Origin of the sequence: Terrabacter terrigena (genome assembly GCF_042676085.1) — a bacterium.
GTDB classification, from domain to species: domain Bacteria; phylum Actinomycetota; class Actinomycetes; order Actinomycetales; family Dermatophilaceae; genus Terrabacter; species Terrabacter terrigena.
Map to the genome: position 1 here is coordinate 1 of NZ_JBHTKH010000020.1, position 55,910 is coordinate 55,910.

The 55,910-nt window shown below is 70.5% G+C and carries 50 protein-coding genes, 4 tRNA genes and 1 other RNA gene (1 of these 55 running past the window's edge); 29 read left to right on the plus strand and 26 right to left on the minus strand.

Going from position 1 to position 55,910, the window contains the following annotated elements; translation table 11 throughout:
* Positions 1–228 precede the first annotated feature (228 nt).
* Together folP and ACFQ2V_RS19460 are read left to right on the plus strand one after the other, a co-directional pair.
* Complete coding sequence (gene folP, locus ACFQ2V_RS19455; RefSeq protein WP_386054659.1) at positions 229–1,188, plus strand: dihydropteroate synthase; 960 nt, start codon at positions 229–231, stop codon at positions 1,186–1,188.
* Between the two features lie 228 nt (positions 1,189–1,416).
* The gene (locus ACFQ2V_RS19460) at positions 1,417–1,620 is read left to right on the plus strand and encodes a cold-shock protein (protein WP_013491183.1); all 204 of its coding nucleotides are present in this window, start codon (positions 1,417–1,419) and stop codon (positions 1,618–1,620) included.
* A gap of 235 nt (positions 1,621–1,855) precedes the next feature.
* Here ACFQ2V_RS19460 and ACFQ2V_RS19465 read toward each other — a convergent pair whose 3' ends face one another.
* Positions 1,856–3,391 (minus strand): LCP family protein, encoded by a 1,536-nt coding sequence (locus tag ACFQ2V_RS19465; RefSeq protein ID WP_386054601.1) that lies wholly within the window; start codon positions 3,389–3,391, stop codon positions 1,856–1,858.
* A 192-nt stretch (positions 3,392–3,583) separates the two neighbouring features.
* On the opposite strand from ACFQ2V_RS19465, the gene ACFQ2V_RS19470 reads away from it, so the two are divergent.
* A tRNA-Ser gene (locus ACFQ2V_RS19470) sits at positions 3,584–3,670 on the plus strand.
* Between the two features lie 211 nt (positions 3,671–3,881).
* On the opposite strand, the gene ACFQ2V_RS19475 is transcribed toward ACFQ2V_RS19470, so the two are convergent.
* On the minus strand, positions 3,882–4,382 hold the full coding sequence (locus ACFQ2V_RS19475; protein WP_386054602.1) for a DUF6328 family protein: 501 nt from the start codon (positions 4,380–4,382) through the stop codon (positions 3,882–3,884).
* Between the two features lie 103 nt (positions 4,383–4,485).
* Positions 4,486–6,330 (minus strand): phosphoenolpyruvate carboxykinase (GTP), encoded by a 1,845-nt coding sequence (locus tag ACFQ2V_RS19480; RefSeq protein ID WP_386054603.1) that lies wholly within the window; start codon positions 6,328–6,330, stop codon positions 4,486–4,488.
* A gap of 419 nt (positions 6,331–6,749) precedes the next feature.
* Between ACFQ2V_RS19480 and ACFQ2V_RS19485 the strand changes: the two genes are divergently transcribed.
* Positions 6,750–6,822, plus strand: a tRNA-Arg gene (locus tag ACFQ2V_RS19485).
* 96 nt (positions 6,823–6,918) lie between these two features.
* Here the strand turns inward: ACFQ2V_RS19485 and ACFQ2V_RS19490 are convergent.
* Positions 6,919–7,380: a MarR family winged helix-turn-helix transcriptional regulator gene (locus ACFQ2V_RS19490; protein ID WP_386054604.1), complete on the minus strand. Its 462-nt coding sequence runs from the start codon at positions 7,378–7,380 to the stop codon at positions 6,919–6,921.
* A gap of 85 nt (positions 7,381–7,465) precedes the next feature.
* On the opposite strand from ACFQ2V_RS19490, the gene ACFQ2V_RS19495 reads away from it, so the two are divergent.
* The 6 genes from ACFQ2V_RS19495 (at position 7,466) to ACFQ2V_RS19520 (ending at position 14,501) form a co-directional block, all read left to right on the plus strand.
* Complete coding sequence (locus ACFQ2V_RS19495; protein ID WP_386054660.1) at positions 7,466–7,579, plus strand: mycothiol-dependent nitroreductase Rv2466c family protein; 114 nt, start codon at positions 7,466–7,468, stop codon at positions 7,577–7,579.
* 59 nt (positions 7,580–7,638) lie between these two features.
* Complete coding sequence (locus ACFQ2V_RS19500; RefSeq protein WP_386054605.1) at positions 7,639–8,322, plus strand: maleylpyruvate isomerase family mycothiol-dependent enzyme; 684 nt, start codon at positions 7,639–7,641, stop codon at positions 8,320–8,322.
* A gap of 110 nt (positions 8,323–8,432) precedes the next feature.
* Positions 8,433–10,073, plus strand: a complete 1,641-nt coding sequence (locus ACFQ2V_RS19505; protein WP_386054606.1) for an AMP-binding protein — start codon at positions 8,433–8,435, stop codon at positions 10,071–10,073.
* 167 nt (positions 10,074–10,240) lie between these two features.
* Entirely contained in the window at positions 10,241–11,893 is a 1,653-nt protein-coding gene (locus tag ACFQ2V_RS19510; RefSeq protein ID WP_386054607.1) for a sunset domain-containing protein, read from the plus strand.
* A gap of 67 nt (positions 11,894–11,960) precedes the next feature.
* A complete protein-coding gene (argS, locus tag ACFQ2V_RS19515) occupies positions 11,961–13,721 on the plus strand; it encodes an arginine--tRNA ligase (protein ID WP_386054608.1) in 1,761 nt (586 codons plus the stop codon).
* 69 nt (positions 13,722–13,790) lie between these two features.
* Positions 13,791–14,501: a flavodoxin family protein gene (locus tag ACFQ2V_RS19520; protein ID WP_386054609.1), complete on the plus strand. Its 711-nt coding sequence runs from the start codon at positions 13,791–13,793 to the stop codon at positions 14,499–14,501.
* 11 nt (positions 14,502–14,512) lie between these two features.
* Here ACFQ2V_RS19520 and xylB read toward each other — a convergent pair whose 3' ends face one another.
* The 6 genes from xylB to ACFQ2V_RS19550 all read right to left on the minus strand — a co-directional run bounded on the left by xylB (position 14,513) and on the right by ACFQ2V_RS19550 (position 21,555).
* The gene (gene xylB, locus ACFQ2V_RS19525) at positions 14,513–15,958 is read right to left on the minus strand and encodes a xylulokinase (protein ID WP_386054610.1); all 1,446 of its coding nucleotides are present in this window, start codon (positions 15,956–15,958) and stop codon (positions 14,513–14,515) included.
* Entirely contained in the window at positions 15,934–17,451 is a 1,518-nt protein-coding gene (locus ACFQ2V_RS19530) for a mannitol dehydrogenase family protein (RefSeq protein ID WP_386054611.1), read from the minus strand. Before ACFQ2V_RS19530 ends, xylB begins: the two co-directional genes overlap by 25 nt.
* An 87-nt stretch (positions 17,452–17,538) precedes the next feature.
* On the minus strand, positions 17,539–18,318 hold the full coding sequence (locus tag ACFQ2V_RS19535) for an SDR family oxidoreductase (RefSeq protein ID WP_386054612.1): 780 nt from the start codon (positions 18,316–18,318) through the stop codon (positions 17,539–17,541).
* Positions 18,315–19,139, minus strand: coding sequence for a carbohydrate ABC transporter permease (locus tag ACFQ2V_RS19540; RefSeq protein WP_386054613.1), 825 nt, complete (start codon positions 19,137–19,139; stop codon positions 18,315–18,317). The genes ACFQ2V_RS19535 and ACFQ2V_RS19540 overlap by 4 nt, the downstream gene beginning before the upstream one ends.
* Positions 19,136–20,089: a carbohydrate ABC transporter permease gene (locus ACFQ2V_RS19545; protein WP_386054614.1), complete on the minus strand. Its 954-nt coding sequence runs from the start codon at positions 20,087–20,089 to the stop codon at positions 19,136–19,138. The genes ACFQ2V_RS19540 and ACFQ2V_RS19545 overlap by 4 nt, the downstream gene beginning before the upstream one ends.
* Positions 20,090–20,190: 101 nt before the next feature.
* On the minus strand, positions 20,191–21,555 hold the full coding sequence (locus tag ACFQ2V_RS19550; protein ID WP_386054615.1) for an ABC transporter substrate-binding protein: 1,365 nt from the start codon (positions 21,553–21,555) through the stop codon (positions 20,191–20,193).
* Between the two features lie 236 nt (positions 21,556–21,791).
* Between ACFQ2V_RS19550 and ACFQ2V_RS19555 the strand changes: the two genes are divergently transcribed.
* From ACFQ2V_RS19555 to ACFQ2V_RS19570, 4 genes are all read left to right on the plus strand, one after another.
* A complete protein-coding gene (locus ACFQ2V_RS19555) occupies positions 21,792–22,832 on the plus strand; it encodes a helix-turn-helix domain-containing protein (RefSeq protein ID WP_386054616.1) in 1,041 nt (346 codons plus the stop codon).
* 146 nt (positions 22,833–22,978) lie between these two features.
* Positions 22,979–24,538: a Re/Si-specific NAD(P)(+) transhydrogenase subunit alpha gene (locus tag ACFQ2V_RS19560; RefSeq protein WP_386054617.1), complete on the plus strand. Its 1,560-nt coding sequence runs from the start codon at positions 22,979–22,981 to the stop codon at positions 24,536–24,538.
* Positions 24,539–24,544: 6 nt separating this feature from the next.
* Positions 24,545–25,924 carry a Re/Si-specific NAD(P)(+) transhydrogenase subunit beta gene (gene pntB, locus ACFQ2V_RS19565; RefSeq protein ID WP_386054618.1) on the plus strand — a complete coding sequence of 460 codons (1,380 nt, stop codon included), beginning with the start codon at positions 24,545–24,547 and terminating at the stop codon, positions 25,922–25,924.
* Positions 25,925–26,222: 298 nt separating this feature from the next.
* On the plus strand, positions 26,223–26,849 hold the full coding sequence (locus ACFQ2V_RS19570) for a helix-turn-helix domain-containing protein (RefSeq protein WP_386054619.1): 627 nt from the start codon (positions 26,223–26,225) through the stop codon (positions 26,847–26,849).
* A gap of 48 nt (positions 26,850–26,897) precedes the next feature.
* Here the strand turns inward: ACFQ2V_RS19570 and ACFQ2V_RS19575 are convergent, their stop codons facing one another.
* The 3 genes from ACFQ2V_RS19575 to ACFQ2V_RS19585 form a co-directional block, all read right to left on the minus strand.
* Complete coding sequence (locus ACFQ2V_RS19575; protein ID WP_386054620.1) at positions 26,898–28,397, minus strand: amino acid permease; 1,500 nt, start codon at positions 28,395–28,397, stop codon at positions 26,898–26,900.
* Between the two features lie 127 nt (positions 28,398–28,524).
* Entirely contained in the window at positions 28,525–29,322 is a 798-nt protein-coding gene (locus ACFQ2V_RS19580; RefSeq protein ID WP_386054621.1) for a PH domain-containing protein, read from the minus strand.
* A gap of 18 nt (positions 29,323–29,340) precedes the next feature.
* Entirely contained in the window at positions 29,341–29,568 is a 228-nt protein-coding gene (locus ACFQ2V_RS19585; RefSeq protein WP_386054622.1) for a hypothetical protein, read from the minus strand.
* 83 nt (positions 29,569–29,651) lie between these two features.
* Here ACFQ2V_RS19585 and ACFQ2V_RS19590 point away from each other — a divergent pair, with 83 nt between their 5' ends.
* A complete protein-coding gene (locus ACFQ2V_RS19590) occupies positions 29,652–30,641 on the plus strand; it encodes a small ribosomal subunit Rsm22 family protein (RefSeq protein ID WP_386054623.1) in 990 nt (329 codons plus the stop codon).
* A 36-nt stretch (positions 30,642–30,677) separates the two neighbouring features.
* On the opposite strand, the gene upp is transcribed toward ACFQ2V_RS19590, so the two are convergent.
* Positions 30,678–31,316: a uracil phosphoribosyltransferase gene (gene upp / locus ACFQ2V_RS19595; RefSeq protein WP_386054624.1), complete on the minus strand. Its 639-nt coding sequence runs from the start codon at positions 31,314–31,316 to the stop codon at positions 30,678–30,680.
* Between the two features lie 17 nt (positions 31,317–31,333).
* Between upp and ACFQ2V_RS19600 the strand changes: the two genes are divergently transcribed.
* From ACFQ2V_RS19600 to ACFQ2V_RS19610, 3 genes are all read left to right on the plus strand, one after another.
* On the plus strand, positions 31,334–31,837 hold the full coding sequence (locus tag ACFQ2V_RS19600) for a nucleoside deaminase (RefSeq protein ID WP_386054625.1): 504 nt from the start codon (positions 31,334–31,336) through the stop codon (positions 31,835–31,837).
* A 10-nt stretch (positions 31,838–31,847) separates the two neighbouring features.
* A tRNA-Ser gene (locus ACFQ2V_RS19605) sits at positions 31,848–31,937 on the plus strand.
* 311 nt (positions 31,938–32,248) lie between these two features.
* Entirely contained in the window at positions 32,249–33,085 is an 837-nt protein-coding gene (locus ACFQ2V_RS19610) for a helix-turn-helix transcriptional regulator (RefSeq protein WP_386054626.1), read from the plus strand.
* Between the two features lie 104 nt (positions 33,086–33,189).
* Here ACFQ2V_RS19610 and ACFQ2V_RS19615 read toward each other — a convergent pair whose 3' ends face one another.
* On the minus strand, positions 33,190–34,767 hold the full coding sequence (locus tag ACFQ2V_RS19615; protein ID WP_386054627.1) for a helicase HerA-like domain-containing protein: 1,578 nt from the start codon (positions 34,765–34,767) through the stop codon (positions 33,190–33,192).
* Positions 34,768–34,818: 51 nt separating this feature from the next.
* Between ACFQ2V_RS19615 and ACFQ2V_RS19620 the strand changes: the two genes are divergently transcribed.
* Complete coding sequence (locus ACFQ2V_RS19620) at positions 34,819–35,115, plus strand: type II toxin-antitoxin system VapB family antitoxin (protein ID WP_386054628.1); 297 nt, start codon at positions 34,819–34,821, stop codon at positions 35,113–35,115.
* Positions 35,116–35,158: 43 nt separating this feature from the next.
* Entirely contained in the window at positions 35,159–35,707 is a 549-nt protein-coding gene (locus ACFQ2V_RS19625) for a LytR C-terminal domain-containing protein (protein ID WP_386054629.1), read from the plus strand.
* Between the two features lie 109 nt (positions 35,708–35,816).
* On the opposite strand, the gene ACFQ2V_RS19630 is transcribed toward ACFQ2V_RS19625, so the two are convergent.
* The 3 genes from ACFQ2V_RS19630 to ACFQ2V_RS19640 all read right to left on the minus strand — a co-directional run bounded on the left by ACFQ2V_RS19630 (position 35,817) and on the right by ACFQ2V_RS19640 (position 38,938).
* Complete coding sequence (locus ACFQ2V_RS19630; protein ID WP_386054630.1) at positions 35,817–36,857, minus strand: metallophosphoesterase; 1,041 nt, start codon at positions 36,855–36,857, stop codon at positions 35,817–35,819.
* Positions 36,858–36,954: 97 nt separating this feature from the next.
* On the minus strand, positions 36,955–37,974 hold the full coding sequence (gene argF / locus ACFQ2V_RS19635; RefSeq protein ID WP_386054631.1) for an ornithine carbamoyltransferase: 1,020 nt from the start codon (positions 37,972–37,974) through the stop codon (positions 36,955–36,957).
* A 43-nt stretch (positions 37,975–38,017) separates the two neighbouring features.
* Positions 38,018–38,938, minus strand: coding sequence for an MBL fold metallo-hydrolase (locus ACFQ2V_RS19640; protein WP_386054632.1), 921 nt, complete (start codon positions 38,936–38,938; stop codon positions 38,018–38,020).
* A gap of 76 nt (positions 38,939–39,014) precedes the next feature.
* On the opposite strand from ACFQ2V_RS19640, the gene ACFQ2V_RS19645 reads away from it, so the two are divergent.
* From ACFQ2V_RS19645 to ffs, 3 genes are all read left to right on the plus strand, one after another.
* Positions 39,015–39,102 (plus strand) — tRNA-Ser (locus ACFQ2V_RS19645).
* Positions 39,103–39,214: 112 nt separating this feature from the next.
* Positions 39,215–40,543, plus strand: a complete 1,329-nt coding sequence (locus ACFQ2V_RS19650; RefSeq protein WP_386054633.1) for an MFS transporter — start codon at positions 39,215–39,217, stop codon at positions 40,541–40,543.
* 24 nt (positions 40,544–40,567) lie between these two features.
* Positions 40,568–40,664: signal recognition particle sRNA small type (ffs, locus tag ACFQ2V_RS19655), an RNA gene on the plus strand.
* A gap of 22 nt (positions 40,665–40,686) precedes the next feature.
* Here ffs and ACFQ2V_RS19660 read toward each other — a convergent pair.
* Positions 40,687–41,760 (minus strand): LacI family DNA-binding transcriptional regulator, encoded by a 1,074-nt coding sequence (locus ACFQ2V_RS19660; protein WP_386054634.1) that lies wholly within the window; start codon positions 41,758–41,760, stop codon positions 40,687–40,689.
* 75 nt (positions 41,761–41,835) lie between these two features.
* Here ACFQ2V_RS19660 and ACFQ2V_RS19665 point away from each other — a divergent pair, with 75 nt between their 5' ends.
* Positions 41,836–43,059, plus strand: a complete 1,224-nt coding sequence (locus ACFQ2V_RS19665; protein ID WP_386054635.1) for an MFS transporter — start codon at positions 41,836–41,838, stop codon at positions 43,057–43,059.
* Between the two features lie 98 nt (positions 43,060–43,157).
* Here ACFQ2V_RS19665 and ACFQ2V_RS19670 read toward each other — a convergent pair whose 3' ends face one another.
* The 6 genes from ACFQ2V_RS19670 to egtB form a co-directional block, all read right to left on the minus strand.
* Positions 43,158–44,357 (minus strand): GNAT family N-acetyltransferase, encoded by a 1,200-nt coding sequence (locus ACFQ2V_RS19670; protein WP_386054636.1) that lies wholly within the window; start codon positions 44,355–44,357, stop codon positions 43,158–43,160.
* A 49-nt stretch (positions 44,358–44,406) separates the two neighbouring features.
* On the minus strand, positions 44,407–45,798 hold the full coding sequence (locus tag ACFQ2V_RS19675) for a hypothetical protein (protein WP_386054637.1): 1,392 nt from the start codon (positions 45,796–45,798) through the stop codon (positions 44,407–44,409).
* Positions 45,798–46,454: an ABC transporter ATP-binding protein gene (locus tag ACFQ2V_RS19680; protein ID WP_386054638.1), complete on the minus strand. Its 657-nt coding sequence runs from the start codon at positions 46,452–46,454 to the stop codon at positions 45,798–45,800. Before ACFQ2V_RS19680 ends, ACFQ2V_RS19675 begins: the two co-directional genes overlap by 1 nt.
* Before the next feature lie 68 nt (positions 46,455–46,522).
* Entirely contained in the window at positions 46,523–46,984 is a 462-nt protein-coding gene (locus tag ACFQ2V_RS19685; RefSeq protein ID WP_386054639.1) for a DUF3817 domain-containing protein, read from the minus strand.
* A 114-nt stretch (positions 46,985–47,098) separates the two neighbouring features.
* Positions 47,099–48,079 (minus strand): L-histidine N(alpha)-methyltransferase, encoded by a 981-nt coding sequence (gene egtD, locus ACFQ2V_RS19690; protein ID WP_386054640.1) that lies wholly within the window; start codon positions 48,077–48,079, stop codon positions 47,099–47,101.
* Positions 48,076–49,389, minus strand: coding sequence for an ergothioneine biosynthesis protein EgtB (egtB, locus tag ACFQ2V_RS19695; RefSeq protein WP_386054641.1), 1,314 nt, complete (start codon positions 49,387–49,389; stop codon positions 48,076–48,078). Before egtB ends, egtD begins: the two co-directional genes overlap by 4 nt.
* A gap of 183 nt (positions 49,390–49,572) precedes the next feature.
* Here egtB and ACFQ2V_RS19700 point away from each other — a divergent pair, with 183 nt between their 5' ends.
* The 4 genes from ACFQ2V_RS19700 (at position 49,573) to ACFQ2V_RS19715 (ending at position 55,193) form a co-directional block, all read left to right on the plus strand.
* Positions 49,573–52,320: a DNA polymerase III subunit gamma and tau gene (locus ACFQ2V_RS19700; protein ID WP_386054642.1), complete on the plus strand. Its 2,748-nt coding sequence runs from the start codon at positions 49,573–49,575 to the stop codon at positions 52,318–52,320.
* 102 nt (positions 52,321–52,422) lie between these two features.
* A complete protein-coding gene (locus ACFQ2V_RS19705) occupies positions 52,423–53,181 on the plus strand; it encodes a class I SAM-dependent methyltransferase (RefSeq protein ID WP_386054643.1) in 759 nt (252 codons plus the stop codon).
* Between the two features lie 138 nt (positions 53,182–53,319).
* A complete protein-coding gene (locus ACFQ2V_RS19710; RefSeq protein ID WP_386054644.1) occupies positions 53,320–53,994 on the plus strand; it encodes a lysophospholipid acyltransferase family protein in 675 nt (224 codons plus the stop codon).
* A gap of 71 nt (positions 53,995–54,065) precedes the next feature.
* A complete protein-coding gene (locus tag ACFQ2V_RS19715) occupies positions 54,066–55,193 on the plus strand; it encodes a HoxN/HupN/NixA family nickel/cobalt transporter (RefSeq protein WP_386054645.1) in 1,128 nt (375 codons plus the stop codon).
* A gap of 32 nt (positions 55,194–55,225) precedes the next feature.
* On the opposite strand, the gene ACFQ2V_RS19720 is transcribed toward ACFQ2V_RS19715, so the two are convergent.
* A complete protein-coding gene (locus ACFQ2V_RS19720) occupies positions 55,226–55,429 on the minus strand; it encodes a hypothetical protein (protein WP_386054646.1) in 204 nt (67 codons plus the stop codon).
* 183 nt (positions 55,430–55,612) lie between these two features.
* On the opposite strand from ACFQ2V_RS19720, the gene recR reads away from it, so the two are divergent.
* Positions 55,613–55,910, plus strand: the 5' end (the start) of a protein-coding gene (recR, locus tag ACFQ2V_RS19725) for a recombination mediator RecR (protein WP_386054647.1). Its footprint extends 302 nt past the window's final position; 298 of the gene's 600 nt are visible here — the first part of the coding sequence; its start codon is at positions 55,613–55,615; its stop codon lies off the right edge, out of view.

Here is a 55,910-nt window from a genome sequence, read left to right on the forward strand (position 1 = left end):
ACCCATCGCCGCGATCGACAGCGGCGAATAGGCACCGAGGATCACCTCAAAGCCCACCACGCCCCGGGACGCTGTCGCGTGGTCGGGCCGCGGACGACGTCTGCGAGGCAATCATAACAGTTCTGCAACCATGGCGCGGTCGACCATTGACCTTCCAAGGACCTCGTGAGATACGACAGTGTGACCAGACATCCCGACCCGGATCCCGGGCCCACGACCGCCGAGATCCTGGACCGTCTGGCCCCTGTGGGACTGCCCGCGGCACGTCCACTCGTCCTGCGCGGCAAGCGATTCGACGCCGCGGCCCCGGCCGTCATGGCGATCGTCAACCGCACCCCCGACTCCTTCTTCAGCGGCAACCGGCACGCAGACCTCGAGTCCGCGAAGTCGGCCCTCGCGCGCGCCGTCGAGCTCGGCGCCGACCTCGTCGACGTCGGCGGCGTGCGAGCCGGCCAGGAGGGCGAGGTCGTCGACGCCGACGAGGAGACCCGTCGGGTTGTGCCGTTCCTCGAGTGGGCGCGTGAGGCCTACCCGGACGTCCTCCTCAGCCTCGACACGTGGCGATCGGAGGTGGCGCGCGAGGCCGAAGGCGTGGTCGACCTCGTCAACGACACCTGGGCGGGCCACGACCGTGACCTCGTGCACGTCGCGTCGGCCATCGGCGCGGGCTACGTGATCTCACATACCGGCGGCCTTCCCCCGCGCACCGACCCCGTCGACGTCACCTACGGCGACGACCCTCTGGACGTCGTGCGCGACGTCGTGCGCACCCTCGCCCGCGGGGCTCACGAGGCCGAGCGGGCCGGCATACCCAGGGAGCGCATCCTCGTCGACCCGACCCTCGACTTCGGCAAGACGACTGCGCACTCGCTGGAGGTGCTGCGACACACGGCTGACGTCGTCGCGCTGAACTACCCTGTGCTGCAGGCGATGTCGCGCAAGGACTTCGTCGGTGAGGCGCTCGACCTGCCGGCGGAGGAGCGGCTGGAGGGCTCACTCGCCGCCACGGCGGTCGCGGCGTGGCTCGGCGCCACCGTCTTCCGCGCCCACGACGTGCGGGCCACCCGGCGGGTGGTCGACATGGTCGCCACGATCCGCGGGGACCGGCCCCAGCAGGTGGCGCTGCGCGGCGTCCGGTCCGGCACGGCGCACGAGCCCGCCCCGGGCGCTGCGACGAACGGCGCGTGAGCTGGGTAAAAAGCACTCGGTCCGACGGGCCGACCGGCCGGTATTCTGCTAGGTTCGTCGCGGTTGCAGTTGCAGTTCCTCGTAGTCGAGCAGGTGCCCGTCATCCGCAACGGTGGCGGGATTTCTTTGTCGGCTTCGGTGGGTTCGCCCGTCGAGTGGAGTCAAAGCGGCAGCTTGGGATGCGCGAGGTGCGTTGTCCCATACGCTAAAGAAGGAAGAGTTACCCGTATGGCACAGGGAACCGTCAAGTGGTTCAACGCTGAGAAGGGCTTTGGCTTCATCGCCCAGGACGGCGGCGGCCCCGACGTTTTCGTCCACTACTCGGCCATTCAGTCGAACGGCTACCGTTCGCTGGACGAGGCACAGCGAGTCGAGTTCGAGGTCACGCAGGGTCCGAAGGGCCCGCAGGCCGACGCAGTTCGCCCGCTCTGATCACACGAGATCAACAGCAACGAGCGACACCAACCTCAGTCGTTTGTGACAAAGCCCCCGGCCAGCGGCCGGGGGCTTTGTTGTGTCCCGCGACCGGTCCGCCGGCGGCGGACCCGCCGCCCGGTGCACCCGGGCGGGCCATCGAGAGGCGATCCCTCCGAACGGACGGATCGCTCTCTCGATCAGGAAGGTCCGCGGGCTCGGCCCGGCTGCTCGCCGGCTTCGGTGAGGGGGCTCAGCCGCACTCGTCGTAGGACGCGGTGGTCGGCGACGACGACGTCTTGGTCGGCTTCGGCGTGGGCGACGAGGTCGTGCTGCTGCTCGGCGTCGGCTTCGGGGGCGCGATGCCCTTCTGGATGAAGGCGCGGATCGCGTCGTAGTCGGGCCTGACCGAGTTGAAGTCGGGCACCTGGGACAGTGCGAGGCTGGTGATCTTGCCGCTCTTCTGGACGCGCTCGATGAGGTTGACGAAGGCGGGGAGGTTCTGCGCCGGGATGTCGGTGTAGATGTTGTCGCGGGCAATCCGCGCGATCTCGGGGTACTTCGCGACCATCGACGCCGGGTCGACCTGCTTGACGACGGCCTGCACCACGCAGCGCTGGCGCGCCTGCCGATAGGTGTCGCTGTCGGCCGCGCGGGTGCGGGCGTACCAGAGAGCGAGGTTGCCCGAGAGGTGCTGACGGCCCGGGCTGAAGTAGCCGGACTCACCGATGACGCCGCCGTTGCCGTCGCTGTGGCCACCGATGGGCAGCTTGGTGCCGAACCCGCTCAGCTTGACGTTGATCGTCACGCCGCCCATCGCGTCGATGAGCTGTGCGAAGCCCTTGAGGTCGACGACGACGGTGTGGTCGATCTTGAGGCCGAGCACCTCGGAGATGACGTTGCGGATCTCGTCACGGCCGGGCGCCGCGCCACTGTAGGAGCCGGGGTGGTCCTGGCGGTACTGGTCGACCTCGGTCCACACCGCGTTGAGCATGCACTGGTCGTTGGGGTCCTTCTGCTCGCGGAAGCAGACGGGCCGGCCGTAGACGCCGCTCGGGTAAAGACCGCGCAGCGGGCTGGACTTCGGCAGCGGGACGCGCTGGAGGTTGCGGGGCAGCGAGATCAGAGCGGTGCGGCCGCTCTTGGTGTCGATGCTCGCGACGATCATCGAGTCGGTGCGGGTGCCGGTGCGGCCCACGCCGGCGTCGGAGCCGAGGAGCAGCACGTTGACGCGCGCCTGGTCGGCCCACGGGTCGTCGCCCTCGGCGACCTGCGCGCCGACACCGGGCTTGACGGGCGTGCTGCCGAAGACCTGGGCGACGGTGGTCTGGGTGATGCTGGCGTACTCGGCGAACTTGAACGAGGAGGCCGCGACGAGGAAGACCATGAGGGTCGTGAAGGCGGCCAGGGCGCGGGTGCGTGCCCGGTCGAGCCGGGTCGGCCGGGACTGCACGGCAGTGAGGATGATGGATCCGCACCACAGGATGCCGCCGACGACGAAGGCGATCGCAAGGGCCTGCAACACGTTGGGACGTGCCACGACCGACAGGGCGGCGTTCGTCACGCCGGTGCGCAGGACGTAGTAGCCCCCGACGGCCAGGGTGACGATCGCGAGGAGCAGGATCAGCCAGCCGACGCGGCGGCTGCGCGTCTGCGTGAGGCCGGCACCCGGGACGACGGTGCCGAGAGCGGTGAGGCCGAGGGCCCGGCGGAAACCGGATGACAGCTCTCGTCGGAGTGCCTCTCGGCTCGCGGCCGCAACGGGACCTCGCGCGTTCGGGTAGGTCATGGAGTCCTCTCTGGATCGGCCCGCGCGCACGAGCCGACAGCACATTGTGCCCTGCGAACCTGATAGATGCCGCATCGGACCATGTGTCGCAGGTCAATCCGAGTCACCCCGGTTTGGGCCCCGCCCGGTGGTGCCGGTAGCCTGTGCTCGCCCGTGCATCCGACGTCGCCCCGGTGGCCTCGGTTCGGGCACGGAGGCGTCGCATAGTGGCCTAGTGCGCCCGCCTGCTAAGCGGGTTGAGGATAAAACCTCTCGCGGGTTCAAATCCCGCCGCCTCCGCTCCAGAACGGCTGAAGGACCCCGACACGCTTTTCGTCGGGGTCCTTCAGCCGTTCTGGAACAGAACACGTGGGATGTGGGAGGAGCTGGGGCCCCCGAGGAACGAGAAGCCTCCCCAGCGACGGTTCCCGCCGCCGACCGCACGCACGTGACGGTTCCCGCCGCCGACCGCGCCCACGCGCATGGCGCGCCCGCCGGCATACGGCTGGGCTCAGTCCTGCTCGACGGCCTTCTCGCGTCGGCGCCGTCGCCGTTGCGACATCGGCAGGGCCACCCAGAGCCAGGTGGCGAGCGCGGCGATGACGCCGCCGATCCAGAAGGCCGTGGTGTGCGAGAGGAGCACGTCCAGCACGAGAACGACGCCCCCGACGATGCCGACGACGAGGAAGAACAGCCCCGTGCCGATGAGGGTGTCGGTGTGGCGCACGACGAAGTCCTTGAGGCCCTCGCGGAAGAGCATGCGGTGCATCGCGACTGGTGCCATGAACACGAGCGTGCTGACGGCGACGGCGAGCAGCGTGATGACGTAGATCGTCCGCTGGATCTCGCTCAACGTCGTGAAGCGCTGCTGGAAGGGGATGGTCAGCAGGAAGGCGAAGAGGATCTGGACACCGGCCTGGGCGATGCGCAGCTCCTGGAGCTGCTCACCGAAGTTGCGGTCGAGGCGATCGGCTTCGCTCTCGTCGCGGGTGTAGGGCTGTGGGTCGCTCATGGTCAAGATGTACCCCCATGACGAAGGGCCCGGCACCTGTCGGTGCCGGGCCCTGCATCACGTCGTCCGCAGCCCGCCGGCAATCAGGCGGCGGACCGTCCTCTCAGTGACCGCTGACTCGGGCCTTGAGGCCGTCGAGCTCCGCCCACAGCTCGGCGGGGAGCTGGTCGCCGAACTTGCCGAACCACTCCTCGATGAGGGGCAGCTCCTTCTCCCAGTCGGACGCGTTGACGGCGATGGCCTTCGCGACCTGCTCGGGCGTGAGGTCGAGGCCGTCGACGTCGAGCGCGCCCTCGGTCGGCACGAGGCCGATCGGGGTCTCGACCGCGTCGGCCTCGCCCTCGAGGCGGGCCACGACCCACTCGAGCACGCGGCTGTTCTCGCCGAAGCCCGGCCAGAGGAACGAGCCGTCCTCCTCGTCGCGGCGGAACCAGTTGACGCCGAAGATCCGCGGCAGCTTGGACGCGTCGGCGCCCTTGCCGATGGAGAGCCAGTGAGCGAAGTAGTCGCTCGCGTTGTAGCCCAGGAAGGGCAGCATCGCCATCGGGTCGCGGCGAACGACGCCGACGGCGCCCGTCGCGGCGGCCGTCGTCTCCGAGGAGAGGGTCGCGCCGATGAACGTGCCGTGCGTCCAGTCGCGCGACTCGTAGACGAGGGGCACGGTCGTCTTGCGGCGGCCGCCGAAGAGGATGGCGTCGATCGGCACGCCGTCGGGGTTGTCGTACTCCGGGGCGATCATCGGGCACTGCGACGCGGGCGTGCAGAAGCGGCTGTTCGGGTGGCTCGAGAGCCTCCCGGCCTTGCCGTCCTCGGGCGTCCAGTCGTTGCCGTGCCAGTCGGTCAGGTGTGCCGGCGGCTCGTCGGTCATGCCCTCCCACCACACGTCGCCGTCGTCGGTGAGGGCGACGTTGGTGAAGACCGAGTTGCCCTTCTCGATCGTGGCCATCGCGTTGGGGTTGGTCGACGCCCCGGTGCCGGGCGCGACGCCGAAGAGGCCGAACTCCGGGTTGACGGCATACAGGCGACCGTCCTCGCCGAAGCGCATCCAGGCGATGTCGTCGCCGACCATCTCGGCCTTCCAGCCGGGGATGGTCGGCGTGATCATCGCGAGGTTGGTCTTGCCGCACGCCGACGGGAACGCGGCGGCGACGTAGTGGACCGAGCCCTTGGGCGAGGTGAGCTTGAGGATGAGCATGTGCTCGGCCATCCAGCCCTCGTCGCGGGCGATCGCCGAGGCGATGCGCAGCGAGTAGCACTTCTTGCCGAGCAGGGCGTTGCCGCCGTAGCCGGAGCCGTAGCTCCAGATGGTGCGCTCCTCGGGGAAGTGGACGATGTACTTCGTGTCGGAGCACGGCCACGGCACGTCGGCCTGGCCTTCGGCGAGCGGGGCGCCGACCGAGTGGAGGGCGGGGACGTATGCCGCGTCGGTCTCCTCGATCTTGCGCAGCACGTTGTCGCCGCAGCGGGCCATGACGAGCATCGAGACGACGACGTAGGCCGAGTCGGTGATCTCGACCCCGAACATCGGGACCTTGGCGTCGAGGTGGCCCATGACGAAGGGGATGACGTACATGGTGCGGCCCTGCATGGACCCGCGGTAGAGCTCGGTCATCCGAGCCTTCATCTCGTCGGGCGCCATCCAGTTGTTGGTGGGCCCGGCATCCTTCTCGTCGACCGAGCAGATGTAGGTGCGGTCCTCGACCCGGGCGACGTCGGACGGGTCGCTCGCACAGTAGAAGGAGTTCGGCTTCTTCTCCTCGTTGAGCCGGACGAACGTGCCGGCCTCGACGAGCTCGTCGGTGAGCTCGGTCCACTCCTCGGGGGAGCCGGTGATCCAGCGGATGTCGCGCGGCTGGGTCAGCTCGGCGACCTGCTCGACCCACGCGGCCAGGCCCGCGTGCGTCGTGTGTGTCTGTTTCTCGTGGGTCGTGGTCAACTCGGGGCCCATCCCTTCGCGCGCGGTGCCGCCCGGCACCACGTCGTGCCGGTGTGAAGCTGCTCCCCACGTGGATCCTGGGCGAGCCCGGATCGGGCTGCAGGTGTCCACATGCTGAACAGATGACGTGATGACTTCAAGGTACGCGTCGTCGGCAGCGGCTTTGGCCGCTGGCGGGGGCCGTGGCGGTGAGACGCCTCACAACGTCCGTGCCGCGCAAGAAATCCGACGCGACGCTGTCGGTTTCTTGCAGGAATTTCACTACTCGACCGTAGGCGGATGTCCTGACGGGACAACGCGGCCGGACGCATGCGCGGGAGGGGAGCGCGCGGGCTCCCGGGCATGCAGCGCAGGGGCGTCGGGGGCCGATTTCGTGGAAGCGGACCGCAGGCGCTAAGGTAACTTCTCGTTCGCCCGAGTGAGCGGACGACGCACCCGTAGCTCAACGGATAGAGCATCTGACTACGGATCAGAAGGTTAGGGGTTCGAATCCCTTCGGGTGCACTCTGTGTTGAGACAGAAAACAGGCCCCGGTCCGCGAAAGCGACCGGGGCCTTCGTCTTCCAGCGGTAGCCGCTCGCGGCGCCGCCCCGGTCGGCGTCAGACGTCGTCGCGATAAGGGTCGGTGATCTCGCGCAGCAGCATGAGCGACTCGCGCAGCTCGCGCATCCGTCGGGGGCCCAGGTGGGCCTCCCAGTCGCGCTCGATCCGTGCCTCCTCGGCCCGGGCGACGGGCATCAGCGCGGCCGCCTTGGCCGTGAGGCGGACCAGCCGGGCGCGCCCGTCGCTTGGGTCGGCTACGCGCTCCACCCAGCCGGCCGCCTCGAGCCGGTCGACGAGCGCCGTGGCCGTCTGCTTCGTGACCTGAGCCTGGTCGGCCAGGTCGCGCAGACGGGTGCCGTTCGGCCCGATGCGCGCGGCCACCCTGGCCTGGGCGAGCGTGATGTCGTCGATGCCCGCACGGCGCATGGCCGCAGTGACTCGGGTCTCGACGTCACGCGCCGCGATGAACATGAGCAGGCCCACGAACGGCAGGGGGCGGTCCGACGGCTCGGAAGTCATGCGCACCTCTTGAAACTAGTCAGCAAGTCGAACTATATTGGTCAGCCTATCGAACTAGATCCTACCGAGAGTCTGGGAATGAACGATCCCGCGTGGCGAGGAGGCCGTCCGGGTGTTCGACGGAGCGCGCCTGCTGGCGGGCTACCCGGAGTTCTTCGAGTTGAAGCGGACGCGCCGGGGCCCGCCCGTCTTCACCTGAGCGGCGCGGCCCGCTGACCGCTCGCCGCACGAGAGAATCTGACGGAGAAGGGGATCGACGTGGGACCGACAACCGTGACACCGGACCTCGACCTCATTTGGTCGGAGGTCGACGACCAGCGCCTGCGCACGGTGGCGATGCTCGAAGGGCTCACCGACGACCAGTGGGACCACCCATCGCTCTGCGAGGGGTGGACGGTGCGCCATGTGGCCGCACATCTCACCCTCCAGCGGCAGCACCTGGCCGACGTCGTCCGCTTCATGGCCGCCCACCCGAGCCTGCTCCGGGCGGGCAGCCTCAACCGGATGATCGACCGCACGGCGCGGCTGCAGGCGGCCCTGCCCACCGACGAGATCATCAACCTGATCCGGGCCGGCATCGGGTCGCGGCGGCACAACTCGTTCATCGCGCCGGCCGGAAGCCTGTCGGACACTCTCGTGCACGCCCAGGACATCGCCCTGCCGCTCGGCATCGAGCTGGAGATGCGACCGGTGGCGGCCCGCATCGCCGTCGACCACATCTATGCGACGCGCCACGGGTGGACGGGCTCGGTCTTCCGGCAGCTGCCGCTCGACGGCTACCGCCTCGTCGCGACGGACGTCGACTGGTCCGCGGGCGCCGGCCCGCGGGTCGCGGGACCCGCCGGCGCCCTCCTGCTCCTCGTCACGGGTCGGCGGATCGCGCTCGCCCGACTCGAGGGCGACGGTGCCGCCCAGCTCAAGATGCAGGCACAGCCCGCCTGACGGCATACGCGCTCGGGTGTGGCGACGGCAACGCCGGACATCCCTTGCGCGCCGCAGGACTCGCGGGGTTGGGTGTGGGTGAACCGTCCACGGCCGCACGGAGGCACCCGATGACCGACGTTCTCGACACCCTCGACGCCACGCTGTCGCACACGCGGGGCGAGACCGAGCCGCCTCTCATCGAGCAGACGATCGGCGACAACTTCGACTCCACCGTGGCGCGCTTCGGCGACCGTGAGGCGCTGGTCGACGTCACGCAGGGGAGACGCTGGACGTACGCCGCCCTGCAGGCCGACGTGGACCGGCTCGCTCGGGCGCTGCTGGCAGTGGGGGTCGCCACGGGGGACCGCGTCGGCATCTGGGCGCCGAACTGCTCCGAGTGGACGTTGGTGCAGTACGCGACGGCGAAGATCGGGGCCATCCTCGTCAACATCAACCCCGCCTACCGGGCACACGAGCTGCAGTACGTCCTGGGCCAGGCCGGCATCTCGACCCTCATCGCCGCGGAGTCGTTCAAGACGAGCAGCTACCGGCAGATGGTCGACGAGGTGCGCGACGAGGTGCCGGGGCTCGTTCGCGTCGTCTACATCGGCACGAGCGACTGGGACGACCTCATCGCGCGTGCCGACGAGGTGTCGGCCGACGAGCTGGCGCGGGTGCAGGCGGGGCTGTCGAACACCGACGCGATCAACATCCAGTACACCTCTGGCACAACGGGATTCCCGAAGGGCGCCACCCTCAGCCACCGCAACATCCTCAACAACGGCTACTTCGTCGGCGAGCTCTGCGACTACACCGAGGCCGACCGGGTCTGCATCCCCGTGCCCTTCTACCACTGCTTCGGCATGGTCATGGGAAACCTCGCCTGCACGACCCACGGCGCGTGCATGGTGATCCCGGCGCCGGGGTTCGACCCGGCCGCGACGCTGCGGGCCACCCAGGACGAGAAGGTGACCTCGCTCTACGGCGTGCCGACGATGTTCATCGCCGAGTGGAACCTGCCCGACTTCGACAGCTATGACCTGTCGAGCGTGCGCACCGGCATCATGGCCGGATCCCCTTGTCCCGCAGAGCTGATGAAGAAGCTGATCGCCGCGGGCATCGAGGAGATGACGATCTGCTACGGCATGACCGAGACGTCACCGGTCTCGACCCAGAACCGCACCGACGACACCTTCGAGCAGAAGGTCGGCACCGTGGGCCGGGTGGGGCCGCACCTGGAGATCAAGATCGCCGACCCGGTGAGCGGGAAGACCCTCCCGCGCGGTCAGGCGGGCGAATTCATGACGAAGGGCTACTCGGTGATGCTCGGCTACTGGGAGCAGCCCGACAAGACGGCCGAGGCCATCGACGACGGGTGGATGCACACCGGTGACATCGGCGTCATGCACGACGACGGCTACGTCGAGATCACCGGTCGCATCAAGGACATGGTGATCCGCGGCGGCGAGAACGTGTACCCGCGTGAGATCGAGGAGTTCCTCTACACGCACCCCGACATCCTCGACGCGCAGGTCATCGGGGTGCCGGACGAGAAGTACGGCGAGGAGCTGTGCGCGTGGATCCGCATGAAGGACGGGGCGACTCCGCTCACGGCCGAGGCGGTGCGCGAGTTCTGCACGGGACGGCTCGCGCACTACAAGATCCCGCGCTACGTCGAGATCGTCGACGAGTTCCCGATGACGGTCACGGGCAAGATCCGCAAGGTCGAGATGCGTGAGACCACGGCGAAGAAGCTCGGTCTCGGCTGACCCCCGGCTGCGCAGCGTTCGGACACCGTCCCGGTTCAAGGCGATTCGTCACTCATGCGCGCAACACGTCGACGCCGACGGCGCGCTACCTGCCGCCCGGGGCTGCTCCCGCAGTAGGTTTCCGGAGGGACCGGTCGAGAAGGTCCGCAAACCATGAGGGGATTGACATGTCCGACACCGTCAAGCTGGTCGTGTGGATCGCGGTGGCTGTCATCGTCATCGGCATCATCGTGTGGCTCTTCGTCAACGCCGGACGACGACGTGAGGTCGAGGCCCGCCGCTTCGAGGCCGGTGAGCTCCGGGCCAGGGTCGAGGAGCGCCGGCCGGAGGTCCAGGGGAGCCAGGACCGCGCGTCGGTCACCGCCGCCATGGCGGAGGACGCACGGGCCGAGGCCGAGCGCACGGCCGCCGAGGCCAAGCAGCGCGCCGACGAGGCCCGCCGCCTCGAGCAGCAGGCCGAGCAGCACCGGGCTGCTGCCGAGTCGGCCCGCGCAGAGCACGAAGGCCTCGAACGTGAGGCAGACCGCGTCGACCCCGACGTGCGCACGGACGACGCGGGCTACCGTCTCGACGACGACGGCAACCGCCTTCCCGGCCAGGAGGACCCCTCCCGACGGAGTGCGGCTGCAGCGGCCGGTGCTGGCGCGGCGGGCGCCGGTGCAGCGGTCTTCGCCGGCGACCACGACGAGGACGACGACGAGGACGACCTTGCCGACGCGGAGAACCCCTTCGCGCCGGCCGAGTCCGCCGCGGAGCCGGACGAGGCGGCGGAGGAGGCGCGGCCCAGCCGGTACGAGGAACCCGCCTGGGAGCCCTCGGACCCCGGCGTCGGGCACAGCCCTGACGCCACCGCCCAAGACACCACCCGCGAGGAGACCGCCCGCGAGGAGACCGCCCGCGAGGAGACCGCCCGCGAGGATGCCATCAGCGAGGAGACCGAGACGGTGGACGCCGGGTCTGGGTATGCGGAGGACGAGCCCGGCGAAGGCGGGGCCGACTCCGACGACACCATGGATGGTGACCCCGTGGACGAGCAGACGAACGACGAGCTGACGGCGCAGCAGACCTCCGACGCGGACGACGCGCCCGCATCGGAGAGCAGCGACTCGGCGACCGACACCCTCGATGCCGGCACCGACGAGGGAGACCGCGACGACGGTGTCCCGTCGCAGGCGCAGGCCGCCGACGACGAGGACCGCGTGGACGTGCCGGCGCTCGCCGACCGGGACGAGGTGGTGGCCGAGGGCGGGACCCCCGCTGGAGACCCCGGAGACCACCGGGGCCAGCCGTGGGCGACCACTCCCGGACAGCGAGGCCCGGGGGACTCCGAGGAGCCGGCCGACGAGGGAACCGACGTCGACATGGCCCCGCACTCGCACGAGAGCGACGAGGTCGAGTCCGTCGACGAGCCGGTCGGTTCGACCACCGAGGAGCCGCGCGGCCAGGAGGCCGAGCCGGCGACCGACGTCACCGAGGCCGCGTACCCCGGCGACGACGACGCCCGGACGGCCAGTGCGGAAGGCGGCGACACGGCATACGCCGGCGGGTCGACGGACGAGAGCGCGCAGGAGGAGGCCTCGTCGTCGTCAGGCCGTCGGGTCTCGGCGTTCGACGAGGTCGTCGACGGTGGTTACGGCCTCGGCTCGGCAGCGCCGATCGGTGACGGGGCACAGCCCCTCGGCCACGCGGTCAAGGGCACCCGTGAGGGCACGACCTTCCTCGGCCCCGACGACGAGGGCTACGACGACAACGAGCCGGACGTCTGGTTCTACAACGAGGAGGCGGCCCGCCGGGCCGGCTTCACCAAGCGCGGCGAGTGAACGAGCTGCCCGCGCCCGGCTGAAACCGTGGCGCGGGCACTCGACGTGCGCTCATAGACTGGCCCGCATGGTTTCACCGCTCGTCGCGCTCACGCCCAAGGTCCAGTCCGCGATCGCCGCCGCCCTCGGCGACGACTTCCGCGAGGCCGACCCGGTGCTGCGTCCGTCGCAGTTCGCCGACGTGCAGGTCAACGCCGCGCTGGCCCTGGCCAAGAAGGTCGGTATGCCGCCCCGTGAGGTCGCGTCGAAGATCGTCGACGCGCTCGAGCTCGACGGCGTGTGCGACAAGGTCGAGGTCAGCGGGCCCGGCTTCATCAACCTCACGTTCACGGACGCCTGGCTGGCGAGCCTGCTGCAGGAGGTCGAGGCCGACGAGCGCACCGGCGTCGCCCTCCAGCCGGCGCAGAACATCCCGATCGACTACTCGGCGCCCAACGTGGCCAAGGAGATGCACGTCGGGCACCTGCGCACCACGGTCGTCGGCGACTCGCTGGCGCGCACGCTCGAGCACCTCGGACACCACGTCATCCGGCAGAACCACATCGGCGACTGGGGCACCCCCTTCGGCATGCTCATCGAGCACCTGCTCGACGTGGGCCGCGAGTCCGAGGAGGCCGACCTGCTCGTCAGCGACCCCAACGCGTTCTACCAGGCTGCGCGCGTCAAGTTCGACACGGCCGACAAGGCTGACCCGCCGGGTAGCGCCGGCGACTTCCACGTGCGTGCCCGCACCCGGGTGGTCAGGCTGCAGGCTGGTGACCCCGAGACGCTGAAGCTCTGGAACGGGCTCGTCGACCTGTCGAAGATCTACTTCAACAAGATCTACTCGATGCTCGGCATCACCCTCACCGACGACGACCTCGCGGGCGAGTCGACCTACAACGACGCCCTGGCCGGCATCTGCGCCGAGCTCGAGGAGAAGGGCATCGCGACGGTCTCCGACGGCGCGCTCTGCGTCTTCCTCGACGGCTATACCGGCCGCGAGGGCAAGCCGGTGCCGCTCATCATCCGCAAGTCCGACGGCGGCTACAACTACGGCACCAGCGACCTGGCGACGATCAAGCACCGCGTCGAGGACCTCAAGGCCGACCGGGTGCTCTACGTCATCGGGGCTCCGCAGTCGTTGCACCTCAACATGGTCTGGGACACTGCGCGCAAGGCCGGCTGGCTGCCCGACGACATCGAGGTCGTCCACGTGCAGATCGGCAACGTGCTCGGCGACGACCGCAAGATCCTCAAGACCCGCTCCGGCAAGCCGCTGCGGCTGATGGCGCTGCTGGAGGAGGCCGTGGAGAAGGCCCAGGCGGTCATCGACGAGACCCGTCCCGAGCTCGACGACGCGACCCGGGCGACCATCGCGCGCCAGATCGGCATCGGCGCAGTGAAGTACGCCGACCTCTCCGTCGCGCACGACAGCGAGTACGTCTTCGACCTCGACCGCATGGTCGCGCTCACCGGCAACACGGGCCCGTACCTGCAGTACGTCGTCGCGCGCATCCGGTCGATCTTCCGCCAGGCCGGCCACGACCCGGCGGTGCAGCACGCGACGCTGCTGGTCCGCGAGCCGCACGAGCGGGCGCTCGCGATGCACCTGCTCGACTTCGGTGACGTCGTGGCCGAGGTCGGCGCGACCTACGAGCCGCACCGGCTCGCGGGCTACCTGTTCGAGCTGGCCCAGACCTTCTCCGCGTTCTACGAGAACTGCCCGGTGCTCAAGGCCGACCGGGACGAGGTCAGGGAGTCGCGGCTCACCCTGTGCGCACTCGTGTTCCGCGTCATGACGACTGGCCTCGACCTTCTCGGCCTGGAGTCACCCGACCAGATGTGAGGCGGGTGCCGTCCCGGTCGCGGTGGCCGATTCCCTGCCAACCTGCACGGGAGGGAGGAGAGTCGGGACATGAGCGACTGGGACTTCACCGGCCTGAAGGCCACCTACGTCAACTGCACCCTGAAGAAGAGCCCCGAGCCGAGCCACACCCAGGGCCTGGTCGATGCCAGTGCTGCCATCATGCGCGAGCACGGTGTCACGGTCGACGAGATCCGCTTCGTCGACCACGACGTCGCGACGGGCGTCTACCCCGACATGCGTGAGCACGGCTGGGAGAGCGACGCGTGGCCGGACCTCTACCCCGGAATCCTCGAGAGCCAGATCCTCGTGGTCGCGGGCCCGATCTGGCTCGGCGACAACTCGAGCATCACCAAGCGCTTCATCGAGCGGATCTACTCGCTCAGCGGCCAGCTCAACGAGAAGGGTCAGTACCTCTTCTACGGTCGGGTCGCCGGGTGCCTCATCACGGGCAACGAGGACGGCATCAAGCACTGCGCGCAGAACGTGCTCTACAGCCTGCAGCACGTCGGCTACACGATCCCGCCCAACGCCGACGCCGGCTGGATCGGCGAGGCGGGCCCCGGGCCCAGCTACCTGGATCCCGGTAGCGGCGGCCCGGAGAACGACTTCACCAACCGCAACACGACGTTCATGACGTGGAACCTGATGCACCTCGCGCGCATGTTGCACGAGGCGGGCGGTGTGCCGGCCTACGGCAACCAGCGCTCGGCGTGGAACGAGGGCAACCACTTCGGCTGGCACAACCCCGAGTACCGCTGACCGTCATCGTGTCAGGCGCCGCCGTGGGTGCGCCCGAGCAGGTCCTGGTAGCGCGCCACGACGGCTGCGTGCGCCTCGGCGTCACCGGCGGCGACGGCATACTCCGAGTCGACGTCGAGCGACCAGGTGGGCGGGTCCTGCTCGCCTGAAAGGGCCCACGCGGCCTGACGGGCGGCCCCCACCCCGACGTACTCGGCCGGTGCCGGCACGACGACGGGCGCACGGAAGAGCCCGGGCGCGATCTCGCGCACCGCCCGCGACGCGGCTGCGCCGCCGATGAGCAGCACGCGGTCGACGGCGACGTCGTGCGCGCGCAGGGCGTCGACGCCCGCGACGAGGTTGCACAGCATGCCCTCGACCGCAGCACGGGCGAGGTTCTCGGGAGCCGAGTTGGAGCGTGTCAGCCCGCTGAGCGTGCCGGTCGCGTCGGGGAGGTCGGGGGTCCTCTCACCGTCGAGGTAGGGCAGCAGGCTCAGGCCGCCGGCGCCCGGAGAGGCCTGCAGCGCGAGACGGTCGAGCTCTGCGAGGTCCACGCCGAGCATCGACGCGGCCGCCGTCAGCACTCGTGCGGCGTTGAGGGTGCACATGAGCGGGAGGTGGTGGCCGGTCGCGTCGGCGAACCCGGCGATGGCACCCGTCTCGTCGCGGATCGCAGACCGGTGCGGCGTGAAGACGGTGCCGCTCGTGCCGAGGGAGACGACGACGTCGCCCGGGTGCAGCGTCAGGCCGAGTGCCGCACCCATGTTGTCTCCGGTGCCTGCGGCGACCAACATGCCGTCCGAGGTGTGCCCCGCGGCCTCGTAGGGTTGGAGCACGCGCGGCACGGCGAGGTCGCGACCGAAGGCCCGCTCGAGCAGGTCGGGACGGTAGTCGCCGGTGGCCGCCGACCAGTAGCCCGTGCCCGAGGCGTCGCCCCGGTCGGTGGTCCATTGCTCGAACCCGTTGCCCTGCTGCAGGATCCGGCCTGTCAGCCAGTCGTGCGGCAGGACCACGCGCGCGACTCGAGCGGCGTTCTCGGGCTCGTGCTGGGCAAGCCAGCGCAGCTTGGTCACGGTGAAGCTCGGCACGAGCACGAGACCCACGGCGTCGACCCAGGCCGAGGGCCCACCGAGCTCGTCCGTCAGGTCGCCGGCGGCCTGGGCGCTGCGCGTGTCGTTCCACAGCAGGGCGTCGCGCACCACCGCGTCGGTCTCGTCGAGCGCGACCATGCCGTGCTGCTGCCCGCCCACGGCGACGGCGGCCACCCCGTCGAGGATGCCGCCGCTGCTCGCCTGCTCGAACGCGTCCCACCACCGGTCCGGATGGACCTCCGTGCCGTCGGGGTGCGGCGCCCGGGCCGTTCGCACCACCGCGCCCGTCTCGGCGTCGCAGACGACGATCTTCGTGGACTGGGTCGAGCTGTCGACCCCGGCGACGAGGGTCTGGCCATCGGTCACGTGCTCACCCGCGTGCTCCATGACTGCAGCGTCTCCCGAGCGCCCTTCTCGTGCAAGGCCGACAGGGCTTCGGTGTAGACCTCGGCGAACCGGGCGTCGTCGGCGAGCCCACCGAAGAGGTCCTCGTCGCGCAGGAACGCGAGCGGGTCGTCGCCCTGCCGGGCGGCGGCCGCCATGACGCGGTCCCTGATGCGGTCGACGACCTCGATCGGCTCGCCTCGCTCGTCGACCCCCTCGGCGTAGCGCGCCCACGAGGCGACGACGAGCGCCGAGCGCTCGACCTCGCCGCCCTCCGCGAGGTTCTGGTTGATGACGGGCACGAGCCACTTGGGGATGCGGTCGGACGACTCGGCGCACAGCCGGGCGAGCGTGTCGCGCACCTCCGGGTTGGCGAACCGCTCGACGAGCTGGTGGCGGTACGCGTCGAGATCGACCCCGGGCACGTCGGGCAGCGTCGGTGTGCCTTCGCGCTCCATGTAGCCGAGCAGGAAGTCGACGAAGAGCGGGTCCTGGCAGACCTCGTGGGCGTAGCGGTAGCCCGCGAGGTAGCCGAGGTAGCAGAGTGCCTGGTGGCTCGCGTTGAGCAGCCGCAGCTTCATCAGCTCGTAGGGCACGACGTCGTCGACGAGCTGCACGCCGGCGTCCTCGAACGGGGGACGCCCGTCGGTGAAGTGGTCCTCGAGCACCCACTGCGTGAACGGCTCGCACACGACGGGCCAGTCGTCCTGCACACCGAACTCGTCGGCGAGCCGGTCGATGTCGTCCTGCGTCGTCACCGGGGTGATGCGGTCGACCATGCAGTTGGGGAACTGCACGTGCTCGTCCATCCAGTCGGCGAGGCCAGGGTCCTTGAGCCGGGCGAACGCCGTCATCATCCTGCGGGCGACGTCGCCGTTGCCGGGCAGGTTGTCGCACGACATCACGGTGAACGGCGACTGGCCGGCGGCCCGTCGGGCCGCGAGGCCCGCCACGACATAGCCGAAGACGGTGCGCGGGACCGCCCCCTCCTCGAGGTCGGCCCGGATCGACGGGTCGGAGGCGTCGAACTCGCCCGTCACCTGGTTGACGAGGTAGCCGCCCTCGGTGATGGTCAGCGACACGATGCGTGTGCGTGGGTCGGCGAGTCGGTCGACGACAGCCTGCGGGTCGTCCGGCGCGAACATCATCTCGACGATGCTGCCGATCACCCGCGGCTCGCGGTGCCCGTCGGGGTGCTTGACGACGAGGGTGTAGAGGCCGTCCTGCGCCGTCAACGTGTCGACGATCCGTCGGTCGTGGGGCAGGGCGCCGACGCCGCAGATGCCCCAGTCGAGCGCCTCGCCCTGCTCCATGAGCTGGTCGAGGTACATCGCCTCGTGCGCGCGGTGGAAGCCGCCGACACCGAAGTGCACGATGCCCGCCGTGACCTTGCCGCGGTCGTATGCCGGCCGACCCACTCGGGGCGGCAGGGCGGCATACGTGCTCGCCGACAGCTGCGACGGTCGTGATGGCGGCGGTGCGGGAGTGCTGGTCATGGGTCCTCTGCGTGGTCTCGAGGGTTGAGTGGAGGGAAGCGCCCCCGTGGCGGGGGGCCCTGTCGCCACGGGGGTCGACGTGTGGCGTCAGTGCGGCTCGGACATACTCCACATCGTCCACAGCTCGGTGCGCATCCTTCGCGGCTGACGCAAGGTGTAGGTGACCGCCTGCGCGATGTCGGACGGCTCCATGAAGTCGCCCTCGGACGGGTCACGGTCGCCGAAGCGTCCGTCCGCCGCTGCGAAGGCGGTGTTGACGCCTGCCGGTGCGATCGTCGTGGTCCGGATGCCTTCGCCGCGCAGCTCACGGTCGAGGGCATAGCCGAGGTTGATCTGCGCCCCCTTGGTCGCGGCGTACACCGCCTCCTTGCCGCCGCCGATGAGGAGGCCGGCCACCGAGCCGATGATGACGATGTCGCCGCCGTCGCCCTGGGCCCGGAACTGGCGCACGGCCGCTCGTGCCAGCCAGACCGTGCCCTTGACGTTGACGTCCACCATGAGCGAGACCTCGTCCGCTGAGTAGTCGAGCACCCCGCCGTAGAAGCCGACAGCCGCGTTCGCCACCACGGAGTCGACGCGGCCGAAGGCTGCGACGCCGGCGCTGACGAGCGCGTCTGCCGTGGCCTCGCCCCTGACGTCGCCGACGTGGGTGGTGAGGCGGTCCTCGTCCCACGTGTCGCGAAGCGGGGCGAGCGCGTCGGGCCGCACGTCGCCGGCCACGACGCGGCCGCCGGCCTCGAGCACCAGTCGGGTGATGGCGCCGCCGATGCCGCCGCCGGCGCCGGTGACGACGACGACCGTGTCCTCGAGGCTGCGTCCGTGCTCCATGGCGGGGTGTCCTTCGGGTCGGATGGCGGTGCTGGTCACTTGATCGCTCCCATCGAGAGGCCACGGACGAGCTGCTTCTGCGCCACCCAGCCCGCGATGATGACCGGCAGCGCGGCGATCGTCGCGGCCGCCGAGAGGACCGCGAGGAACTGTCCTCGTCCATCGACGAAGCTGCCGAGGAAGGGCGGGGTGGTGCGGGCGGCCGAGCTCGTCAGCAGCAGGGCGAGGAAGTACTCGTTCCAGGCGAAGATGAAGCTGATGAGCGCAGCGGCCGCGACACCGGGCAGGACGAGCGGCAGCACGATCCGAACGATCTCGCGGAACATCCCGGCACCGTCCACGCGCGCCGCCTCGATGATCTCGAAGGGGACCTCGAGGAGGAACGAGCGCATCATCCACACTGTCACGGGCAGGTTCATCGCGCCGTAGACGATGGCGAGGACGTAGATGTTGTCGAGCAGCCCGACCGTCTTGAAGATCATGAAGAGCGGCAGCACGATCGCGGCGAGCGGCATGAACCGGGTCGAGATGAAGAAGGACAGCGAGTTCTGCACGTTCTTCACCCGGCGGATCGAGAGCGCGTACGCGGCCGGGATCGCGAGGAGGACCGAGATGACCGTCGAGGTCACCGCCGCGGTCAGCGAGTTCTGGAGGTAGCCGGCCATCCCGCGATCCATGGCGAGCCGGTAGCCCTCCGTCACGGGCTTGAAGATGAACGACGGGTTGACGGACGACGCCAGCGACTCCGGCTTGAACCCGTTGAGGAACATCCACAGCACGGGGAAGAAGAAGATGAGGACGAGGATCCAGGTGACGAGGGTGACGAGGGCCCCGCGGGCCGAGCGGGTCGAGCTGTTCATCGGCTTCCTCCTGCCATGAAGACCTTGAAGACGCTCTTGAGCGCGATGGTCGCGACGATGATCGTGAGGATGACGGTCACGACGCCGTATGCCGCTGCCTGCCCGACGTCGAGGCCGATGAAGGCTCGCTCGTAGAGGAGGTAGGCGAGGGTCTTCGTACCGCCAGTGCCCTTGGTGAGGATGGCGATCGGGTCGAAGACCTGGAGGATGATGACCGAGCCGAGGAGCACCCCGATCTCGATGTACATCCGGAGGTGGGGCAACGTGATCCACGTGAAGGTGCGCCAGGTGCCCGCACCATCGACCTGGGCGGCCTCGAGGATGCCCTTGTCCTGCCCCTGCAGTCCGGCCAGGAGGATCAGCATCATGAACGGCGTGAACTGCCACGTGAGCACGATGACGACCGTCATCATCGGGTGCTCGGTGCTCCACGACACGACCGGCAGGTGCAGCGCCCGGAAGAGCCAGTTCAGCATCCCGATGTTGGTGTCGAACATCGAGTACTTCCAGATGAGCGCTGCGGCCGCCGGCATGATGAGGAAGGGTGTGATCATCAGCGTCCGGGCCACTGCCCGCCCGTGGAACTGGCGGTCGAGCAGCACAGCGAAGAGCAGGCCGAAGAGCACCGCGAGGGTGACCGAGAAGGCGGTGATGAGCACCGTGGCGACGATCGAGGGCCACAGGTCGCCCGAGGTCAGTGCACTCGTGTAGTTGTCGAACCCCGCGAAGGCACGCTCGTTGGGGTAGAGCAGGTTCCACTTCGTCAGCGAGAAGCCGATGGTGGTGAGGAACGGAATCTGCGTCAGCAGGATGAGAAAGATGACCGCCGGCAGCACCAGGCCCCGGTTCCTCCAGAGCTCCTTGCGCTGCAGACGGCGCTTGTCCGTTGCGGTCACGGCCCGGACGTCGTCGAGCTCGGTGGGTTGTGTGGTGGTCGTGGTTGTCGTCATGTCGGCACTCCCTCGTGCGACTGCAGGGGTTGGAGAAGGTGGGCGGGGCCGGGTCCGGGGCGTGCCGGACCCGGCCCCGTCGGCTGGGCGTCAGCGGGACGTCACTTCTTGTGCTTGTCGCCCGCCTGCTGGGCGATGCTCTGGCACTTGCCGAGGGCGTCGTCGATCGTGCCGCGGTTGGCCAGGTAGTCAGCGACGAGCTGGGCGCACTGGTTGCCGACGTCCTGGAACTCGGGGATGGACACGTACTGGATGCCGACCCACGGCTGTGGGTTGACGCCCGGCTGCTTCGGGTTAACCGAGCTCATGACGTCGAGGGTGATGGGCGCATACGCCTTCGCGGCGTCCTTGTACTGGGGCAGCTCGTACGTCGAGGTGCGCGAGCCCGGTGGCACGTTGGACCAGCCGATCTTCGTGCCGACGAGCTTGATGTAGTCCTTGCTCGTGGCCCACTTGACGAACTTGACGGCCGCGTCCTTCTTCTTCGTCGACGCCGGGATGGCGAGGTTCCAGCTCCACAGCCAGCCGGACTCCTTCGTCTTGCTGACCGGCATGTGGGCGTAGCCCATCTTGCCCTTCACGGGCGAGTCGGCGGCTTCGAGCATCGAGGCTGCCACGGAGGCGTCCGCCCACATCGCGGCCTTGCCCTCCTTGAGGGCGGTGAGGCACTCGTTGAAGCTGTAGGAGACAGGGTCCTTCTCACCGGAGTCGTCGAGCATCTTCTTGTAGAAGCCGACGGCCTCCTTCCACTCCGGGGTGTCAACCGTCGCTTTCCAGTTGCTGTCGTACCAGCTGCCGCCGAAGGTCTGCACGACCGTGGTGAGCGGTGCGAAGAGGTCTCCCCAGCCTGGCTTGCCACGCATGCAGATGCCCGCCATGTCAGCGGTGTTGACCTTCTTCGCCGCGTCGGCGACCTCCTGCCACGTCGGGTTCTGGGACAGCTTGACGCCGGCCTTGTCGAGGACCTCCTTGTTGTACATGAGGATCGAGGACTCGCCGTAGAACGGCACAGCGAAGAGCTTGCCGTCGAAGGTGTTGACGTCGCGCACCGGCGGGAGCAGGTCGTTCACGTCGTACGACGCGTCCGACTGCAGCTCGGGGGTGAGGTCGACGAGCCACCCGTTGGATCCCCACTGGGGCGTCTCGTAGGCACCGATGGTCACGATGTCGTACTGACCGGCTCCGCTCGCGACGTCCGCCGTCACGGCGGCGCGGAGGTCTCCCTCCTCCATGACCTGGAAGTTGACCTTCGTACCGGGGTTGGCCTTCTCGTACTCGGTCTTGAGCTTCTCCATGTCCTTCATCTGGCCGTTGTTCACGGTGGCCACGTTGAGGGTGACGGATCCGCCGCCGGCTCCGGTGGACCCGCCACCGGACTGCACCGCCCCGGACGAACAGGCCGCCACCGTCATGGCCACTGCCACGGCGCCCGTCCCCAGCGCGAGCATGCGCTTGTTCGCAAGCATTCCCAACTCCTTTGGTAGGCATTTCTCGTTCCGTCAGCCCGGTCTGCGAGTCCGGTGGGGCAGCGCCCCGAGCGGATGTGAGCTCCGCTGGCGTTCTTGACGAGAACTTGCCGGAACGGTAATGAGGCGGTCTCGTGCTCAACAACGCCGTCAGCCCTCAGTCATTGATACGATTTTTCGCGAGGGTGGTGGCAGCATGGGGCGCATCGGTCACGGCCCCGCATGAGGTGGTGACGATGAAGTCCCACGCGGGGGAGGAGGCGAAGATTTCGTATCGATCGGACGAGGAATTCCACGCCGCTGAGGCCGGTCGTCGCGACGCAGAGGCCGCGCGCTCACTGACGTCGGAGGCGATCCTGGGCCAGGCAGTGCGTCGCGAGTACATCCCGCACCACCCGCAGGCCTCGATCCGGGTGCTGACCCACGACTTCCCCAGCGAGATCTGCGGCTGGGGTGCGCACCCCGAGTACGAGATCCACCTCATCACCAAGACCCGGGGCAGCTTCATCGCCGGCGACCACATCGGCACCTTCGCACCCGGCCACGTGAGCCTGATCGGGCCCAACCTGCCCCACGACTGGGTCAGCGACCTCGACGAGGGCCAGGTCGCCGTCGACCGTGACGCCGTGATCCAGTTCAGCGACGATTGGATCCGCGCGGTCATGGGGCTCATCCCCGAGCTGGCCGAGGTCTCGGAGATGCTGCAGCGGTCCACGCGGGGGCTGGTCTTCTCCGGCGCCACCGCCTGGCGTGGCGCCGAGACGATCCTCGCGTGCGTGCACAGCCACGGCACCGAGCAGATCGGTCACCTGCTCAAGCTGCTGGCCCTCTTCGCGCACGCGCCCACGGATGAGTACGAGCTCGTCGCGAGCGAGTGGATGGGCCGTCCGACCGACGCCGCCTCGCGCGACGCGGGTGAGGCTGGGCTCAGCTACATCTTCGACAACCTGACCGGTGACATCCGCCTGTCGACGGCCGCGCGACTGGCCTACATGTCCGAGCCGACGTTCTCCAAGTACTTCAAGACGGCGACCGGCATGACCTTCTCGAGCATGGTCAAGAAGCTGCGCATCGCCTATGCGCGACGGCTGCTCGACACCACCGAGGACTCGGTCGCCCAGGTGGCCGCCCTGAGCGGATACAACAACATGGCGAACTTCAACCGGCAGTTCCTCGCCGAGGTCGGTACGACGCCGACGGCCTACCGGAGGCTCGAGTCCGACCAGAAGCCGCCACCCGAGGTCTTCAGCCTGAACCGCCGCGCGCCGTCGCACTGACCGCGCGAGCTGCCCACGATCAGAGACGTCCCCGGCCGCCCTGCTGCCCTCTGGTGTGATGTGGCTGGCGGAGCCGCCGCTACCCATGGGTCGTGCCGTAGGTTCGGGAGCCGGTGCCCTCAGACCCTAGTGCGAAGGAGCCCAGCGTGCAGATCGGTGTCCCCCGCGAGACGCGTGTCCGTGAGACGCGGGTCGCAGCGACGCCCAAGACCGTCCAGGCGCTCATCGGCCTCGGCTACGACGTCGTCATCGAGACGGGAGCGGGGGAGGGGGCGAGCTTCTCCGACGAGGCGTATGCCGCCGCCGGAGCCCGCGTGGTCGACCGCGCCGAGGCGTGGGGCTCGGCGATCGTGCACAAGGTCAACGCGCCGTCGGACGACGAGATGCCGCAGCTGCGCCCCGGCACCGTCCTCGTGTCCCTCATGGCTCCGGCCATCAGCCCCGACCTCGTCGAGAAGCTGCGCGCCGCCGGTGTCACGGCGATGGCGATGGACGCGGTCCCACGCATCAGCCGCGCCCAGTCGCTCGACGTCCTGTCGTCGATGGCCAACATCGCCGGCTACCGCGCCGTCGTCGAGGCCGCGCACGAGTTCGGGTCGTTCTTCACCGGACAGGTGACCGCCGCCGGCAAGGTGCCGCCGGCCAAGGTGCTCGTCGCCGGAGCCGGGGTCGCCGGGCTCGCTGCCATCGGCACCGCCCGGTCGCTCGGTGCCATCGTGCGCGCGACCGACGCGCGGGCCGAGGTCGCCGAGCAGGTCGAGTCGATGGGCGCCGACTTCCTGCCCGTCGAGCTGCCCGAGGTCGACGAGGCCACCGCGTCGAGCGACGGCTACGCCAAGGAGATGGGCGACGAGTACAACCGCCGGGCCGCCGAGCTGTACGCCGCCCAGGCCCCCGACGTCGACATCATCATCACGACCGCGCTGATCCCCGGTCGGCCGGCGCCGCGGCTCATCACCGCCGAGATGGTGGCCACGATGAAGCCGGGCTCGGTCATCGTCGACATGGCCGCCAGCAACGGTGGCAACGTCGAGGGCGCCGTCGCCGACGAGCTCGTCGTCACCGCGGGCGGCGTCAAGATCATCGGCTACACCGATCTCGCGGCCCGGCTGCCCACCCAGGCGTCACAGCTCTACGGCACCAACCTCGTCAACCTCATGAAGCTGCTGACGCCCGGCAAGGACGGCCAGCTCGTGCTCGACTTCGACGACGTGGTGCAGCGCAACATGACCGTCGCTCGCGACGGCGAGCTGCTGTGGCCGCCGCCGCCGATCCAGGTGAGTGCGGCCCCGGTCGCCGCAGCGCCCACGTCGGGCAAGCAGGTCGCGAAAGAGCCTGAGCCGCCGAAGGACCCACGGCGAAGGTATGTCGGGATGGCGATCGGAGCCCTGGTCTTCGCCCTCGTCGCCGCGTTCTCGCCGGCGAGCTTCCTCGGCCACTTCACGGTGTTCGCCCTGGCCGTCGTCGTCGGCTACTACGTCATCGGCCACGTCCACCACGCCCTGCACACGCCGCTCATGTCGGTGACGAACGCGATCAGCGGCATCATCGTGGTCGGCGCGCTGATCCAGCTCGGCCAGTGGGCCGGCGGGATGTCCGGCGGGATCCTCGTGCTCGCCTTCCTCGCGACGCTCATCGCCAGCATCAACATCTTCGGCGGCTTCCTCGTGACCCGCCGCATGCTCACGATGTTCCGGAAGGGCTGACCGCACATGGACATCGCACTCATCAGCGCGGCATACATCGTCGCTGCCCTGCTGTTCATCCTGTCGCTTGCCGGCCTCTCGAAGCACGAGACCGCGCGTGACGGCAACGTCCTCGGCATGATCGGCATGGTGCTCGCGCTCGTCGCCACGCTGTGGCTGGCCCTGCGCGGGTCGGGCGCCCTCAACTGGCTGCTCATCGCCGTGGCCATGGCGATCGGTGCCGCGATCGGCATCTGGCGGGCCCGCATCGTCGAGATGACCGGCATGCCCGAGCTCATCGCGATGCTGCACAGCTTCGTCGGAGCGGCCGCGGTCCTCGTCGGCTTCAACACGTTCCTGGCCACGGGGTCCGAGGGCTCGGACGGCGTGCACCTCGTCGAGATCTTCCTCGGTGTGTTCATCGGTGCCGTGACGTTCACCGGGTCGATCGTGGCCTTCCTCAAGCTGTCCGCCCGGATCTCGAGCAAGCCGCTCATGCTTCCCGCCCGGCACTGGCTCAACCTCGCCGCGGTCGTCGTGTCGGCGGTCCTGCTCGTCTGGTTCGTCGCGTCCCACTCGATCGTGCCGCTGGCGGTCATGACCGCTGTCGCGCTCGCCTTCGGCTGGCACCTCGTCGCCTCGATCGGTGGCGGTGACATGCCGGTCGTCGTGTCGATGCTCAACAGCTACTCCGGGTGGGCGGCAGCGGCGGCCGGCTTCATGCTCGGCAACGACCTGCTCATCGTCACGGGCGCGCTCGTCGGTTCCTCGGGTGCCTACCTCTCGTACATCATGTGCAAGGCCATGAACCGCTCATTCGTGTCGGTCATCGCCGGTGGGTTCGGCTCCGACGGTGCTGTGAGCGACGCCGACGTCGACTACGGCGACCACCGCGAGACGAACGCCGAGGAGGTCGCCGACCTGCTCACGCATGCGGGCTCGGTCGTCATCACGCCCGGCTACGGCATGGCCGTCGCCCAGGCGCAGTACCCCGTCGCCGACCTCACCGCGAAGCTGCGCGAACGCGGCGTCGACGTGCGCTTCGGCATCCACCCGGTGGCCGGGCGCCTGCCGGGTCACATGAACGTCCTGCTCGCCGAGGCGAAGGTGCCCTACGACATCGTCCTCGAGATGGACGAGATCAACGACGACTTCCCAGGCACCGACGTCGTCCTCGTCATCGGCGCCAACGACACGGTCAACCCGTCCGCCGCCGAGGACCCGACCTCCCCGATCGCGGGCATGCCGGTGCTCGAGGTCTGGAACGCCAAGGACGTCGTGGTCTTCAAGCGCTCGATGAACGCCGGCTACGCAGGCGTGCAGAACCCGCTCTTCTTCCGCGACAACTCGGCCATGCTCTTCGGCGACGCCAAGGAGCGCGTCGAGGACATCATCAAGGCCCTCTGACCGGGCCAGTCCCGCCCGCTGTGCTCGGATCTTGCTCCCCTTAGGGGAGCAAGATCCGAGTCGCGCGGGCGGATTTGTGTCGGTGCCGAGCTATCAGTTCTTGCTCCGCCAGGGGGAGCAAGATCTGAGTCGCGCGGGCGGATTTGTGTCGGTGCTGAGCTATCGGTTCTTGCTCCGCTGAGCGGAGCAAGAACCGAGCGGGCGGTGCGATACGGCATGCGCCGACCGGTGTCGACCTCCACTGTCGGTTCCTGCTGCGACGATCGGCGCCTGGCCAGGATGCTCGGGGGTGCCGCTCATGGATGCGCAGGGTCGCTCGACCGAAGACTTCGACGCGGCGCGGTATGCCGCCCGCGCCCGTCGGGTGGCGGACCTGAGCCAGCGCGAGCTCGCAGAGCTGCTCGGCCTGTCGCGCGCGACGGTGGGCCGCATCGAGTCCGGGGCCGTGCGCGTCGACATCGCGACGCTGGCCTCGATCCTGACCGTCGCCGGCCTGCGGCTCGCGGTGCTCGACCACTCGGGAGCCGAGGTCCCGCCGATCCCCGTCGACGTCCTGCGAGACCACGCCGGTCGGCGGCTGCCGAGTCATCTCGACGCCCGGCCACCCGTCGACGAGCCCGCCGACCGCGGCATCGACCCGCGCCGTGGCCGGCCGCCGGCGCTCGCCTGGTTCGAGCAACGCGACCGTCGGCAGCGCCGAAGGGCTCGACGCGGCACCCCGGCCGACCACCCGACGGTGAGCGGCGTGCGGGAGGAGAAGGCCGCCGCACGGCGTCGGGCCCTGGAGGCGGCTGCGGCCCGAGAGGCGGTCAGCCCGACGCCCGAGTGCCAGTGCCTCGACGACTGCTTCGAGCGGGCGTGCCTCGCCAGCTGCACCTGTCAGTGCGAGCCTGGACGATCCATCTGGACGCGGACGACGTCGTGAGCCCGCCCGCAGGCGCGGACGGGCTCACGTACTGGCGGACCGTCGTGGTCAGCGTTCGCTGAGAACTTCCGGGCTGCCCTCGATGCCGGACTCGGGCTCGCCCGTGGCGAGCTTGCTGTTGTGGCGGGAGTAGGCGAAGTAGATGAGGAACCCGATGGCCATCCACACGATGAAGCGGATCCAGGTCTCGATCGACAGGTTGAGGATCAGGTAGAAGCAGAGCAGCGCCGACAGCCACGGGACGACCGGGCTGCCCGGCACCTTGAAGGCGCGCTTCAGGTCGGGGCGGCGCTTGCGCAGGATCGGGATCGCGATGGACACGAGCATGAAGGCGGTCAACGTGCCGATGTTGACCATCTCCTCGAGCTTGCCGATCGGGGTGAGCGCGGCGATGAGCGCGACGACGCTGCCGATGATGATCGTGAGCTTGACCGGTGTGCCGGTGCGCTCGTTGGTCACGCCCAGGCCGCTCGGGATGAGGCGGTCGCGGCTCATCGCGAACGTCACGCGGGTCGCGCCGATGAGCAGCGTCATGACGACCGTCGTGAGGCCGGCCACCGCGCCGGCCGAGATCAACGTGGCGTAGCCGTCCTTGCCGACCGAGGTGAACGCGGAGGCCAGGGCCGCGTCCGGGTCGATCTTGTCGTACTTGACCATGCCGGTGATGACGAGCGAGACGGCCATGTAGAGCACCGTGCAGATGACGAGCGAGCCGATGATGCCGATGGGCAGGTCGCGCTGCGGGTTCTTGGCCTCCTCGGCCGTGGTCGCGACGACGTCGAAGCCGATGTAGGCGAAGAAGACGACCGCGGCGCCGCTCATGATGCCGAGCACGCCGAAGGTCACCGGCTCGACGCCCGTGATCGCCTGGAAGAGCGGGGTCGTCAGACCGGATGCGGCCTCGCCCGGCTGCGACGGCGGGATGAACGGCGTCCAGTTGTTCCGGTTGATGAAGCCGATGCCGGCGAAGATGACGAAGAGGACGATGAACAGCTTGATGGCGACGAGCACCAGGTTGACCCGCAGTGACTCCTTGATGCCGATGGCCACGAGCGTCGTCAGCAGGGCGATGAGGATGAACGCCGGCAGGTCGAAGTGTGAGCCCGGCGCGAGACTCTCCGGCCAGGTGATGCCGAGCTGGTCGAGCAGCTTCACGAGGTAGGTCGACCACCCCTGGGCCACGACGCTCGCGCCGAGCATGAGCTCGAGCAGCAGGTCCCAGCCGATGATCCAGGCGATGAGCTCGCCGAGGGTCGCGTAGGAGAACGTGTAGGCGGATCCGGAGATCGGCACCGTCGAGGCGAACTCCGCGTAGCAGAGCGCGGCGAGTCCGCAGACCACCGCGCCGACGACGAACGACAGCGCGATGGCGGGGCCGGCGTAGTCCTTGGCGGCGCGACCCGTCAGCGTGAAGATGCCGGCGCCGATGATGACACCGACACCGAACACGGTGAGGTCGAGGGCTGAGAGGCGCCGTTTGAGGTGATGGTCGGATTCGTCGGCCGAGGCCATCGAGGCCTCGATCGACTTCGTGCGAAAGACACTCATGTGGACCTCCGAGCGGGTCGGCGATGACGGGCGGATCACCACAAACTAGCGGTGCGCCGCGTCACCGGCGAGCCCTGCCCCCGGGTCTCCAGGACCCGCGGCCGAAGCCGTACGCCCGCGCTCTGGGTCAGTCGCCGCGGCGGGGCCAGATGGGGCCGGTGTCGGCTCCGCGCCGGCGTCGCTTGATGTCGTCGCTCTCGTAGACGGTCTCGGGACGCTCGGACGGGCGCTGGATCGGCACGGCCCGGGAGTACGAGTCGAGGCGGTCCTGGATCGGGTTGTGGGTGCGGTGGACATCGGGGAAGCCGGTGCCGCCGGGGGTGATCGGGCTCGGCGGGGGTGCGGGGCTGCCGGGTCCGCTCGTGTCGTCGGCGAGCTCGTCGTCGAGATCCTCGAAGTCCTCGTCACCGGGCGGCGGGACGATGTGGAAGATCTCGGCGCAGATGTCGCGGTAGGTCCTGTCGGGGTCGGGCACCCACTTGACCTCGCGCAGGGCCTGGTCCTGGCCGGCGCTCTCGAGGACGAACTTGCCGTAGCCGAGGAACTGGCCGGGGATGGAGCGGACGTAGCTCATGTCGGTGACCTTGAGCAGCGGCATCATCGCGACCTTGTGCGTGATGAGGCCGAAGCGCAGCAGCAGCCGCTTGTCGGTCGCGACGAACCAGTTGTGCTGCCAGTCGAGGACGCACCACAGCAGCCGGCCGAACAGGACGAAGAAGAGCCACCAGAAGATCGTGCCGAGCGCCTGGGTCGACTTCGTCACGTTGGAGTCGACCCAGACCGCGGCGACGAAGCCGAGGAGGGCCGTCGCCGCGGGCTCGGCGAGCTTGGCCCAGTGGGCCCGGACGGCGGTCACCAGGTTCTCGCCCGGGAGCAGGATCGGGGTCAGCCCGGCCGGGACGTCTCTGCTCCGTCGCGCTGCCATGGGTTCAGTCTGCTCGCATCACCGGTTGAGCAGCGAGTTGAAGAAGCGCAGGATGGCGTTGAAGCCGTCGACCAGCACGCCCCAGATGTTGCTGACGATGTCGGCAGCCTTGTCAGGGGAGGTGAAGACGGCATACACGAAGAACGCCAAAATGATGATCAGGATGATCTTCTTGGCCTTGGGGCCCATGGTGTGTCGCTCCTTGGAGGGAAGGTGGCGCAGGCTGCCCTGACAGCCCCACGGCACAGGGGTGGGTCCAGTGTGCCGCACGTGGCAGGTGGGGCGCCGGATGGGCTTCGAGCCCGCGTGTCCGCGGCTATCCTCCTCGGGTGTCGCGAACGCCAGCATATGCCGCCGAGCTGCGGACCGCCCTGACGCGCGCCGTGCGCGGGGTCAGCGAGCGCGACCTGGCCCGCACGACGGAGGCGCTGGTCTCCCGCTACCGCTCGGTGGCCCCGGCGTCGGCCCCGATCCTCGCGTCGCGGGTGCACGTAGCGGCCTACGCCGCCTACCGGATGGCGGCGACGCACGCGGCCCTGTCGCGCATCCTGGGCGAGCTCGCCGACCGTGACCTCGCACCTCGGTCACTCCTCGACCTCGGTGGCGGGACCGGCGCGGCGGCGTGGGCGGCAGCGGGCGCCTTCGACTCGCTCGAGACCATCACCGTTCTCGACCAGGTCGAGGAGGCCCTCGGCCTGGGTCGCGAGCTCGTCCGAGACGCGGCCTCCGAGGTGCTGGCAGGCGCGACGTTCGCCCGCGCCGTCGCCGGCGACTGGCCGCAGCTCGAGGCCGACCTCGTCACCGTCTCCTACGTGCTCAGCGAGCTCGACGAGGCCGCGCAGGAGCTCCTGATCGCCGACGCCATGCAGCGAGGAAGGGCTGTCGTCGTCGCCGAACCGGGCACGCCCGACGGCTATGCGCGCGTGCTCCGGGTGCGTTCCGCGATGGTCGCTGCCGGCTGGACGCTCCTCGGTCCGTGCCCGCACGCGAGCGAATGCCCACTGGTCGGGAGGGACTGGTGCCACTTCGCGGCGCGCGTCAACCGCTCGGCAGAGCACCGGCGACTCAAGGGCGCCGAGCTGTCCTACGAGGATGAGAAGTTCTCGTGGGTGGCTGCTGCGCGCCCGAGCCTCGTGGAATCACCAGCAGGACAGCCGAACTCGGGTCGCATCCTCCGGCATCCGTTGAAGCGCAAGGGTTTCGTGGAGTTCCAGGTCTGCAGGCCTGACGGCACGGCCGGCCGGGAGGTCGTGTCGAAGAAAGCGGGGGAGCGCTACCGCTCTGCTCGTGACGCCGAGTGGGGCGACACGCTGCCCTGAGCGCGGAGCCAGCCCGACGGCATACGCAAGGAGCGGTCAGACGACGCCGTAGAGGCGGTCGCCGGCGTCACCGAGCCCGGGGACGATGTAGCCCTTCTCGTTGAGCTTCTCGTCGATCGTGCCGAGCACGACCTTGACGGGGACGCCGAGCGACCCGGCCTGCTCGCGCAGGTGGTCGACGCCCTCGGGGGCCGCGAGCAGGCAGACCGCCGTGATGTCGTCGGCGCCGCGGTCGACGAGGTACTTGATGGCGTCGGCCATCGAGCCCCCCGTCGCGAGCATCGGGTCGAGCACGAAGACCTGACGGCCGGTGAGGTCGTCGGGCAGGCGGTTCGCGTAGGTGACCGGCTCGAGGGTCTCCTCGTTGCGCTGCATGCCGAGGAAGCCGACCTCGGCGCTCGGCAGCAGGTTGACCATGCCCTCGAGCATGCCGAGGCCCGCACGGAGGATGGGCACGATGAGCGGCTTGGGGTTGCTCAGCTTGATGCCGGTCGTCGCCGCCACAGGCGTCTCGATCTCGAACGGCTCGACACGGACGTCGCGCGTCGCCTCGTAGGCGAGGAGCGTCATCAGCTCCTCGGCGAGCCGGCGGAACGTGGGGCTGTCCGTCCGCTTGTCGCGCAGGTAGGTCAGCTTGTGGGCGATGAGCGGGTGGTCTGCGACGTGGACGTCCATGGGTGGAAACTTAGCGCGTGCCCAAGCGATCCGAGACCCCCGGCAAGCGCCCCGTCCCCTCGCCAGAGTCGTATGCGGACTGGATGGGTCTGGCGCTCGAGCTCGCCGCCGCGGCGGTCGGGTCGCAGGACGTCCCGGTCGGCGCTCTCGTCGTGGACGCGGACGGCCGCGTCGCGGGCCGCGGGCGCAACGTCCGGGAGCAGCTCGGCGACCCGACGGGGCACGCGGAGGTCGTCGCCCTCCGGGAGGCGGCGGAGTCGGTGCGGGGGTGGCGGCTCGACGGCTGCACGCTCGTCGTGACGCTCGAGCCGTGCGTGATGTGCGCCGGAGCGGCCATGGCGGCGCGGTTGGAGCGCATCGTCTTCGGCGCCTGGGACCCCAAGGCCGGTGCGTGCGGCTCGGTCTGGGACCTGACCCGCGACCCGCTCGCAACGCACCTCGTCGACGTCGTCGGTGGCGTCAGGGCCGAGGAGTCGGCCGCCCTCCTGGTCGATTTCTTCGAGGGCCGGAGGCTCGGGTAAGGTCTCTCCCGGTGGCGTGTCCGAGCGGCCTAAGGAGCACGCCTCGAAAGCGTGTGTGGGGGTGACTCCACCGTGGGTTCAAATCCCACCGCCACCGCCATGTGATGTATCAGGAGATCAGCGACAGTGGCCCTACGGGAACGTAGGGCCACTGTTGTTTTCGGGGGTGTGCCTGAGGGGCGCTCCACACCTGATCGGCGCGGAGGAGGGCATCCGGGACCGTCTGTCGCTGCCGAACCCCTACGAGGAGGAGCGTGGCGAGGCCTGGACCGCGGTGGAGGGCCTCAGCTCGGCCGAGGACCGGGCGGGGGAGATCTAGACGGGGCGGGAGTCCTCGGTGGAGGACCTGCTCCCCGGGCTCGGCGGCTGACCTGGGCCCCGGGAGGGCAGCCCACTGGCAGGATGTGCGGCATGACGACGGACGTCCCGCTCAGCGTGCGCACCCCCTCTCCCCTGGGCGAGTTCCTTCGCGCCCGCCGCAAGGAGCTGGCACCTGAGGACGTCGGCATCAAGCGCGTCAAGGGACGGCGGCGCGTCGGCCTCAGCCGCACCGAGGTCGCCGAGCTCGCGAACATCTCGGTCGCCTACTACGACATCATCGAGCGGGGCCGTGACCTGCGCCCGAGCACGAGCGTCATCGACGGGCTCGCCCGCGCGCTCAAGCTGGGCACCGACGGTCGCGCCCACCTGCACGCCCTCGCCACCGGAGCGCCGTCACGCCGGCCGCAGGCCCCCGAGGAGCTGACCGAGGAGCTCGAGGAGCTGCTCGACTCGATCGACCCCAACCCGGCATACGTGGTCGGCGCGCGCTGGGACGTGCTCGGCGCGAACCACACCGCCTGCCAGCTGTTCACCGACTGGGAGGGCAAGCGGACCAAGCGCGAGCGCAACCTGCTGTGGTTCTACTGCTGCGACCCTGCGGCGCGCAGCCTCTTCGTCGACTGGGAGCAGGAGGCGGCCGACCAGCTGGCGCTCTTCCGCGAGGCGTACGCTCGCCACCCCGACGACCCGTCGTTCAAGCGGGTGCTCGACGAGGTCTTCAAGGCCAACCCGGCCACCGTCGAGTGGTGGGAACGCCACGACACCGACCCGACTCGTGGGCGCACCAAGCGGATCCGGCTCGACACCGGCCAGGTCATCCAGCTGCGGCAGCTCGTGCTGTCGGTCGCCGAGGAGCCCGACATCCGCGTCATCAGCTACTTCGCCGACGTCGACGGCGACCTCGACGACATCGAGATCGACCTCTAGGCGGACCTTCGCCCCGTCGTGCGCGCTCGCGGTCGGCGGCGCCCGGCGCACCGCCGCACGCCGACCGCAACAGCGCACGGCGGTCGGCCGCACAGGGCGCGGCGTCAGCGCCGGCGCGTGCCGAAGATGCTGCGGGTGATCTCGCGGCCGATGACCGTGCCGGCCGACCGGAGCATCGACTTGAAGGCCGAGCTGCCGGCCACCTGCTGGATGAGGCTGGGCTCCTCCTTGGGCGCCCGCTGCCTCGGCGCGGGCGCCGGGGCCGGGGCCGGCGCAGGGGCCGGAGCGGCCTGCTGCGGTGCGGGAGCGGCCTCGAGACGCTTGGCGAGCAGCTCGTAGGCGGACTCGCGGTCGACCACGTCGGCGTACTTGGTCTTGAGCTGCGACGCGTTGACGACGGCGTCCAGGGTCGCCTGCGGCGAGGGGTCCATGAGCGAGTTCGGGGCCTTCATGCGCGTCCAGGCCACCGGCGTCGGCACGCCCCGGTCGGAGAGCACCGTGACGACCGCCTCGCCGATGCCGAGGCTGGTCAGGAGCTTCTCCATGTCGTACGCGGTGTGCGGGTAGGTCGCGATGGCCTGCTTGAGCGCCTTCGCGTCGTCGGGTGTGAAGGCGCGCAGGGCGTGCTGCACGCGGTTGCCGAGCTGGGCGAGCACACCGGAGGGGACGTCCTTCGGCGACTGGGTGACGAAGAAGACGCCGATGCCCTTGGATCGGATGAGCCGCACGGTCTGCTCGATGGCGTCGAGGAAGGCCTTGCTGGCGTCGTTGAAGAGCAGGTGCGCCTCGTCGAAGAAGAAGACGAGCTTCGGCTTGTCGACGTCGCCCTCCTCCGGCAGGTCGTGGAAGAGGTCGGCGAGCAGCCACATGAGGAACGTCGAGAAGAGCTGCGGACGGTCTTGCACCTGGGGCAGCTCGAGGCAGGAGATGATGCCCTTGCCGTCGGGAGCCGTGCGCAGCAGGTCGCTCGTCTCGAACTCGGGCTCGCCGAAGAAGGCGCCCGCGCCCTGGTCCTCGAAGGTGATGAGGTTGCGCAGGATCACGCCGGCCGTCGCGCTCGACAGGCCACCGAGCTCCTTGAGGTCGGCCTTGCCCTCGTCGGAGGTGAGGTGGCTGATGACCGCGCGAAGGTCCTTGAGGTCGAGCAGCGCCAGGCCGTTCTTGTCGGCGTAGTGGAAGATCAGCCCGAGGCTGCTCTCCTGCGTGTCGTTGAGCCCGAGCACCTTGCTGAGCAGGGTGGGTCCGAAGCCCGTGATGGTGGCGCGGATCGCGATGCCGCTGCCCTTGCCGCCCAGCGTGTAGAACTCGGTGGGGTATGCCGTCGCAGCCCACGGCATACCGACGTCGGCCGCGCGGTCCGTGATCTTCTCGCCGCCCTCGCCGGGTGTCGCGAGACCCGACAGGTCGCCCTTCATGTCGGCCAGGAAGACCGGCACACCCTGGTCGGCTAGCTGCTCGGCCATGAGCTGGAGAGTCTTCGTCTTGCCGGTGCCCGTCGCGCCCGCCACGAGGCCGTGCCGGTTGAGCACGCTGAGCGGGATCTGGACCGGGGCGTCGGCGTGCGCCTGCCCGTCGACGACGGCGGCACCGAGCTTGAGCACCCCACCCTCGAACGCGTAGCCCGCCCGGATCTCGTCGATCTGGCTGCCGTCACTGGACTCCGAGGCCGGTGTCTGGGTCACCTGTCGAACTCTAGCCGTCACCCTGTCATGTTCGATGTCTATGCTGACCCGGTGATTTTCAAGGCCGTCGGTGACTCCCGCCCGTACCCCGACCACGGACTCGAGACGACCAAGGACTGGTCCAACGTGCCGCCCCGGGTGGTGCAGCTCGGCGAGCTCATCACCACCAAGAGCACCCTCGACCTGCGCAACCTCCTCGCCGACGACTCGACCTTCTACGGCGACCTCTTCCCCCACTGTGTCGAGTGGGAGGGGCAGCTCTACCTCGAGGACGGCCTCCACCGGGCATTACGCGCCGCGCTGCAGCAGAGACCTGTCCTCCACGCCCGAGTCCTCGTACTCTCCTGACACGGCCGCTCGACCACGAGCGCCGATGATTGAAGGAGGGCGGATGCCGGACGCGGCCAGGGACGCGGCCCAGGACGCCGACCGCACGTACCACGTGCGCCGTCAGCGCCGATCGGCGATCGTCATCGCGCTCGTCCTGCTCAGCATGGCAGGGGCGTTCTACTACGCCTCCACCTACTTCCGCGACACGACGCCCAAGCCCGGTCCGTGCACGACCGTGCCGCCGCAGCAGGCGCTCACGCCTCAGGACGTCAGTCTCAACGTCTACAACTCGACGAGCCGGGCCGGTCTCGCGAAGACCGTGGCGCGCACCGCCGTCGACCGGGGTTTCAAGGTGAAGGCCGTCTCCAACGACCCGAAGAAGGCCGGCGTCAAGCAGGTGGCACAGATCCGCTTCGGCCCCGAGGGGGCGGCCTCGGCGCGCCTCGTGCGGGCCCACGTGCCGGGTGGCGTGCTCGTCAACGACAAGCGCAAGGGCGACACGGTCGACCTCGTCGTGGGGCAGGCGTGGAAGGCCTTCGGCAAGGAGCCGGTCGCGGCCGCCCCCACGCAGACCCTGCGCCAGTGCCCCAGCGTCACCGTCGAGCCCTGACCCTCCCCACCGTCGAGAGGCCGACGTCTGTCGCCCTTCGCACGTCGAGAGGCCAAAGCCTGTCGCAGACCCTGACCTCTCGACGTCGGGCTGATGGGCCGGTGGGACGTCAGGAGGCGTACGGGATGCGCTGCCAGGAGAGGACGTGCTCGGCGCCGGGGCGGTTGACCGTCACGACGAGGAAGTCCTTGTTGTTGTTCGAACCGTCGACGGTCACACGCTCGAGGTTCTCGGCCGAGCCCTCGACGCCGTAGAAGCCCAACCACTTCGAGCCGGCCGCGAGCGGGCGGTCGGAGTTGTAGATGTGGCTGTCACCGTTGAAGAGGTAGACCTCGCCGTCGAAGGCGTCCGACTGGGCGACGAGCTCGCGCACGAGCGGCTGGAAGGCCGAGTTGTCGGCCCACGTCACGTCGTACGTCGGGTCGAACATGTCGGCCTGCAGGAAGAGCGCGACGGCGCGGTCGTGCCGCTGACGTGCTGAGGCGAAGGCCGAACGCACCTGTGCCACGGCGCTGTCCATGCGCGCCTTCTCCTCGGCGACCTGTGCGGCCGTCGGGCTCGTGAAGCCCAGCTCGGGCCAGGGCAGCGTGCCGTCGTTGCTGCCGACGACGTGCAGGGTCGCGATGTCGACGCCCTGCCGGCGGAACGACACGTTCTCCGGGAAGCCGGCCGCTTCCTGCGACGCGACGGTCGTGTCGGCGCCCAGCGTGCGGCCCGGGTGGTCGAAGAACATCGAGCGGATCGTCGACAGCCGCTCGAGCGGGTCGTAGGTGCCGTTGTTGGTGCGGTGGCAGTCGGTCCACTCGTTGTCGCCCGGCGTGTAGACGAGCGGCATGGTGAACCGGTCGAACTGCGTGCGGATCATCGAGAAGTACTCGTTGGTGCACTTCGAGGAGCCGTTCTTGATGTCGCCGACATGGACCGTGAACGACAGGTCGGGCGTCGCGTTGATCTGGTCGACCCAGCGTGGGAAGGCCGCCACCTGTTCGGCGCCGTAGGGCACGTCGCCGATGACGGCGAAGGAGTAGTGGCCGTCCTTCTGCTGGCCGGGGGCCGGGGCGTCGACGGCGTGCGCGGAGCCGATGCCGGCGGGAAGGAGGACGAGGGCTGCCGCAGCTGCTGCGAGGGTGTGGGTGCGAGTGAGGTGCATGAGTTCGGTTCTCTCGCATCGCCGTCGAACGGCGCCACCGCCAACGCGTGAACGGCAGGCGTCGGGTGGCTGGCCGACCGCTGGGACGGTCGCGGGCTCAGAGCTCGACGAGGGTCGCCACCATGAGGGCCTTGATGGTGTGCATGCGGTTCTCGGCCTGGTCGAAGACGACGGACGCCTCCGACTCGAACACGTCGTCGGTCACCTCGAGCTCCTTGAGCCCGAACTGCTCGTGCACCTCCTGCCCGACCTTCGTCTCCAGGTCGTGGAACGCAGGCAGGCAGTGCATGAACTTCACGCGCGGATTCCCTGTCGCCGCAAGCATCTCCGCGTTGACCTGGTAGGGCAGGAGAAGCCGGATCCGCTCGTCCCAGACCTCCTTGGCCTCACCCATCGACACCCACACGTCGGTGTGCACGAAGTCCACGCCGCGTACGCCCTCGGCGACGTCCTCGGTGAGCGTGATCCGCGCACCCGTCCGGGCGGCATACCTCCTCGCGATCGCGACGACGTCGTCGGACGGCCAGAGCGGCTGCGGTGCGACGATGCGCACGTCCATGCCGAGGATGGCGCCGGTGACGAGGAGGCTGTTGCCCATGTTGAAGCGGGCGTCGCCGACGTACGCGTACGCGATCTGCTCGTCGGGCTTGCCCGCGTGCTCGCGCATCGTCAGGGCGTCGCACAGCGACTGCGTCGGGTGCCAGTCGTCGGTGAGGCCGTTCCACACCGGCACGCCCGCGAACGCGCCGAGCGTCTCGACGACGTCGTGGCCCGCGCCGCGGTACTGGATGCCGTCGTAGAACCGGCCCAGCACCCGCGCGGTGTCCTTGGCCGACTCCTTGTGGCCGATCTGGGAGCCGCTCGGGTCGAGGTAGGTGGTGCTCGCGCCCTGGTCGGCGGCCGCCACCTCGAAGGCGCAGCGGGTGCGCGTCGAGGTCTTCGCGAAGACCAGGGCGATGTTCTTGCCCGCCAGGCGGCGCTCCTCGCGGCCCTCGCGCTTGGCGGCCTTCAGCTCGGCGGCGAGGTCGAGCAGGGCCCGGAACTCGTCGGGCGTGAGGTCGATCTCCTTGAGCAGGTTGCGGCGGTGGAGCCCTGAGAGGGCGGAGACGGCGGTCATCGGCCGATGCTGTCAGGCGCGGGCCGCGCGCGGCAATCCGGTCTCAACGGGACCTGCCGACCAGCCACCGCGCGCGTGCGACGAGCGCCCTGGCCTGCAGCGGCACGACGACGCGCGGCCCCCCGCCGATGCAGAAGACGACGTCGTCGAAGCGGTGGATGCCGGGGCGGTGGGCGACGGCCCGGAAGGCGTCGCGCACCTGCCTCAGCTGCGTGGTGGTCATGAAGGGCGACGGCTCGTCGGGCTGGTAGCGCGCGCCGAGCGCGTAGTCGCGCCCCGGCCGGTCGGTCATCTCGACGTGGCAGCCGAGGACGTGGGTGACGTCGCGCTCGTCGCAGAAGGCCACGAGCCGGTCGAGCGTGGCGAGCAGGGCGTCGGAGTCCTCGACGTGGATGCGCCCGGGGTAGACCGTGTCGCCGGTGTGGAGCAGCCCCGTGGACGGGTCGAACACGGCGACGGACGCCGCGTGGTGGCCGGGGATGCCGAACACCTCGAGCACGCGGTCGCCCAGGTCGAACGTGACCACCTCGGCAGGCCAGCCCGTGAAGCCGAAGTACGCGCGCACCGCGGCCACGTCGTGCCCCACGACGGTCGTGTGCGGGCGGTCCACGAACGCCGCGTCGCCCGCGACGTGGTCGCCGTGCCCGTGCGTGTGCGCGACGACGAGGGCGTATGCCGTGTCGCCGGCTGGGGTGGCCGCGTGGCGGTCGAGCAGCCGGTCGACGGTGCGGCGCAGCGCGGTGCCGTCGACGGCACCGGTGTCGAGAAGCAGGGCGCGCTCCGCGCCGAGGAGCAGCAGGATGAACGGCGCCTCGTACGTGAGGTCCTTGCTCTGCCGGATGAGCACGGTGCCGGGCGCGAGCTGGTGGACCTGGAGCGGCGGGTCGTGGCGGCGGCGCGGCGACGGTGCGCCGTGGATCCACTGCACGTCGGTGTCGAGCGGTACTCGCCCACGGTCGGCCATGGCGCGATTGTGCTCGTCGTCGACGGGCCACGGGTCGATTTCTCGTGCGGGGCAGGCCTCCGGTAGCCTGCGCGACGGAGGATTCGCATAGTGGCCTAGTGCGCACGATTGGAAATCGTGTTGGGATAAAACCCTCGGGGGTTCAAATCCCCCATCCTCCGCCAGCAGCAACGGCCCCCATCGCGCCCAAGCGCGGTGGGGGCCGTTCTCGTTCTCGTTGTCGGCGACTGCGATATCGACGCGACGAGTGTCGGTGGGGGGCGGCAGACTCGGGCGGTGAGCTCGACCACAGTCCGCCCCCCGCTGTCCTCCTTCTGGCACGACCTGCCACGCGAGGGGCGTCTGCTCATCTCGACGGTGGTCTTCCAGTCGATCGGCACCGGGTTGGTCCTGCCGTTCATGGTCGTCTACCTCCACGAGGTGCGCGGCATCGCGCTCGAGACCGTGGGCCTGCTGCTCGCCCTCCAGGCAGGCGTCGGCATCGTCATGGTCACGCCCGTCGGCGCCCTCATCGACCGCATCGGGGCACGCCGCGTCTATGTCAGCAGCCTCGTCGCGCTGCTGGTCGCCGACGTCGTCCTCTCGTTCGCCACGACCACGGGTCAGGCCGCGATCGCCCTCGTGCTCATGGGCTACGGCTTCGGCATCGTCTGGCCGGCCTCGGGTGCGCTCATCGGCAACCTCATCCCGTCCGAGCAGCGGCAGCGCTACTTCGGCATCAACTTCACCCTGCTCAACCTCGGCATCGGCATCGGCGGCATCGTGGGCGGCAGGTTCGTCGACGTGTCCCGGCCCGGCACCTTCACCACCGTCTACCTGCTCGACGCGCTCAGCTACGTGCCCGCGCTCGTCATCCTGCTCGTCCCGCTTCGGCATGCCCGCGACCGGGTCGAACGTCCGGCCGACGACGACGCGAAGGTCTCCTACCTCGCCCTGTTGCGCGACCCCGGGCTGCGTGCCCTGCTCCTGCTGGTGGCGGTGTCAGCTCTCGTCTCCTACCCGCAGCTCAACGCGGGCCTGCCTGCCTACGCACGTGCCGAGGGCCAGATCTCGACCGAGGGCCTCGGCTACGCGTTCGCCGCCAACACGGTCGTCATCGTGCTGCTCCAGCTCTTCGTCCTCCAGCGCATCGAGGGCAGGCGGCGCACGCGCGTGGCCGTCGTCATGGCGCTGACCTGGATGGTCGCGTGGTCACTGCTCGGCGCGACGTCGCTCGTGCCCGGCACCGTGGTGGCCACCGTGCTGCTGTGCGCGTGCGCGGGCGTCTTCGGTCTCGGCGAGACCATGCTGCAGCCGACGACCGCCGCGATGGTCAACGACCTGGCGCCCGACCACCTGCGTGGCCGCTACAACGCGCTCAGCTCGCTGATGTTCTCCGTCGCCTTCGTCGTCGGACCGGTCGTGGCCAGCTCCCTCATCGGCCGCGGTCTCGGCATGGCCTACATCGGGTTCCTCGTCGGGGGTTGCCTCGTGCTCGCCGTCATCGCCGTCGTCGTCGAGCGGCGCCTGCCCGCGCACGTCAACGGCATCCGCGACCCGGTGTCCTCGCCCGGCGTCGCGGCTGGTGGGGTCCCGACCCCGGCGGACGGGGCGATTTCCGGCTGACGACGGCGGCGGCATACACTCGCTGTCGGCACCCCGCGTGGTGGTACCTCTCCGAACTCCCCCAGGGCAGGAATGCAGCAAGGGTAGGAGAGCTCTTCCAGGTACGCGGGGTGTCCCTTTTCCCGTCAGGTGCCCGGTGGCCGTCAGCGGGGAGCCGCCGTCGTCGTCCCCTCGCGCAGCGTGACGGGCGCGGTGGCGCTGCGTGGCCGCTTGCCGTCGAGGCGGCGGCGCACGAGCCGGCCGACCATCCGGCCACGTTCGCGGCCTCGCTGGTCCATCGTCGTGATGCGGTGCGGCAGCCAGGGGAGGTCGACGCCGTCGAAGCCGGTCACGCTGACGTCGTCGGGCACGCGCAGGCCCAGCTCCTCCGCGGCGATGACGATGCCCGCTGCGATGACGTCGGACTGGGCGACGATCGCGGTGGGTCGCACGCCGTCGGGCACATCGAGCAGCAGGCGGCCGGCGATGATGCCGCCCTCCACCGAGGACCCGTCGCCCGTCTGGACGACGGGCGCGTCGGGCCCGAACACGTCCCTGAAGCCGAGCAGCCGCCCGATCGAGGGGATCCCGGCGTCGGGCTCGACCGCGAGGTCGTCACGCACCGGGCCGGGCTCGCCCATGCCGGCCAGCGGCATCGCGACCGACGCGACCCGTCGGTGGCCGAGGTCGCGCACGTGCCTGGAGACCTCGGCGAACGAGGCCCGCTCGTCGATCCGCACCTGGGTGATGCGACGGTCGGCGGGCACGCCGGTGCTGAACATCGGTATGCCGCGTGCTGCGAGGTGTTCCACGGCGGGGTGCTCGCCCGGGCCGCACAGTGAGAACACGAGGGCGTCGAGGGCCAGGCCGGCGAGCTGCGGCACGACCGAGCCGGGGTCGTCCGTGGGCTGGGCGAGCAGGAGCATGCCGGTCGGCACCCGCTCGAGCTCCTCGGCGAGGCCGTCGAGCACGGCAACCGCGAACGGGTCGCGGAAGGCCTGCTGGAGGCGGCCCTCGACGAGCACCCCGACGGCACCCGCGCGGCCCTGTCGCAGCGACGACCCGAGGGGGTTCGGCCCGGTGAAGCCGAGCTCGACAGCCGCGGCTCGCACCTTGGCGGCGGTGGCCTCGGCCACCGGGCCCTTGCCGCTGAAGACGAGCGACGCGGTCGACACCGAGACCCCGGCGCTCTCGGCGACGTCGCGGAGCGTGGGGCGGGCTTGACCTCGGGCAACCATGGGGGCATGCTATCGAAACGATTCGAGTCGAAACGATTCGAGGCTCGTTCACACTGTTACTGAGAGGCTTGTCGCATGCCCGCCGCCAGCGCCCCGCCGGCCGCCACCGTCCGCACCGCGCGGACGGCCGTCTTCACCGCCTTCGCGATCAACGGCGCCGCCTTCGCCGCATTCGCCTCGCGCGTGCCCGACCTCAAGCACGAGCTCTCGCTCTCCGCCGGCGAGCTGGGCGTCACCCTGCTCGCGGCGTCCCTCGGCTCGGTCATCGGGCTGCCGATCTCCGGCTGGATCGTGCATCACCTCGGCGCGGCCCGCACCCTGCTCGGAGCCGCGCTCGTGCAGAGCGCGGGTTTCGTCGCGGTCGGCGTCGGGGTCACGGGTCTGCAGAACCGCGGCGTCGTCATGGCCGGACTCTTCCTCGTCGGAATGGGTGCCGGCGTCTTCGACGTCGGCATGAACCTCGAGGGCGCCTCCGTCGAGCGGCTTCTCGGGCGCGCCGTCATGCCGCACTTCCACGCCGCCTTCAGCGGCGGCACGGTGGTGAGCGCGCTGGTCGGCGCCGGTCTTTCGGCCATGCACGTCTCCATCGGCGCGCACCTCATCGGCGTCGTCGTGATGCTCCTGGTCGTCACGCCGTGGTTCCTCAAGGCCTTCCTGGCCCGGTCGGTCGAGCTCGACGAGCACGGCAGCGAGGTCAGGCAGAAGGCCGGCATCGGCGCGGCCTGGCGCGAGCCGCGCACCCTGCTCATCGGCGTCGTCGTGCTCGCGGCGGCGTTCACCGAGGGAACGGCCAACGACTGGGTGGCCGTCGCGCTCTCGGACGGCTACGGCCTCGAGCGCTGGCTCGGCGTCGTGGGCTTCGCGGTGTTCCTGTCCGCGATGACGGCCGGTCGCCTGCTCGGCACGCGCCTGCTCGACCAGCGGGGCCGCATCCCCGTGCTGCGGGTCCTGTTCGTCTCGGCCGTCGTCGGCTGTCTGCTCGTGGTCTTCGGTGGTCCGGTGCTCGCCTTCGTCGGCGCGGCCATCTGGGGCGTCGGTGCGAGCCTCGGGTTCCCCGTCGGCATGAGCGCCGCCGCCGACGACCCCAAGCGGGCCGCCGCCCGCATGAGCGTGGTGTCGACGATCGGCTACACCGCGTTCCTCGCGGGCCCGCCCCTGCTCGGCTTCCTCGGCGACCACGTGGGCGTGCTGCGCTCGCTCCTCGTGGTGGGTGCCATGGCGGTCATCGCCCTGCTCGCCCTCCCGTCGGTCCGCGAGCCCCAGAAGGTCGAGTCCGAGAAGACTGCCCGCCCCGTCTGAGACCGGCGCGATCCACCCAGCAGATCGAAAGAGCACTCCGTATGCCTCGTGCTGACGGAGTGCTCTTCGACTGGGGAAGGAGGTTCGCGCGGCGGCGCTCAGAAGTACTCGGTGATGTACGGGGTGGCGGTGAAGACGGCGTCCAGAGCAGCGTCGCCCTCGGGGCTGCCACCTGAGGCGAGACCGGCCTGCCGCAGTCGCGACACCGACCAGCCGCACCACAGTGCCGAGAGGCCCCTCGCGCCGACCCGCAGCGCAGACCCGTCGACCGCAGACACGTCGTCGCGGGTTGCGGTGCCGCGCCCTGCGGACACCGCGAGGCTCCACGCGCCGGTGTTCGCCGGCGCGTCGGGGTCGTCGGCGACCAGTTGTCCCACGACCGACGTGTGGGCGCCGAAGCCCCGGTTCCCGAAGGCTGCGGCGAGGTCGATGACCCGGCCCATCCACGGCGTCTGGTGCACCTCGTACGCCGCCATGCCCCCGAGGGCGAGCGTCACCGGGTCGCGCGGGTCGAGGTACGTGTGCACGGTCGGCGCCGCCGACGACCCGGACCCGACGAGGCCCCAGAGCGCCGCCGCAGACTGGGCCGAGCCGGCCACCAGGTGCTCGACGGTGACGACCCCGTCGGACAGGTCGTAGACGACGAACCCGTCGGCGACGACGTAGCCGATGAGCTCGTCGCGCTCGAGCATGCCGCGAAAAGCGTCGGTGGTCGGCACCATCGGGCCGCTCACGCCGTGCCTCGCCTGTGCCTCGCGCGCGAGGTCCTGCATGAGCTGGGCGTCCTCGGGACTCGCGGGCCTGGCGCCGGATCCGCCTGCGGCAACGGCTCGCCCGGCACGCGCGGAGCCGAGTTCACGAAGGAGGTGGCCGGCGTACGTGGTACGCGTCCGGAAGCCGCCGATCTCGTAGCCCGAACGTCGGTAGAGGGAGGCCGTCGTCGGGAAGAGGCACGACACCACGTCGCCGAGCTCGCCCATCCGTGCGATGAGCGCGCGGGTGAGGGTCGTCGCGACCCCGGTCCCGCGGGCGCTCGGCTCGACGTAGACGCCGGCGACGCCACCCATCCGGAGGTGGCGTCCGCCCCAGGCCTGCTCGAACGGGCGCATGCGTCCAGCGCCGAGCACCCGGTCGGACTCGTCGACCACCGCGATCATCCGACCGCCCAGCGTCTCGGCCGAGACGCGGCTCCACCAGTCCTCGCCACCGACGCCCAGGGGCCCGAACGAGCGGTTGCGGATCGAGAGGACGGCGGGGAGGTCGGCGTCGACGACGTCGCGGGTGCGGAGCTCGCTCATGGCCTCGAACCTAACGACAGGCCCTCCGACCACGCGAACGGGTTGTCGGTCAGGTGCGATGCAGGTAGGTGAGCCTGCGCACCCGCGAGATCGACCAGAAGAGAAGGACGTACGCGAGCCAGCTGACGATCGACAGCCACGTGTAGCTGCCGGCCTTCGTCAGCACCGCGACGACAGAGCCCACCACGATGACGCTGAGGGCGGGCAGCGCGTACCAGCCGACGACCGTCTGGGGTCGCAGCACGAACGTCGGGGAGCCACGGAAGGCGGCGAACACGTTCCCGGCGACGACCAGGACCAGCACGATGACCAACGACAGCGTCGCGCTCGCGGGCACCGGGCCGAACACGGCCGTGACGCCGACCCAGGCGCCGAGCACGAGCGTGGTCAGCGCGGTGGGTGCGACGAGGTGCGCCACGGCCTCGGCCACCTCGTTGGTGCCGAGCAGCGACGGCGTGCCGACGTTGTCGGCCTGCAGGCGCAGCCCCTCCGACCAGGCCCCGAAACCGAGGTAGAGCGGGAGCAGCCCGATCGTCGCGGCGACGCTCGGGGCCGCCGGCTGCGCGAAGGCCCACGTGACGACCGCCCCGCCGAGCGCGGTGAGGCCGAGCCCCGACAGGAACGCGCCGGGCGTGCGCCGCAGGCCGAGCACGTCGCGGCGGACGAGCACGCCGAAGGGTCGACCGGGCCGCAGCCGGGCGGAGCGTCCGTGGTGCACCGGTCGGGTCAGCGCCAGCCGGGCCGTGCGCAGGTTGCCGGTGAGCGCGGAGCCCGCGAGCGTCGAGGTGTTGGCCGAGTGGGCCCGCAGCGACTCGGCGTGCAGCTCGCGCAGGGCGTCCGGAACGCGCCAGAGCAGCGTCAGCCCGCGGTCCGGCCCCGGCCACGACCGCACCTGGGACCACAGCCACAGGCGGGTCGCGAGCACTCCGAGCGCGGCGCCGGCCGCGGTCGTGACGACGATGCTCACCACTCCGCCCAGGTTGGCGAAGGCGAGGCCGGCGCCGACCGTCAGACCACCGAGGGTGCCGAGGAAGAGCCCGCCGACAGCCGCATAGCCCCACCAGCGGCGCAGTGCCAGAGCGCGGTCGAGAGGGGCGGACAGCACGAGGTCGATCCACGGCATGGGTGGCACGACCGGACCGCGGAACCGACCGGCGAACACGACCGCACCGAGGAGAGCGCACACCGATGCGACGAGCAGGGCGATCGCCATCGGTGAGCTCAGCTGACGACCCAGCGACCCGGCGTCGGACGTGCGGAAGACCGTCTGGACGATCGGCAGGCCGTAGACGAGGGCGCCGAGGAAGGCGACGTAGCCGGCATACAGGCCCTGCTGCCTGGCCTTGCGCGCGGCCTCACCGCCGATCACCCAGTCGGCCTGACCGAGCAGGTCGTGGTCGTCGTAGTCGACCGAGGGCCCGGCGGGCTCAGTCGTCGTCATCAGCGTGCGGGGACGACGTCGACGACCCGGCCGGCGAGGCTCGCCGTGAGGTCGGGGTCGTGGCAGGCCATCACGACGGTCGTGCCGTCGGACGTGCGCTCGCGGATGAGGTCGGCCACGACCTGGCGCTTCGTCGTGTCGAGCCGCTGCTCGGGCTCGTCGAGCAGCACGACGCTCGAGGGCCGCGAGAAGGTCAGGGCGAGGCGGAAGAGCTGCTCCTGACCCGACGACAGCTCGTGCGGGAAGCGGTCGTCGAGGTGGGCGATGCCGAGCCTGTCGAGCAGGGCGAGGCTGCGCTCGTCGGACGAGGCGGGCTCGCCGCCCCAGGTCGAGTCGATGAGGACGAGGTGGTCGACGAGGGTGAGGTCACGGTAGGTCGTCGGGGCCCCCAGCAGCGCCGCCACGGCTGCGCGCACGGCACGGTCGCGCTCGTCCGCCTCACGGCCACCGATCGTCGCGGAGCCGGTCGTGGGGACGAGGAGCCCCCCGATGATGCGCAGCAGGGTCGTCTTGCCAGACCCGTTGGGGCCGCGCAGCACGACACACTCGCCGGGGTCGGCGCTCACGTCGGTGGGCAGCAGCAGGGTGGTCTCGTCGATCGTCTTGCCGACGCCCTGCGCCCGGACCTCGCCGCTCAGCACCGCGACCGCAGCCATCTCGCCTCCTCGCCCGGGCCCCGTGCCCGGCTGACGACACCGTATGCCGTGTGGCTGGGTCGCCGGTGTCAGCCCTGTTTGCCGACCGGCGGCCCGACGACCAGGGCCACTCCGGTGAGGGCGAGGACAGCGACCACGCCGACACCCACGGCCACGACCGGGCGTGCGAGCAGTGCCGTGACGACCCGCTCCGCGCGGCTGGTCGGAGTCTCGCCGCCGCGACCGAGGCGCCAGCCGTCGTCGAGGCGACCGCGGCGCTCGAGCCGGCGCTCCCACCAGACGGTGAGGAACGGCGGCACCGCACTGAGCAGACCGAGCAGGCCCTCGCGGGCGGTCCAGCGCTGGTTGACCCAGAGCAGCAGCGTGGTGAGGCAGTAGGCGATGAACACGAAGCCGTGGGCCAGGCCGAAGACCCTGACGCCGAGCTCGGTGGACTTCGTGACGTACTTGAGGACCATCCCGAGGAGCAGCAGCGCCCAGGTGACCACCTCCGCGACGGCGATCCGCCGGTACAGGGTGCGAGGGGTCATGCGGGCGTCTCCTACGTCGTGTCGTATTCGAGCGCCCAGTGTGCCAAAGGCGCAGGACTCCTCTGCCCACCGCCCCGCTTTCCCGGTGAGCGTGTAGGGCGGCGGAAGGGGCGTTCAGGCGTCGCGGCGGGCCAGGGTGAGGGCGAAGTCGCCACCGTCGTCGGTCCACGTGCGCTCGACCGTGAAGCCGGCCGCGCCGAGCTCGGCGCGCAGGCTCTCCCGACGGAACTTCGTCGAGATCTCGACCCGGATCTCCTCGCCGTGGGCGAGGTCGAACACGAGGTCGGCGCCGGGGATGGTGACCCGCTGTGGCATGTCGGCCCGCAGGCGGAGGTCCATGCGCTCCTGGCGTGGGTCCCAGAAGGGCACGTAGGAGAACGCGTCGATGTCGAAGTCGGAACCGAGCTCGCGGTTGAGCACCCGCAGGCAGTTGGTCACGAACCTGGCCGTGACGCCTCGGCTGTCGTCGTAGGCCGCGATCAGCCGGTCGGCGCTCTTGACGAGGTCGGTGCCGAGCAGGAACCAGTCGCCGGGCTCCAGGCTGTCGTGCAGGGCCCCGAGGAAGGCCGCGCGCTCCTCGACGTAGAAGTTGCCGATGGTGCCGCCGAGGAAGGCGACGAGGCGCCGGTCGCCCCGGGGCAGGTGCCCGAGGTGCAGCGTGAAGTCGCCGACGAGCGCCTCGACCCGCAGGGACGGGTAGCGCTCGCAGAGCATCGCCGCGGCGTCGCGGAGCGTCTGCTCGGAGACGTCGACCGGGACGAACCTCTCGAGTCGCCCGGTCGAGGTGAACGCGTCGAGGAGGGTGCGCGTCTTGTCGCTGGTGCCGCTGCCGAGCTCGACGAACGTGGTCGCGTCGCACGCCGCCACGATGTCGTCGGCGTGCTCGCGCAGGATCGCCCGCTCGCACTCGGTCGGGTAGTACTCGGGCAGCCGGGTGATCTCGTCGAAGAGGTCGGAGCCGACGTCGTCGTAGAGCCACTTGGGCGCGAGGGTGCGCGGCTGCGACCCCAGCCCGCGGCGTACGTCGGACACCAGCGAGCCCGAGGCACAGTCGGGGTCGAGTGCCACCGTGACGACCGGCTCGCGCCGCGTCACGAGCGCACCCCGCCGTCGGCGAGGCGCACCCCGGACAGGGCCCAGCGCGACCCCGGCGGGAAGAAGTTGCGGTAGCTCGCCCGCGCATGGCCGGGCGGCGTCAGCGCGCAGCCGCCGCGCAGCACCATCTGGCCCGACATGAACTTGCCGTTGTACTCGCCGATGGCTCCGGCCGGCGGGTGGTAGCCGGGATAGGCGAGGTAGGCCGAGCTCGTCCACTCCCAGCAGTCGCCGTAGACCTGCCGCAGGTGACCGGTGGGCGGCCCGGCGGGCCGCGGGTGGAAGGTCTGCAGGTCGGCGAGGTTGGCGCCGGTCGGGGGCGCCTCGGCCTGCCCGTCGGCGACGACGGCGTGCTCCCACTCGCCCTCGCTGGGCAGCCGCTTGCCGGCCCACGTGGCGTACGCGTCGGCCTCGTAGTGGCTGACGTGGCTCACCGGCAGGCCCGGGTCGACCGGACGGGTGCCGCTCAGGGTGTGCTCGAACCACACGCCGTCGACCTGCCGCCAGTAGAACGGTGCGCGCCAGCCCTCGGCGCCGACCCGGGCCCAGCCGTCGGAGAGCCAGAGCTCGTGGCGCTCGTAGCCGCGGTCGGCCATGAACCGGAGCCACTCGCCGTTCGTGACGAGCCGGTCGGCGAGGCGGTAGGGCTCGAGCCACTGCTGGTGCAGCGGCAGCTCGTTGTCGAAGGAGAACCCACCGCCCCGGTGGCCGACCTCGACGAGGCCGCCCGCCACGTCGACCCAGCCCATCGGGTCGGGCTCGGACGGCGTGAGGGGGGTGCCGGCATACGCCGGTTGGAGCGGGTTCACCGACAGCACGTGCTTGATGTCCATCAGGAGCAGCTCCTGGTGCTGCTGCTCGTGGTGGAACCCGAGCTCGATGGTGGAGGAGAGCTTCTCGAGGGCACCGCCGTCGAGCGTCGCGACGAGGTCGCGCATGCGGGCGTCGACGTTGTGGCGGTAGAGGCCGACGTCATGGGCGCCCGGCCGCGTGATGTGGCCACGCTCGGCGCGCGCGTAGCGGGGGCCGACGCCCTCGTAGTAGCTGTTGAAGAGGAACCAGTACTTGTCCTGGTAGGGCGTGAACGACGGCTCGTTCTCGGCGAGCACGAACGTCTCGAAGAACCACGTGACGTGCGCCCGATGCCACTTCGTCGGCGAGACGTCGGGCATCGACTGGACGGTCTGGTCCTCGGGAGAGAGCGGGGCGGCGAGGGACTCGGTGTGGGCGCGGACCTCGTCGTAGCGGGCCACCAGGGTGTCGGCGTCCCAGCTGCTGGGGGATGTCCTGGGCGGCATCGGATCGGGCATCGTGTCCTCCTCCTTCGGTCGCTGACAGCGCTGGTTGCACCCGGACCGGAGTGCCTTAGACCCTAGGCCGGGTCACCGACAGTCGGCCAGCGGTCGCGGGCGATCTGGGTGATCGGTCAACCTTCCGTCAGTACCCGTTCACCGGACAGACCGGCGTCGGTCCGGGCGGTTAGGGTTTCCGGCATGGCCACCGCCCTGTACCGCCGCTACCGGCCCGAGAGCTTCGCCGACGTCATCGGGCAGGAGCACGTGACCGAGCCGCTCATGCAGGCGCTGCGCACGGGCCGTGTCAACCACGCCTACCTCTTCAGCGGCCCGCGCGGCTGCGGCAAGACGACGAGCGCCCGCATCCTCGCGCGCTGCCTCAACTGCGAGCAGGGCCCGACGCCCGAGCCGTGCGGCACCTGCCAGTCGTGCACGGCGCTCGCCCGCGGTGGACCGGGCTCGGTCGACGTCATCGAGATCGACGCCGCGAGCCACGGTGGCGTCGACGACGCGCGTGACCTGCGCGAACGCGCCTCCTACGGCCCGGCGCAGAGCCGCTTCAAGATCTACATCATCGACGAGGCGCACATGGTGACGCCGCAGGGCTTCAACGCCCTCCTCAAGATCGTCGAGGAGCCGCCCGAGCACGTGAAGTTCGTCTTCGCGACGACCGAGCCCGAGAAGGTCATCGGCACGATCCGCTCGCGCACGCACCACTACCCGTTCCGGCTGGTCCCGCCCGCCAAGCTCTCCGCCTACATGGAGCGGCTGCTCGAGTCCGAGCACGTGGCGGTCCAGCCGGGCGTGCTCAGCTTCGTCACGCGCGCCGGCGGGGGCTCGGTGCGTGACTCGCTGTCCGTCCTCGACCAGCTCATCGCCGGGTCGGGTCCCGAGGGGCTGACCTACGACGGCGCCGTGTCACTGCTCGGCTTCACCGACGGCGAGCTGCTCGACAGCACCGTCGACGCCCTGGCGGCGGGTGACGGCGCAGCCACCTTCCGGCAGATCGACAAGGTCATCGAGTCGGGCCACGACCCGCGCCGCTTCATCGAGGACCTCCTGGAGCGGCTGCGCGACCTCATCATCGTCGCGGCCATCCCCGACGGCGTCTCGCAGGTGCTGCGCGGCGTGCCCGAGGACCAGCTCGAGCGCATGCGCGTCCAGCAGTCCGCCTTCGGGCCCGGCGCCCTGTCGCGGGCCGCCGACATCGTCAACAGCGGCCTCACCGAGATGACCGGCGCCACGGCGCCGCGGCTGCAGCTCGAGCTGATCTGCGCGCGCATCCTCCTGCCGGGCTCGTCGGGGGAGCAGGGGTACGCCGCCCGCCTCGACCGGCTCGAGCGTCGCCTCGACGTCGGCGGCGTCCCCAGCGCCTCCGGCGGCTTCGGTATGCCGTCCGGCTCGGCGGCCGCGCCGCAGACCGTCCCGGCGTCGTCCCCGTCAGCACCTCCGTCAGCACCTCCGTCAGCACCCCCGGCTGGGGTGAGCGCACCCGCGCGCACGGTCTCCGACTACACGCCGCCGTCGAGCGGCGCCTCGGGTGGCCCGTCCCACTCGGCCGGCGGGATGGGCGGCGGCGGGCGTTCGAACGTCGAGGCCGTGGTCGGGCGCGGTGACGCCTCGGGCGGACCGCCCGGGCCGTCCGGGGCTCCCGCGCCCGGCGACGCCGGGCGTCCGGACGCGGCACGCGCCGAGGCCGGAACCCCGCCGGTGGTGGCGCCACAGGAGTCGGTCGGCGGTCCGTCCGCCGCCGAGTCCGGCGGCTCCGGCTCGCAGCACCTGACCGGTGCGAGCGACGGCGGTCATGGTCGTCCTCCGGCAGGTGGCGCGGCAGCCGCCCAGGCACCGGCTCCTGCCTCCGGCGACACGGACTCGGCCACGGCCCCCGCAGCCGGCTCGGGCAGCGGCATGGACACCGATGCGATCCGCCGCGCCTGGCCCAACGTGCTCGGTCGCATCTTCACGATGCGGCGCCTCACCTGGACGTTCGTCTCGCAGAACGCCCAGGTCACCTCCTTCGACGGCCGCACCCTGACGCTCGGCATCGCGACCGCGGGCCTCACCCAGACCTTCCGGGCCGGCAACCACTCCGACATCGTGCGCCAGGCACTCATCGACGAGCTGGGGGTCGACGCCATCGTCGACGGCGTGCACGTCGAGGCAGCCCAGCAGGCGCCCGTCGCCCCGCCTGCCGGGGCCGTCCCCGCCGGGCCGCCCGACCCCGGTCCCCCGGCGCCCGCCGGCGGGCAGGGTCCCTCCGCGGTCGGAGGCGGGCAGGGTCCCTCCGCAGGCGCCGGCGAGCCCGCACCCTCAGGTCCGGCCGACGGCGGCGCCTCGCGCGGGTCGTGGGGTGATGCCGGCGCGGGTCATGAGCCTGCCCGCGCGGCGGGCGACCGGCCGACCAGACCGTCAGGCGGTGACGTCGAGCGTGGCGCCTCCGCCCTCGCCGATGCGGGGCTGAGCCCCGTCTCGGGCCGCTCGCACGAGGAGAACGCCGGATGGGGGGCCGCCACGGGTCCCGCCCCCGACTGGGCAACCGGCCCCACGGCGGGGTCCGACTCCGACTCGAACGAGCCCGGCGCCGTCTCGTCGCCCGGGGGCGGCGCAGCTCCGGCGGGCGCGGCGCCCGCGACGGCAGCCCGAGCCGCCACCGGCCCGACGACGCAGACCACCCCGGCAGCGACGGAGGCCGGGGCGGCACCGGCCGACGGTGTCCCCACCGCCTCGGCCTTGCGAGGGGCGAGTGCCGTGCGCCAGTCCTTCGCGCAGGCCCGGTCGCGTTCGGCGTCGTCGCGTGCCGCCGACGACGACCAGCCCCGCCAGCCCGTCACCGACGACTCGGCCGTCAGCGACGACGACGAGGACATCGAGCATTCCAACGACATGGGCCGGTCGGTCATCGAGAAGGTGCTCGGCGGCCGCGTGGTCCAGGAGCTCGACGAGTAGGCCTCGGCGCTCACTGGGCCGGTGACCAGTGGTCGCCCGGCGGCCTTGGGAACGGTGAGGATTCGGGACTCGCGCCGACCTGAGCGGCGGTACGTTCACACAGTGACCTTCGAGGTGGCTGCAGGCGCCTACAACCGCTTCATGGGGCGGTACTCCGAGCCGCTCGCAGAGCAGTTCGCCGACTGGGCGGGAGTCGCCGCGCCCGGCCGCGCGCTCGACGTCGGCTGCGGTCCCGGAGCGTTGACGAGGGTCCTCGTCGACCGGCTGGGCGTCGACGGGGTCTCGGCCCTCGACCCGTCGCAGCACTTCCTCGCGGCCCTGCGCCAGTCGTTCCCCACGCTCGATGTACAGACCGGCACGGCCGAGCAGCTGCCCTATCCCGACGACCTGTTCGACCACACCCTTGCCCAGCTCGTCGTCCACTTCCTCACCGACGCGGTCGGCGGCCTGCACGAGATGGCTCGTGTCACCCGCCCTGGCGGGACCGTAGCGGCCTGCGTCTGGGACCTCGGTGGCGGCAACGGGCCGCTCACCACGTTCTGGCAGGCGGCCCGCGACCTCGACCCGGACGTCGTCGACGAGTCACGGCTGCCGGGTGTCAACGAAGGCGAGCTGGCCCGTCTGTGTGACGAGGCGGGCCTCAACCGGATCGAGGGGACGACCCTCACCGTCAGCGTCGAGCACTCGAGCTTCGACGACTGGTGGGAGCCCTACACCCTCGGAGTGGGGCCGGCCGGGGCCCACGTGCAGGCACTCGACGACGCGGGACGGGTCGCCCTTCGCGAACGCTGCCGCGAGCTGTTGCCCGACGCGCCCTTCGCCGTGACCGCGAGTGCGTGGACGGTCCGCGCGCAGGCGTGACGACTCCGAGCGCGAGGTGCCGGCCCGCATACGACCGGTGTGCGCCAACGAGACGTCCGGCGTACCAAGGGGTGAACGCCGCGCGTCCGTTCGGACGCCCCACCCGAGCGACGGGACCTCGGCCCTAGGCTGTGGCCCATGTTCTACAGCCTCGGGCGGAATCTCCTGTATCCGCTGTCCCATGCGCTGTACCGCCCGACGATCGAGGGCAAGGAGAACATCCCCCGCCAGGGTGGCGTCATCGTCGCGAGCAACCACCTGTCGTTCATCGACTCGTTCGCGATCCCGCTCGCGTCGCCGAGGCAGGTGCGCTTCCTCGCCAAGGAGGAGTACTGGACCGGCCCCGGCGTCGGCGGACTGCTGCGCAAGGGCTTCTTCAGCGCCGTCGGCATGGTGCCCGTCAACCGGCACTCGGCGACCGCCGCGCAGGAGAGCCTCGACACCGCACTCGAGGTGCTGAGGGCCGGCGACGCGTTCGGCATCTACCCGGAGGGCACGCGGTCGCGCGACGGCCGGCTCTACCGCGGCCGCACGGGTGTCGCCTGGCTCGCGCTCACGGCCCAGGTGCCCGTCGTGCCCGTCGGCCTGATCGGCACGGAGAACATCCAGCCGGTCGGCGCGCGCTTCCCGAAGCTAGCGAAGGTGACGGTGCGGTTCGGTGAGCCGATCGGTGTCGAGGAGTACGCCGGTATGCCGGCGGGCAGGGCGCGTCGCCTCCTGACCGATCGCGTCATGGAGGCGATCGCCGGACTGAGCGGCCAGGAGCGCGTCGACGCCTACAACGAGGTCCCCGCGGGAGAGCCGTCCGCCTGACCCGCAGGTGTCTGCACCACCCGCCCGGCGACGCCTTGCAGATGCGACTCAGTCGCATCTAGCGTGGGTTCGTGACCGCCCCCACCGCGACGACGACCGCTGCCAGCCCCGCGGGGCGGACGCGACTCGCCCGGCTCACCCGGGACGAGCGGCGCAGCGTAGCCGGCATGGCCGCCTTCGTCGCGCTTCTGCACGTCGTCGGGTGGGGCCTGCTCGTGCTCGTCGTGGCTCCCGCGGAGTACCGCGTCGCCGGCCAGCTCTTCGGCGTGGGACTCGGCGTGACGGCATACACCCTCGGGATGCGCCACGCGTTCGACGCCGACCACATCGCCGCCATCGACAACACGACCCGCAAGCTCATGGGCGAGGGCCAGAAGCCGATGAGCGTCGGGTTCTGGTTCAGCCTCGGGCACAGCTCGGTCGTCTTCGTCATGGTGATGCTGCTCGCCCTCGGCATCCGGGCGCTCGCGGGCGCGATCGAGGACGACGGGTCGATGCTGCAGCAGGTGACCGGTGTCTGGGGCACGACGGTCTCGGGCGTCTTCCTCGTGCTGATCGGGCTCGTCAACCTCGCGGCCCTCGTCGGCATCCTCAAGGTCTTCCGCCGCATGCGCACCGGCCACTTCGACGAGGCCGAGCTCGAGCGCCAGCTCGACAGACGGGGCCTGCTCAACCGCATCCTCGGTCGGGTGACCAGGACGGTGCGCAAGCCGTGGCACATGTACCCCGTCGGGCTGCTCTTCGGCCTCGGCTTCGACACCGTCACCGAGGTGGGCCTGCTCGTCATCGCCGGAGGCGCCGCCGCAGCCGACCTGCCCTGGTATGCCGTGCTCGTGCTGCCCGTGCTCTTCGCGGCGGGGATGTCGCTCCTCGACAGCCTCGACGGCTCGTTCATGAACGTCGCCTACGGCTGGGCGTTCAGCCGGCCGGTGCGCAAGATCTACTACAACATCACCGTCACGTCGCTGTCGGTCGCGGTCGCCCTCGTCGTCGGCGTGATCGAGCTCATCGGGCTGCTCGGCAACAGGCTCGGGGTCACGAGCGGGCCGATCGCCTGGATCGGGTCGATCGACCTCGCCGACGTCGGTTTCTGGATCGTGGGCCTCTTCGTCGTCACCTGGACGGTCGCGGTCGCCGTCTGGCGGTTCGGTCGGGTCGAGCAGCGCTGGGAGAGCGCCCTCGCCGACGCTCCCCGCTGACCTCGCGGCCGCAGCTGCACCGTGGCGCACCCTCAAGCCGGCATCGCGCCCGAAGTCGGCGGCAACCGCGCCGTGGCGCACGGTGGCGTCGGTCCGGCGAGCACCTTCATTGCGACGGTGATCGCCCCGAACCCACCGGTCGTCATCCGAACGTCGTCACCGCTCCAGGCGAGCGACACGACGCGCTCGAGCCACCGTTGGGCGTAGCCCGAGTGCCTGCGGAACCCGAACATCATCCGGAACGGTACGGCGCCCTGGATCCGCTCACTGCGGCGCGAGGTGGTGCGCCCACCACCTGGCTCATCCGTGGCTGGCCCTTCGCAGCTCGAGGGTTCGACGGTCCGGCGGAGGCCGACGTTCACCACGCCAGACCGGTGAGGCGGTCCGCAGCAGGCGTTTTCCAGGCTTAGGGTTGCGGTGTGTACGAAGGCGCGGTGCAGGACCTGATCGACGAGCTCGGACGACTCCCCGGGATCGGCCCCAAGAGCGCGCAGCGCATCGCCTTCCACCTGCTCCAGACCGACTCCGACGACGTGACGCGTCTCGTCACGGCGCTCACCGAGGTCAAGGCCAGGGTCCGGTTCTGCGAGCAGTGCGGCAACGTCGCCGAGGCCGACCGGTGCCGCATCTGCGCCGACCCCCGCCGCGACCAGACGTCGATCTGCGTCGTCGAGGAGCCCAAGGACGTCGTCGCGATCGAGCGCACCCGCGAGTTCC

Bases quoted from the DNA above. Each gene is read 5' to 3' on its own strand.
- ACFQ2V_RS19520 (WP_386054609.1), top strand. From the start codon at position 13,791: ATGAGCGACTGGGACTTCACCGGCCTGAAGGCCACCTACGTCAACTGC.
- ACFQ2V_RS19575 (WP_386054620.1), bottom strand. From the start codon at position 28,397: ATGAGTGTCTTTCGCACGAAGTCGATCGAGGCCTCGATGGCCTCGGCC.
- argF (WP_386054631.1), bottom strand. From the start codon at position 37,974: ATGACCGCCGTCTCCGCCCTCTCAGGGCTCCACCGCCGCAACCTGCTC.
- ACFQ2V_RS19460 (WP_013491183.1), top strand. From the start codon at position 1,417: ATGGCACAGGGAACCGTCAAGTGGTTCAACGCTGAGAAGGGCTTTGGC.
- ACFQ2V_RS19685 (WP_386054639.1), bottom strand. From the start codon at position 46,984: ATGACCCCTCGCACCCTGTACCGGCGGATCGCCGTCGCGGAGGTGGTC.
- ACFQ2V_RS19570 (WP_386054619.1), top strand. From the start codon at position 26,223: ATGGATGCGCAGGGTCGCTCGACCGAAGACTTCGACGCGGCGCGGTAT.
- ACFQ2V_RS19665 (WP_386054635.1), top strand. From the start codon at position 41,836: ATGCCCGCCGCCAGCGCCCCGCCGGCCGCCACCGTCCGCACCGCGCGG.
- ACFQ2V_RS19475 (WP_386054602.1), bottom strand. From the start codon at position 4,382: ATGAGCGACCCACAGCCCTACACCCGCGACGAGAGCGAAGCCGATCGC.
- ACFQ2V_RS19660 (WP_386054634.1), bottom strand. From the start codon at position 41,760: ATGGTTGCCCGAGGTCAAGCCCGCCCCACGCTCCGCGACGTCGCCGAG.
- argS (WP_386054608.1), top strand. From the start codon at position 11,961: ATGGTTTCACCGCTCGTCGCGCTCACGCCCAAGGTCCAGTCCGCGATC.
- ACFQ2V_RS19720 (WP_386054646.1), bottom strand. From the start codon at position 55,429: ATGATGTTCGGGTTCCGCAGGCACTCGGGCTACGCCCAACGGTGGCTC.
- ACFQ2V_RS19550 (WP_386054615.1), bottom strand. From the start codon at position 21,555: ATGCTTGCGAACAAGCGCATGCTCGCGCTGGGGACGGGCGCCGTGGCA.
- ACFQ2V_RS19630 (WP_386054630.1), bottom strand. From the start codon at position 36,857: ATGCACCTCACTCGCACCCACACCCTCGCAGCAGCTGCGGCAGCCCTC.
- ACFQ2V_RS19540 (WP_386054613.1), bottom strand. From the start codon at position 19,139: ATGAACAGCTCGACCCGCTCGGCCCGCGGGGCCCTCGTCACCCTCGTC.
- ACFQ2V_RS19480 (WP_386054603.1), bottom strand. From the start codon at position 6,330: ATGGGCCCCGAGTTGACCACGACCCACGAGAAACAGACACACACGACG.
- ACFQ2V_RS19580 (WP_386054621.1), bottom strand. From the start codon at position 29,322: ATGGCAGCGCGACGGAGCAGAGACGTCCCGGCCGGGCTGACCCCGATC.
- ACFQ2V_RS19700 (WP_386054642.1), top strand. From the start codon at position 49,573: ATGGCCACCGCCCTGTACCGCCGCTACCGGCCCGAGAGCTTCGCCGAC.
- pntB (WP_386054618.1), top strand. From the start codon at position 24,545: ATGGACATCGCACTCATCAGCGCGGCATACATCGTCGCTGCCCTGCTG.
- ACFQ2V_RS19555 (WP_386054616.1), top strand. From the start codon at position 21,792: ATGAAGTCCCACGCGGGGGAGGAGGCGAAGATTTCGTATCGATCGGAC.
- xylB (WP_386054610.1), bottom strand. From the start codon at position 15,958: ATGGAGCACGCGGGTGAGCACGTGACCGATGGCCAGACCCTCGTCGCC.
- ACFQ2V_RS19465 (WP_386054601.1), bottom strand. From the start codon at position 3,391: ATGACCTACCCGAACGCGCGAGGTCCCGTTGCGGCCGCGAGCCGAGAG.
- ACFQ2V_RS19625 (WP_386054629.1), top strand. From the start codon at position 35,159: ATGCCGGACGCGGCCAGGGACGCGGCCCAGGACGCCGACCGCACGTAC.
- ACFQ2V_RS19545 (WP_386054614.1), bottom strand. From the start codon at position 20,089: ATGACGACAACCACGACCACCACACAACCCACCGAGCTCGACGACGTC.
- ACFQ2V_RS19640 (WP_386054632.1), bottom strand. From the start codon at position 38,938: ATGGCCGACCGTGGGCGAGTACCGCTCGACACCGACGTGCAGTGGATC.
- ACFQ2V_RS19530 (WP_386054611.1), bottom strand. From the start codon at position 17,451: ATGACCAGCACTCCCGCACCGCCGCCATCACGACCGTCGCAGCTGTCG.
- ACFQ2V_RS19670 (WP_386054636.1), bottom strand. From the start codon at position 44,357: ATGAGCGAGCTCCGCACCCGCGACGTCGTCGACGCCGACCTCCCCGCC.
- ACFQ2V_RS19505 (WP_386054606.1), top strand. From the start codon at position 8,433: ATGACCGACGTTCTCGACACCCTCGACGCCACGCTGTCGCACACGCGG.
- ACFQ2V_RS19510 (WP_386054607.1), top strand. From the start codon at position 10,241: ATGTCCGACACCGTCAAGCTGGTCGTGTGGATCGCGGTGGCTGTCATC.
- ACFQ2V_RS19490 (WP_386054604.1), bottom strand. From the start codon at position 7,380: ATGACTTCCGAGCCGTCGGACCGCCCCCTGCCGTTCGTGGGCCTGCTC.
- ACFQ2V_RS19610 (WP_386054626.1), top strand. From the start codon at position 32,249: ATGACGACGGACGTCCCGCTCAGCGTGCGCACCCCCTCTCCCCTGGGC.
- ACFQ2V_RS19675 (WP_386054637.1), bottom strand. From the start codon at position 45,798: ATGACGACGACTGAGCCCGCCGGGCCCTCGGTCGACTACGACGACCAC.
- ACFQ2V_RS19710 (WP_386054644.1), top strand. From the start codon at position 53,320: ATGTTCTACAGCCTCGGGCGGAATCTCCTGTATCCGCTGTCCCATGCG.
- upp (WP_386054624.1), bottom strand. From the start codon at position 31,316: ATGGACGTCCACGTCGCAGACCACCCGCTCATCGCCCACAAGCTGACC.
- egtB (WP_386054641.1), bottom strand. From the start codon at position 49,389: ATGCCCGATCCGATGCCGCCCAGGACATCCCCCAGCAGCTGGGACGCC.
- ACFQ2V_RS19680 (WP_386054638.1), bottom strand. From the start codon at position 46,454: ATGGCTGCGGTCGCGGTGCTGAGCGGCGAGGTCCGGGCGCAGGGCGTC.